Source organism: Planococcus maitriensis (assembly GCF_003289925.1).
Taxonomy (GTDB): domain Bacteria; phylum Bacillota; class Bacilli; order Bacillales_A; family Planococcaceae; genus Planococcus; species Planococcus maitriensis.
On the sequence record NZ_QLZQ01000009.1, the window covers coordinates 1 to 56,405 of the forward strand.

At 49.6% G+C, this 56,405-nt stretch carries 59 protein-coding genes, 1 pseudogene and 1 riboswitch (1 of these 61 running past the window's edge); of the genes and pseudogenes, 20 read left to right on the forward strand and 40 right to left on the reverse strand.

The window, feature by feature from the left end:
* Positions 1-416: 416 nt before the first annotated feature.
* Positions 417-1,283, reverse strand: coding sequence for a nucleotidyltransferase-like protein (locus DP119_RS14525; RefSeq protein ID WP_112233833.1), 867 nt, complete (start codon positions 1,281-1,283; stop codon positions 417-419).
* A gap of 186 nt (positions 1,284-1,469) precedes the next feature.
* Here DP119_RS14525 and DP119_RS14530 point away from each other — a divergent pair, with 186 nt between their 5' ends.
* The gene (locus DP119_RS14530; protein WP_112233834.1) at positions 1,470-1,823 is read left to right on the forward strand and encodes a YgzB family protein; all 354 of its coding nucleotides are present in this window, start codon (positions 1,470-1,472) and stop codon (positions 1,821-1,823) included.
* 36 nt (positions 1,824-1,859) lie between these two features.
* Here the strand turns inward: DP119_RS14530 and perR are convergent, their stop codons facing one another.
* The 4 genes from perR to bcp all read right to left on the reverse strand — a co-directional run bounded on the left by perR (position 1,860) and on the right by bcp (position 4,471).
* A complete protein-coding gene (gene perR / locus DP119_RS14535; RefSeq protein ID WP_058381335.1) occupies positions 1,860-2,303 on the reverse strand; it encodes a peroxide-responsive transcriptional repressor PerR in 444 nt (147 codons plus the stop codon).
* Positions 2,304-2,483: 180 nt separating this feature from the next.
* The gene (locus tag DP119_RS14540) at positions 2,484-3,035 is read right to left on the reverse strand and encodes a cob(I)yrinic acid a,c-diamide adenosyltransferase (RefSeq protein ID WP_112233835.1); all 552 of its coding nucleotides are present in this window, start codon (positions 3,033-3,035) and stop codon (positions 2,484-2,486) included.
* Positions 3,036-3,037: 2 nt separating this feature from the next.
* Entirely contained in the window at positions 3,038-3,979 is a 942-nt protein-coding gene (locus tag DP119_RS14545; RefSeq protein ID WP_112233836.1) for a D-2-hydroxyacid dehydrogenase, read from the reverse strand.
* A gap of 15 nt (positions 3,980-3,994) precedes the next feature.
* Positions 3,995-4,471, reverse strand: a complete 477-nt coding sequence (gene bcp, locus DP119_RS14550) for a thioredoxin-dependent thiol peroxidase (protein WP_112233906.1) — start codon at positions 4,469-4,471, stop codon at positions 3,995-3,997.
* 118 nt (positions 4,472-4,589) lie between these two features.
* On the opposite strand from bcp, the gene DP119_RS14555 reads away from it, so the two are divergent.
* Together DP119_RS14555 and DP119_RS14560 are read left to right on the forward strand one after the other, a co-directional pair.
* Positions 4,590-5,876, forward strand: a complete 1,287-nt coding sequence (locus DP119_RS14555) for a glutamate-1-semialdehyde 2,1-aminomutase (RefSeq protein WP_112233837.1) — start codon at positions 4,590-4,592, stop codon at positions 5,874-5,876.
* A gap of 33 nt (positions 5,877-5,909) precedes the next feature.
* Positions 5,910-6,995: an FUSC family protein gene (locus DP119_RS14560; protein ID WP_112233838.1), complete on the forward strand. Its 1,086-nt coding sequence runs from the start codon at positions 5,910-5,912 to the stop codon at positions 6,993-6,995.
* A 31-nt stretch (positions 6,996-7,026) separates the two neighbouring features.
* Here DP119_RS14560 and nikC read toward each other — a convergent pair whose 3' ends face one another.
* From nikC to mutY, 9 genes are all read right to left on the reverse strand, one after another.
* Positions 7,027-7,878 (reverse strand): nickel transporter permease, encoded by an 852-nt coding sequence (nikC, locus tag DP119_RS14565; RefSeq protein WP_205853888.1) that lies wholly within the window; start codon positions 7,876-7,878, stop codon positions 7,027-7,029.
* 50 nt (positions 7,879-7,928) lie between these two features.
* On the reverse strand, positions 7,929-8,933 hold the full coding sequence (locus DP119_RS14570; RefSeq protein ID WP_112233840.1) for an ABC transporter permease: 1,005 nt from the start codon (positions 8,931-8,933) through the stop codon (positions 7,929-7,931).
* 82 nt (positions 8,934-9,015) lie between these two features.
* Entirely contained in the window at positions 9,016-10,629 is a 1,614-nt protein-coding gene (locus DP119_RS14575; RefSeq protein WP_112233841.1) for an ABC transporter substrate-binding protein, read from the reverse strand.
* 29 nt (positions 10,630-10,658) lie between these two features.
* Positions 10,659-11,642: an ABC transporter ATP-binding protein gene (locus DP119_RS14580; RefSeq protein WP_112233842.1), complete on the reverse strand. Its 984-nt coding sequence runs from the start codon at positions 11,640-11,642 to the stop codon at positions 10,659-10,661.
* Positions 11,617-12,636, reverse strand: coding sequence for an ABC transporter ATP-binding protein (locus DP119_RS14585; protein WP_112233843.1), 1,020 nt, complete (start codon positions 12,634-12,636; stop codon positions 11,617-11,619). The genes DP119_RS14580 and DP119_RS14585 overlap by 26 nt, the downstream gene beginning before the upstream one ends.
* Before the next feature lie 153 nt (positions 12,637-12,789).
* Positions 12,790-14,535, reverse strand: coding sequence for an ABC transporter ATP-binding protein (locus DP119_RS14590; protein ID WP_112233844.1), 1,746 nt, complete (start codon positions 14,533-14,535; stop codon positions 12,790-12,792).
* A 60-nt stretch (positions 14,536-14,595) separates the two neighbouring features.
* Positions 14,596-15,141 carry a nucleoside tri-diphosphate phosphatase gene (gene ntdP / locus DP119_RS14595; RefSeq protein ID WP_058381347.1) on the reverse strand — a complete coding sequence of 182 codons (546 nt, stop codon included), beginning with the start codon at positions 15,139-15,141 and terminating at the stop codon, positions 14,596-14,598.
* A gap of 103 nt (positions 15,142-15,244) precedes the next feature.
* The gene (fabL, locus tag DP119_RS14600) at positions 15,245-15,991 is read right to left on the reverse strand and encodes an enoyl-[acyl-carrier-protein] reductase FabL (protein ID WP_112233845.1); all 747 of its coding nucleotides are present in this window, start codon (positions 15,989-15,991) and stop codon (positions 15,245-15,247) included.
* Positions 15,988-17,052: an A/G-specific adenine glycosylase gene (mutY, locus tag DP119_RS14605; protein WP_112233846.1), complete on the reverse strand. Its 1,065-nt coding sequence runs from the start codon at positions 17,050-17,052 to the stop codon at positions 15,988-15,990. The genes fabL and mutY overlap by 4 nt, the downstream gene beginning before the upstream one ends.
* Positions 17,053-17,189: 137 nt before the next feature.
* Here mutY and DP119_RS14610 point away from each other — a divergent pair, with 137 nt between their 5' ends.
* Positions 17,190-18,170: a metal-dependent hydrolase gene (locus tag DP119_RS14610; protein ID WP_112233847.1), complete on the forward strand. Its 981-nt coding sequence runs from the start codon at positions 17,190-17,192 to the stop codon at positions 18,168-18,170.
* Between the two features lie 45 nt (positions 18,171-18,215).
* Here DP119_RS14610 and DP119_RS14615 read toward each other — a convergent pair whose 3' ends face one another.
* From DP119_RS14615 to recX, 3 genes are read right to left on the reverse strand one after another with little or no spacing between them, the layout of a single operon-like run.
* Positions 18,216-18,470 (reverse strand): YfhJ family protein, encoded by a 255-nt coding sequence (locus DP119_RS14615; RefSeq protein WP_101189901.1) that lies wholly within the window; start codon positions 18,468-18,470, stop codon positions 18,216-18,218.
* 4 nt (positions 18,471-18,474) lie between these two features.
* On the reverse strand, positions 18,475-18,807 hold the full coding sequence (locus tag DP119_RS14620; protein WP_112233848.1) for a YfhH family protein: 333 nt from the start codon (positions 18,805-18,807) through the stop codon (positions 18,475-18,477).
* The gene (gene recX, locus DP119_RS14625; protein ID WP_112233849.1) at positions 18,800-19,606 is read right to left on the reverse strand and encodes a recombination regulator RecX; all 807 of its coding nucleotides are present in this window, start codon (positions 19,604-19,606) and stop codon (positions 18,800-18,802) included. Before recX ends, DP119_RS14620 begins: the two co-directional genes overlap by 8 nt.
* 99 nt (positions 19,607-19,705) lie before the next feature.
* On the opposite strand from recX, the gene DP119_RS14630 reads away from it, so the two are divergent.
* From DP119_RS14630 to DP119_RS14640, 3 genes are all read left to right on the forward strand, one after another.
* Positions 19,706-20,605 carry a TIGR01777 family oxidoreductase gene (locus DP119_RS14630; RefSeq protein ID WP_112233850.1) on the forward strand — a complete coding sequence of 300 codons (900 nt, stop codon included), beginning with the start codon at positions 19,706-19,708 and terminating at the stop codon, positions 20,603-20,605.
* A gap of 41 nt (positions 20,606-20,646) precedes the next feature.
* Positions 20,647-22,011, forward strand: a complete 1,365-nt coding sequence (gene rlmD / locus DP119_RS14635; RefSeq protein ID WP_112233851.1) for a 23S rRNA (uracil(1939)-C(5))-methyltransferase RlmD — start codon at positions 20,647-20,649, stop codon at positions 22,009-22,011.
* Positions 22,012-22,146: 135 nt separating this feature from the next.
* Entirely contained in the window at positions 22,147-22,698 is a 552-nt protein-coding gene (locus DP119_RS14640; RefSeq protein ID WP_112233852.1) for a flavodoxin family protein, read from the forward strand.
* Positions 22,699-22,807: 109 nt separating this feature from the next.
* On the opposite strand, the gene DP119_RS14645 is transcribed toward DP119_RS14640, so the two are convergent.
* Positions 22,808-23,986 carry an MFS transporter gene (locus DP119_RS14645; protein WP_112233853.1) on the reverse strand — a complete coding sequence of 393 codons (1,179 nt, stop codon included), beginning with the start codon at positions 23,984-23,986 and terminating at the stop codon, positions 22,808-22,810.
* 79 nt (positions 23,987-24,065) lie between these two features.
* On the opposite strand from DP119_RS14645, the gene DP119_RS14650 reads away from it, so the two are divergent.
* From DP119_RS14650 to DP119_RS14660, 3 genes are all read left to right on the forward strand, one after another.
* A complete protein-coding gene (locus DP119_RS14650; RefSeq protein WP_112233854.1) occupies positions 24,066-24,446 on the forward strand; it encodes an OsmC family protein in 381 nt (126 codons plus the stop codon).
* Between the two features lie 320 nt (positions 24,447-24,766).
* Positions 24,767-24,964, forward strand: coding sequence for an SE1561 family protein (locus DP119_RS14655; protein ID WP_112233855.1), 198 nt, complete (start codon positions 24,767-24,769; stop codon positions 24,962-24,964).
* 167 nt (positions 24,965-25,131) lie between these two features.
* The gene (locus tag DP119_RS14660) at positions 25,132-27,006 is read left to right on the forward strand and encodes a heavy metal translocating P-type ATPase (RefSeq protein ID WP_112233856.1); all 1,875 of its coding nucleotides are present in this window, start codon (positions 25,132-25,134) and stop codon (positions 27,004-27,006) included.
* A 33-nt stretch (positions 27,007-27,039) separates the two neighbouring features.
* Here the strand turns inward: DP119_RS14660 and DP119_RS14665 are convergent, their stop codons facing one another.
* Entirely contained in the window at positions 27,040-27,954 is a 915-nt protein-coding gene (locus DP119_RS14665) for a YihY/virulence factor BrkB family protein (protein WP_112233857.1), read from the reverse strand.
* 13 nt (positions 27,955-27,967) lie between these two features.
* Positions 27,968-28,432 carry a YtxH domain-containing protein gene (locus DP119_RS14670; protein ID WP_112233858.1) on the reverse strand — a complete coding sequence of 155 codons (465 nt, stop codon included), beginning with the start codon at positions 28,430-28,432 and terminating at the stop codon, positions 27,968-27,970.
* A gap of 188 nt (positions 28,433-28,620) precedes the next feature.
* On the opposite strand from DP119_RS14670, the gene DP119_RS14675 reads away from it, so the two are divergent.
* Both DP119_RS14675 and DP119_RS14680 read left to right on the forward strand, forming a co-directional pair.
* Positions 28,621-29,982 (forward strand): alanine/glycine:cation symporter family protein, encoded by a 1,362-nt coding sequence (locus DP119_RS14675; protein ID WP_112233859.1) that lies wholly within the window; start codon positions 28,621-28,623, stop codon positions 29,980-29,982.
* 58 nt (positions 29,983-30,040) lie between these two features.
* Positions 30,041-30,262: a DUF1128 domain-containing protein gene (locus tag DP119_RS14680; RefSeq protein WP_068868610.1), complete on the forward strand. Its 222-nt coding sequence runs from the start codon at positions 30,041-30,043 to the stop codon at positions 30,260-30,262.
* Positions 30,263-30,449: 187 nt separating this feature from the next.
* Here the strand turns inward: DP119_RS14680 and DP119_RS14685 are convergent, their stop codons facing one another.
* The 4 genes from DP119_RS14685 to DP119_RS14700 all read right to left on the reverse strand — a co-directional run bounded on the left by DP119_RS14685 (position 30,450) and on the right by DP119_RS14700 (position 34,853).
* Positions 30,450-31,436 carry a class I SAM-dependent methyltransferase gene (locus DP119_RS14685; RefSeq protein ID WP_112233860.1) on the reverse strand — a complete coding sequence of 329 codons (987 nt, stop codon included), beginning with the start codon at positions 31,434-31,436 and terminating at the stop codon, positions 30,450-30,452.
* The gene (locus DP119_RS14690) at positions 31,433-32,740 is read right to left on the reverse strand and encodes an FAD-dependent oxidoreductase (RefSeq protein ID WP_112233861.1); all 1,308 of its coding nucleotides are present in this window, start codon (positions 32,738-32,740) and stop codon (positions 31,433-31,435) included. The genes DP119_RS14685 and DP119_RS14690 overlap by 4 nt, the downstream gene beginning before the upstream one ends.
* 110 nt (positions 32,741-32,850) lie before the next feature.
* On the reverse strand, positions 32,851-33,762 hold the full coding sequence (locus tag DP119_RS14695) for a pseudouridine-5'-phosphate glycosidase (protein WP_101805299.1): 912 nt from the start codon (positions 33,760-33,762) through the stop codon (positions 32,851-32,853).
* Entirely contained in the window at positions 33,759-34,853 is a 1,095-nt protein-coding gene (locus DP119_RS14700; protein WP_112233862.1) for a carbohydrate kinase, read from the reverse strand. Before DP119_RS14700 ends, DP119_RS14695 begins: the two co-directional genes overlap by 4 nt.
* 146 nt (positions 34,854-34,999) lie before the next feature.
* On the opposite strand from DP119_RS14700, the gene DP119_RS14705 reads away from it, so the two are divergent.
* The 4 genes from DP119_RS14705 (at position 35,000) to DP119_RS14715 (ending at position 38,196) form a co-directional block, all read left to right on the forward strand.
* The gene (locus tag DP119_RS14705) at positions 35,000-36,232 is read left to right on the forward strand and encodes an aminopeptidase (RefSeq protein ID WP_101192155.1); all 1,233 of its coding nucleotides are present in this window, start codon (positions 35,000-35,002) and stop codon (positions 36,230-36,232) included.
* 84 nt (positions 36,233-36,316) lie between these two features.
* The gene (locus DP119_RS15910) at positions 36,317-36,457 is read left to right on the forward strand and encodes a hypothetical protein (RefSeq protein ID WP_167399246.1); all 141 of its coding nucleotides are present in this window, start codon (positions 36,317-36,319) and stop codon (positions 36,455-36,457) included.
* 128 nt (positions 36,458-36,585) lie between these two features.
* Complete coding sequence (gene mreBH / locus DP119_RS14710; protein ID WP_112233863.1) at positions 36,586-37,593, forward strand: rod-share determining protein MreBH; 1,008 nt, start codon at positions 36,586-36,588, stop codon at positions 37,591-37,593.
* A 30-nt stretch (positions 37,594-37,623) separates the two neighbouring features.
* Positions 37,624-38,196, forward strand: coding sequence for a beta-class carbonic anhydrase (locus DP119_RS14715; RefSeq protein WP_112233864.1), 573 nt, complete (start codon positions 37,624-37,626; stop codon positions 38,194-38,196).
* A 276-nt stretch (positions 38,197-38,472) separates the two neighbouring features.
* On the opposite strand, the gene DP119_RS14720 is transcribed toward DP119_RS14715, so the two are convergent.
* From DP119_RS14720 to DP119_RS14730, 3 genes are all read right to left on the reverse strand, one after another.
* Positions 38,473-38,955: a DinB family protein gene (locus tag DP119_RS14720; RefSeq protein ID WP_112233865.1), complete on the reverse strand. Its 483-nt coding sequence runs from the start codon at positions 38,953-38,955 to the stop codon at positions 38,473-38,475.
* Between the two features lie 79 nt (positions 38,956-39,034).
* Entirely contained in the window at positions 39,035-39,583 is a 549-nt protein-coding gene (locus DP119_RS14725; protein ID WP_112233866.1) for a GNAT family N-acetyltransferase, read from the reverse strand.
* Position 39,584: 1 nt separating this feature from the next.
* Complete coding sequence (locus tag DP119_RS14730; RefSeq protein WP_112233867.1) at positions 39,585-41,384, reverse strand: M3 family oligoendopeptidase; 1,800 nt, start codon at positions 41,382-41,384, stop codon at positions 39,585-39,587.
* A 185-nt stretch (positions 41,385-41,569) separates the two neighbouring features.
* Between DP119_RS14730 and DP119_RS14735 the strand changes: the two genes are divergently transcribed.
* Positions 41,570-42,310, forward strand: a complete 741-nt coding sequence (locus DP119_RS14735; RefSeq protein ID WP_112233868.1) for a tryptophan-rich sensory protein — start codon at positions 41,570-41,572, stop codon at positions 42,308-42,310.
* Positions 42,311-42,353: 43 nt separating this feature from the next.
* On the opposite strand, the gene map is transcribed toward DP119_RS14735, so the two are convergent.
* Positions 42,354-43,106 (reverse strand): type I methionyl aminopeptidase, encoded by a 753-nt coding sequence (map, locus tag DP119_RS14740; RefSeq protein WP_112233869.1) that lies wholly within the window; start codon positions 43,104-43,106, stop codon positions 42,354-42,356.
* A 157-nt stretch (positions 43,107-43,263) separates the two neighbouring features.
* The gene (gene thiT / locus DP119_RS14745) at positions 43,264-43,839 is read right to left on the reverse strand and encodes an energy-coupled thiamine transporter ThiT (RefSeq protein WP_112233870.1); all 576 of its coding nucleotides are present in this window, start codon (positions 43,837-43,839) and stop codon (positions 43,264-43,266) included.
* Between the two features lie 97 nt (positions 43,840-43,936).
* Positions 43,937-44,036, reverse strand: a riboswitch (TPP riboswitch).
* Between the two features lie 139 nt (positions 44,037-44,175).
* Between thiT and DP119_RS14750 the strand changes: the two genes are divergently transcribed.
* Both DP119_RS14750 and DP119_RS15915 read left to right on the forward strand, forming a co-directional pair.
* Positions 44,176-45,258, forward strand: a complete 1,083-nt coding sequence (locus DP119_RS14750; RefSeq protein ID WP_112233871.1) for a M20 family metallopeptidase — start codon at positions 44,176-44,178, stop codon at positions 45,256-45,258.
* Positions 45,259-45,322: 64 nt separating this feature from the next.
* Positions 45,323-45,472 (forward strand): hypothetical protein, encoded by a 150-nt coding sequence (locus DP119_RS15915; protein ID WP_167399247.1) that lies wholly within the window; start codon positions 45,323-45,325, stop codon positions 45,470-45,472.
* A gap of 60 nt (positions 45,473-45,532) precedes the next feature.
* On the opposite strand, the gene DP119_RS14755 is transcribed toward DP119_RS15915, so the two are convergent.
* From DP119_RS14755 to DP119_RS14770, 4 genes are all read right to left on the reverse strand, one after another.
* Entirely contained in the window at positions 45,533-46,471 is a 939-nt protein-coding gene (locus DP119_RS14755) for an SGNH/GDSL hydrolase family protein (RefSeq protein WP_112233872.1), read from the reverse strand.
* 12 nt (positions 46,472-46,483) lie between these two features.
* Positions 46,484-47,707 (reverse strand): aminopeptidase, encoded by a 1,224-nt coding sequence (locus DP119_RS14760; protein ID WP_112233873.1) that lies wholly within the window; start codon positions 47,705-47,707, stop codon positions 46,484-46,486.
* Positions 47,707-48,864: a DEAD/DEAH box helicase gene (locus DP119_RS14765; RefSeq protein ID WP_112233874.1), complete on the reverse strand. Its 1,158-nt coding sequence runs from the start codon at positions 48,862-48,864 to the stop codon at positions 47,707-47,709. The genes DP119_RS14760 and DP119_RS14765 overlap by 1 nt, the downstream gene beginning before the upstream one ends.
* A gap of 108 nt (positions 48,865-48,972) precedes the next feature.
* Positions 48,973-50,448 (reverse strand): MDR family MFS transporter, encoded by a 1,476-nt coding sequence (locus DP119_RS14770; protein ID WP_112233875.1) that lies wholly within the window; start codon positions 50,446-50,448, stop codon positions 48,973-48,975.
* 184 nt (positions 50,449-50,632) lie between these two features.
* On the opposite strand from DP119_RS14770, the gene DP119_RS14775 reads away from it, so the two are divergent.
* Positions 50,633-51,472, forward strand: a complete 840-nt coding sequence (locus tag DP119_RS14775; protein ID WP_112233876.1) for a TetR/AcrR family transcriptional regulator — start codon at positions 50,633-50,635, stop codon at positions 51,470-51,472.
* A 43-nt stretch (positions 51,473-51,515) separates the two neighbouring features.
* Here DP119_RS14775 and DP119_RS14780 read toward each other — a convergent pair whose 3' ends face one another.
* From DP119_RS14780 to DP119_RS14805, 7 genes and pseudogenes are all read right to left on the reverse strand, one after another.
* Positions 51,516-52,964, reverse strand: a complete 1,449-nt coding sequence (locus DP119_RS14780) for an amidase family protein (protein WP_068868591.1) — start codon at positions 52,962-52,964, stop codon at positions 51,516-51,518.
* Between the two features lie 68 nt (positions 52,965-53,032).
* Positions 53,033-53,191 carry a Fur-regulated basic protein FbpA gene (fbpA, locus tag DP119_RS14785; RefSeq protein ID WP_084632764.1) on the reverse strand — a complete coding sequence of 53 codons (159 nt, stop codon included), beginning with the start codon at positions 53,189-53,191 and terminating at the stop codon, positions 53,033-53,035.
* A gap of 126 nt (positions 53,192-53,317) precedes the next feature.
* A pseudogene (locus DP119_RS14790) lies at positions 53,318-53,744 on the reverse strand (DUF1801 domain-containing protein).
* A 193-nt stretch (positions 53,745-53,937) separates the two neighbouring features.
* Positions 53,938-54,414 (reverse strand): flavodoxin family protein, encoded by a 477-nt coding sequence (locus tag DP119_RS14795; RefSeq protein ID WP_146747878.1) that lies wholly within the window; start codon positions 54,412-54,414, stop codon positions 53,938-53,940.
* A 228-nt stretch (positions 54,415-54,642) separates the two neighbouring features.
* The gene (gene rlmD / locus DP119_RS14800; RefSeq protein WP_112233878.1) at positions 54,643-56,004 is read right to left on the reverse strand and encodes a 23S rRNA (uracil(1939)-C(5))-methyltransferase RlmD; all 1,362 of its coding nucleotides are present in this window, start codon (positions 56,002-56,004) and stop codon (positions 54,643-54,645) included.
* Positions 56,005-56,092: 88 nt separating this feature from the next.
* The gene (cydS, locus tag DP119_RS16060) at positions 56,093-56,203 is read right to left on the reverse strand and encodes a cytochrome bd oxidase small subunit CydS family protein (protein WP_374703198.1); all 111 of its coding nucleotides are present in this window, start codon (positions 56,201-56,203) and stop codon (positions 56,093-56,095) included.
* 15 nt (positions 56,204-56,218) lie between these two features.
* Positions 56,219-56,405: the 3' end of a cytochrome d ubiquinol oxidase subunit II gene (locus DP119_RS14805; protein WP_112233879.1), read on the reverse strand. It continues 842 nt past the right edge of the window; only the last 187 of its 1,029 coding nucleotides appear in the window; its start codon lies beyond the right edge, outside the window; it ends in the stop codon at positions 56,219-56,221.

Here is a 56,405-nt window from a genome sequence, read left to right on the forward strand (position 1 = left end):
GTTGATTGCTCAATACTGCTGGCGTATCGCCGTCATAAGACGCGCGATTCGCTTTGATCTGCCGAAGCTGATCAGTAAGTTTGCCGCGATCGCTCGCGGCTGTATTATTGACGTTTTGCTGTTCAGTTTTCAAGGTTCGAGTTTCACAGTTGCTTCAAGAGCAACTTCTATAATTTAGCATCGCTGGACAAAAGAGTCAAGTCTTTTTTATTATTGTAAAAAACTTAATCTGTTCGAGCGACGTGTATTATCATAATACATTTCTTGAATAATTGTCAACGGTAAAACTAAAAAATCTTTTGTTTTATTTATCTGTTTTTCTTTCTTGCGTAAGCTTAATGCAATTCGATGACTTGCCTATAATGAAGAAAGCTGACGAGGTTAATTCTCCGCCAGCTTTTGGTCTGTTAGATTTTTTAATGTTTAATTGAATAATAACGATGGAAAATACCTTCGCTTTTTGTTTTTATGCCGTTAATTGCAATTAAATCTTTTTCAACTAAGAACTCTATTAGCACTTCAAGGTTGGAAGAATAATTTTTTAATTCTTCTTGTTCATGCAATTCCTGGATTGTCCAGCTGCTTTGCTTCTCCATTACTTCACGAATATGCTGTGATCCGTCTTGCGTGCGTGAATGAATGAAAAACTCGCTGGCTAAGAACAATAGTTCCAAGCGCTTATCAATCGGTTCGTCACTTGAGATGAGCTCTTCATATAGCTTGTATATTGCCGGCTCCATCTTCTTTACCTGTGACCATACTGTTACTTCAGGAGGAAGGCCATTTTCAAGAACTGATAGTCGAGCCAGATGATGGAGCGACTCTACCATGTGATGGTAGGCATCCAAATAATTTTTCTCTTCGAAGAACATTTTTCCTTCAAGGTAGCGGCGGATCAGTTTAGCGAACTCCAGCCCCATTTTGATTTTTCTGCCGTAGAATGGATACTCTTTCAACTCGGTCTTAAGTTTTTCCATAAATTCATTGCGATCATATATGACTCGGCCATTAAATAACCAGTCAACAATCTTGCGGTTTGTTCCCAAAAGAAGCCATTTATGCAATTGCTTTTCTGTGATGATGTGCATGGCCGCTTTTTTTCCCATATACGTATAATGTTTGGTAAAGACCGGTGTTTCATTTTCCTTTGTAATGATTAGAAGGATTGAATCGAATGTATCTGTAATCGGGCTGATGTCTTCTCTCTTCTCTATTAGGATGACACCAAGCGTTGTTTCCTGGCTCGCGCGTTCTTGATATAGCGGTCTCAATATTTGTTCCATCCGTCGTCACTCCCTGCAGACTATCTTATGTATTTTATGATGCCCGCAATGCTCTAGGCATGCAAATATTCTAAGGCGTTTTTCTCTAATTCGACATATTTCTCTGATATTCCTTTAACGGAATTAGCTTAACCCTTTTTCCGGACGTTTATGATATAGTATGATGGACGCAAGGAGGAACCGCTCATGAAATCTTACAAAAATAAAATTAACCGCATTCGGACCTTCGCCCTGGCATTGATCTTCATCGGCATCGTCATCATGTATGCCGGCATCTTTTTCCGCAGCCAGCCGCTTGTCATGGTCATCTTCATGCTGCTTGGTTTAGTTGCCATTATCGGAAGTACTGGAGTCTATGCTTGGATCGGCCTGCTATCGATGAAGACTGTGCCCGTCCAATGTCCGAATTGCGAGCGCCATACAAAAATGCTTGGACGTGTAGATATCTGTATGCACTGCAACGAACCGTTGACGATGGACCCTTCTCTTGAAGGCAAAGAATTCAACGAAGAATATAATAAGAAAAAACCGCAATTATAAAAAAAGAATGCCCGCCGATTCGGCAGGCATTCTTTTTTATTGTGCTTTAGCTGACTCGCTATAGCAATCGCGGCATGTACCGTAGATCTCCAGGCGGTGGTAATCCACTTGAAAACCTGTTACATGGGACGCCAAATGTTCCACTTCGTCCAAACCAGGATAATGGAAATCGACAATTTTCCCGCACTCGTTACAGATCATATGATAATGGTCGTGTGTGACAAAATCAAAGCGGCTTGAAGAATCCCCGTAAGTCAATTCTTTTACTAGCCCTGCTTTCTTAAAAACACGCAAATTATTATAAACGGTGGCTACACTCATATTGGGAAAAGCTTTTTCAAGCGCGCGATAAATGTCGTCTGCTGTCGGATGCGATGTAGAATGGATCATAAACTCCAAAATCGCATGACGCTGGGGTGTAATTCTGACACCTGTAGACTTCAACGTATCGAGTGCGTCTTTCAATTGGGCTTCAGACATCGCTGGGCACCTCACTTCGTATATATTCTTACATTGTAATCGTTATAATTAGTGTACCTAAAAAAACCTAAACGTGTCAAGAAATCGCTATAGGACGCTAATTTTCTGTTTATTCCACTGATTGTTTCTTTGAATTAAAAAGGCAGCAGGGCATGGGACCCTGCTGCTCGAGACTATTCTCTATTCTGCGTGAAGCCCCTTCTCTTTAGAACCCAGTTGCTGGTTGACGAACCGTGCTGCGACAAAGAGAAAATCAGAAAGCCTGTTTAAATACGCTAGTACGTTAGGCGAAACGCCTTTCCCTATTGCAATTACATTGCGCTCAGCGCGACGCACGATTGTCCGGGCCACATGGAGTGCCGCTCCTGCAGGGTGTCCGCCGGGCAAGATGAAATTAGTGAGCGGTTGGAGTTCTGCATCATATTCATCGATCCAAGTTTCCAGTTGCGCGATATGTTCCTGCTCAAGTTTCCATTTCACTTCTTTTCCTGTCGGGGTCGCCAATTCCGCTCCAACGTGGAAGAGGACCGTTTGAATCTGGTGGAAAATTTCACAAAGAGCTTCTTTTTGCTCGAAAAATTCTCCATTCAAATGCCCTACACCGAGACCAATCATCGTATTTGCTTCGTCGCATGTCCCGTAAGCTTCGACGAGCGGGTCATTCTTTTTGACACGGCTGCCGTAAACGAGCGAAGTTGTTCCTTTATCCCCTGTTTTTGTATAAATTTTCATCCTCAATAACCCCTTTTCATATCCACTGGATTTGATGGTGATTTATCGCCTTTGATCCAAGCGTGCAAATTCGGGATAAAAACATCCAATGCACGCTCAACATATTTTCCCGAATGGCTTGATACATGCGGGGAAATGATTACATTGTCCATCTTCCAATATGGGTGCCCGGCCGGGAGCGGTTCTTCTTCGAAAACATCTAATACGGCATAGCCAATTTCGCGGTTTTCCATCGCTTCAAGCATCACTTGGTCTTCTATCAGATCACCGCGGCCTAAATTCATGAAAATCGCATCTTCTTTCATCGCTTGGAAATGCTCTTTCTTCAACAGATGATAAGTTTCCTTCGTGCTCGGCAATACAGACAGTACGATATCAGCAGCAGGAAGAACGCCTAATACATTTTCAAAAGAAACCATTTCATCCATGTACCCAGCCTCATTTCCCGAACGGTTGCAGCCGATTGTCCGAACTCCGAATGCCTGGAGCAAGCGCCCGATTTCTGAACCGATTGCGCCAGGCCCGAACAGGACGGCCGTTGAACCTGCCAGTTCGGATGATTTGGTTTTGCGGTTCCATTCCCCATTGCGCTGGCTCTCGTAAATGAATGGCAAAGAACGTTTAATAGCCAGCAAATGTGCTAAAGCGGATTCCGCCATCGGGGTTTTATGGATCCCTTTGACGTTTGAAACGAGTATTCCTTTTTTTGCTATAGCAGCATGCGGCATTTTTTCGATGCCTGCGCTTGCTACCATGATCCATTTCAGGTTTACAGCACTTTCAATATCTTCAGCCGTTAAATCTTCCCCATATGTGACGACAATATCAGCTGTCGGCAAAAATGACTTATTCTTATACAAGAAGCGGAAATTCACTTCAGGAAATTCGGCTTGAAGCCGTTTCTGCTGAATCTCTCTAGGCACAAATGTAAATAGGACGTCCATTAGCTTCTTCCTTTCTCAGTCACCGCTGACTGCTTTTACAGTTTCCAACACTTCTTCAATATGTTCTTTTACTTTCACTTTTCGCCATTCCTTGATGACGGTTCCTGTCGGGTCGATCAAGAATGTCGAGCGCTCGATGCCCCAGAATTCTTTTCCATACATTCTCTTCTGCTTCCAAACACCGTAAGCTTCCGATACTTGATGATCCTCGTCAACAAGAAGCGAAAACGGCAGGCCATGTTTGTCGATGAATTTTTGATGGCGTTCTTTGGAATCTGCACTGACGCCCAAAATCTCCGCGTTAAGCTCCGAGAAATCTTTTTCGGCATCGCGGAAATCGCATGCTTGGGTCGTGCAACCCGGCGTCATGTCTTTTGGATAAAAATAAAGCACGACGTATTTTTTTCCTGCGTAATCCGAAAGGGAAATTGTTTCGCCCTGTTCGTTTGGCAATGTGAAGTCAGGTGCTGCCAATCCTTCTAATGTAGTCAAACCCATCACTCCTTTTCTTTCCTCTATCGTACCGGACGGTTTCTCTACTTTCAATTTCTTTGGCGTTTGGGGCTAATTTTGTCTACAATAAGGAATAGATTATTTTAGGAGGCATTTTATGGACCACTCGATTTCCGAACAATTGCACCAAGAAGCGTTAGAACATATTGTTGGTGGGGTCAATAGCCCTTCCCGCTCTTATAAAGCTGTAGGGGGCGGATCCCCTATCGCAATGGATCATGGAAAAGGCGCCCATTTTTATGATGTAGATGGGAATAAATACATCGATTATTTGGCCGCGTATGGTCCCATCATTACAGGCCACGGCCATCCGCATATCGCCAAAGCGATTGCGCATGCGGCTGAAACCGGCGTGTTGTTCGGCACCCCGACGAAGCACGAAGTGACATTCGCTAAGATGCTGAAACAAGCGATGCCTGCGATGGATAAAGTGCGTTTTGTCAATAGCGGCACAGAGGCTGTCATGACCACTATCCGCGTGGCACGAGCCTACACCGGACGGACCAAAATCATGAAATTCGCTGGATGCTATCACGGCCATTCCGACTTAGTGCTCGTTGCGGCCGGTTCTGGCCCTGCTACACTTGGCACACCTGATTCGGCAGGCGTCCCAAAATCGATCGCTGAAGAAGTCATCACGATTCCCTTTAACGATCCAACAGCATTCACAGAAGCGATAGATCGCTGGGGAGACGAAATTGCCTGCATCCTCGTCGAGCCGATTGTCGGTAACTTCGGCATCGTCGAACCGGAAGAAGGGTTCCTTGAGGACGTCCATGCAAGGGCGAAAGCGAAAGGTGCTTTGGTCGTCTATGATGAAGTCATCACCGCATTCCGTTTCCATTATGGCGGCGCGCAGAATTTACTCGGCCTCGAGCCAGACTTGACGGCGCTCGGAAAAATCATCGGCGGCGGCTTGCCGATCGGTGCATACGGCGGGAAGCGCGAAATCATGGATACGGTCGCCCCGCTCGGGCCTGCTTACCAGGCTGGGACGATGGCGGGCAATCCCGCTTCGATTCAAGCAGGCATCGCCTGTCTTGAAGTGCTGCAGGAAAAAGGCGTTTACGAACGAATGGACCAACTCGGCGAGCGCCTAGAAGCAGGAATTTTGGCTGCTGCTGAAAAGCACGGCGTCACGATTACTATCAACCGTTTAAAAGGTGCTTTGACGATATATTTCACCGATCAAAAAGTGAAAAATTATGAACAGGCAGAAGCGACAGACGGAGAGACTTTCGGGCGTTTCTTCAAACTGATGCTAGAACAGGGCATCAATTTGGCGCCATCCAAATATGAAGCCTGGTTCTTGACTACAGAACATACAGAGGAAGATATCGATACGTCGATCCGGGCGGTAGAGCATGCATTTGCCCAATTGTAGAAACGGATTTCTTCCTGAAGGAGGTGTTTGCCGATGAAACTCGGCGCGCGCATATTTAAAACCGGTATCGCTATTTCACTTGCCTTGTTTCTGGCGACGCTTCTTGACCTTCCGACACCGGTATTCGCAGGGGTGGCGGCAATTTTCGCTATACAACCTTCAATTTATCGGTCATACCTGACTTTACTCGATCAAGTGTACGGGAATTTAATCGGGGCATCGATTGCGGTTATCTTCGTGTTGACGCTTGGGCCAAATTATTTAACGATAGGCGTTGCTGCCATTTTGGCCATCATTATCATGTTGAAATTAAAGTTGGAAAACACAGTGCCCCTGACATTGGTAACTTTGATCATCATTATGGACTCGCAATCAGACGACTTCCTGATCTTTGCCTCTTTGCGATTCTCAACGGTTTTATTAGGGATCTTATCGGCTTTTATCGTCAACATGATCTTTTTGCCGCCAAAGTATGAAACCCGCTTATTCCAGTCGATCCATTCCGTCAGCGAAGATGTCATCAGGTGGATCCGGATTTCAATACGCCACGCTTCAGATCATTCATCTGTCAAAGAAGACATCGACAAATTGACCGAGAAACTGACGAAAGTCGACCAATGGTATTCATTTTATAAGGAAGAACGCAGCTATACGAAAAAGCAGCAATATACAAAGGCACGAAAGCTGGTACTCTACAGGCAGATGATTGCCACTTCGAAAAAAAGCTTGGAAGTTCTCCGGCGCCTGAACCGTTATGAGAATGAGCTGAAGGATTTGCCCGAGCAATTCCATATGATGGTGCAGGAACGGCTCGAGAGCTTGGCGAGTTATCACGAACAGCTTTATATGAAATACATCGGGAAACTACGTCCGGAACATAGCGAAAGTTCAGGGCCGGATGCTGTATTGAAACGCAACGAAGTCATGTCGATTTTCGTCAAGGAAATCAATTTATCGACTGAAGTCGAAGAAGATGAATTTTCGGTTTACCATTTGATGCATGTCCTGTCTGCCCTGCTCGACTACGAAGAGCATTTGGAGCATTTGGATTTGCTGATCATCGCTTACTACAATTACCATGGCGAAGAAGTCGACAGCGATATCGAAAACGCCATATAAAAAACGCCCGGAAAATTTCCGGGCGTTTTTCTTATGATTTCATTCGTGGGTCGAGTGCGTCGCGCAGCCCGTCTCCCATTAAATTAAAGCCAAGTACGGTCAACATGATCGCCAACCCCGGGAAAATCATTGTCCACGGGGCATTGGTCAAGTACGACCGGGAATCGGCCAACATCTTGCCCCATTCCGGGGAAGGTGCCTGCGCCCCTAGGCCGAGAAAGCCGAGTGCCGCCGCTTCGATGATCGCTGTCGCAATCGCGAGCGTGCCTTGGACGATTACCGGTGCCATGGAGTTCGGCAAAATATGCGAAACCAAGATGCGGTTGTCTTTCATGCCGATCGCTTTGGCCGACATGATGTACTCGTCTTCCTTGATGCTCAATACCTTCGAACGGATTAAGCGCCCGAAGTTTGGAACGTTGATGATGGCAATCGCAATCAATGCATTGCGCAGTGACGGCCCAAGAACTGATACGACTGCAATCGCAAGAAGGATACTCGGGAATGCCAACATGATATCGAACAGCCGGGAAATGATGGTGTCCACCCAGCGCCCGTAATAACCGGCCAAAATGCCGAGAATACTACCGACAATCACCGAGCCGATAACCGCCAGGAATCCAACCCATAGCGAGATGCGCGCTCCGTATACGACACGCGATAAGATATCGCGGCCGAAATCGTCTGTACCCATCCAATGATCACCGGAAGGAGGCAGAAGCCGCTGGGAAAGATTTTGTTCGTTGATGCCTTGCGGTGTAAACAATGGGCCGAAAATCGCCAAAAGAATGAAGAAAATGACGATGCCCATGCCGACAACGGCGACTTTACTTTTGCGGAATCCGCGCCAAGCCTCTTTCCAAGGGCCGGCGACTTTCTGCATTTCCTGCTTGTCTGCTGCTGCTGTTTCAGCCAATATGCTCCTCCCCCTTCCTAATCATATTTGATCCTCGGGTCGACCAAGCCGTAAAGCAAGTCGACGAAGAGATTGATCATGACGAATATGAATGCGACGACCAGAATGCCGGATTGGATAACCGGGTAATCACGGAAGCCGATCGCTTCATAAATATAACGCCCGATGCCTGGCCAGCCGAAAATGGTCTCTGTCAAAATGGCGCCACCGAGCAACAAGCCCATCTGTAAACCAATGATCGTAAGTACAGGAATGATCGCATTTTTCAACGCGTGCTTATAGACGACCCAGAACATCTTGACCCCTTTAGCACGGGCAGTCCGCACGTAATCCGAACGCATGACCTCAAGCATTGAAGAGCGTGTCATCCGCGCGATGATTGCCATCGGAATGGTGGCCAGCGCCGTGCCTGGGAGTACTAAATGCTTCAATACGGTCGCCAATTGATTGAAATCACCTTGAATGAGAGTGTCCAACACATAAAAATTAGTGATGTTATCGATTGGATCCCGGACGTTTTCACGACCTGTCGTCGGCAATATGCCGAGTTCGATCGAGAAGATCCATTGGTTCATGAGGCCGAGCCAGAAAATCGGCATGGAAACGCCGATCAAGGCCAGTACCATCGCTGTGTAATCGAACCATGAGTTCTGGAACCAAGCAGAGATGATCCCTGCATTGATGCCGATGACGACGGCAATGATAATTGCGAATAAGGATAATTCGAATGTCGCTGCTAGATAGGGCCAAATTTCTTCCGAAACAGGTGAACGGGTACGCAGTGAATTCCCCATGTCGCCAGTAACCAGGCCTTTTAAGTAATCGAAATATTGGATGTACCAGGGATTATCAAGCCCCAGACTGGTCCGTAATGCTTTAATTGCTTCTTCGGATGCTTGTTGCCCAAGGATGACTTGTGCGGGATCGCCTGGAATTGCCCGGATGATCATAAAGACGATAAACGTCATTCCGAGTAAGACAGGAATCAATTGCAAAAGCCGCTGCCCGATATAGTGAAGCATCTTCTTCACCTCTCCATCTCAATTGCATTATGTATTGAAAAGGGGGAGAAATCAGTATGACCTCTCCCCCCCAAAGAAACGCCTACTCCATATCTACTGAAGACAGTTTGTCAGAGCCAGTTGGATGCGCTTTAAAGTCGATTACGTTCGTCCCACCGGCAAGAAGCGGTGTAGAGTGCGCAAGCGGTACCCATGGCGCGTCTTCGTGGATGATTTCCTGAGCCTGCATATAAAGCTCATTGCGGGCATCTTCATCAACTTCTGTTTGTGCTTCGATCAAGATATCATGAAGTTCCTGGTTTTCGTAGTATGTGTAGTTGTTTGAACCGATATTGTCTTGGTCAAGCAATACATACAAGAAGTTATCCGCATCGCCGTTATCGCCTGTCCAGCCAAGAAGGAATGCATCCGCTTCTCCTGCTGCCGCTTTTTCGAGGTATGTTGCCCACTCGAATGAAACGATTTCAGCTGTGATGCCGACATCAGCCAAGTTGCTTTGGATTGCTTCCGCTACTTTTTGGCCATCCGGCATATACGGACGCGGAACTGGCATTGCCCAAAGTTCCATTTCGAATCCATCTTCTAGTCCTGCTTCAGCCAATAGTTCTTTCGCTTTTTCAGGATCGAACTCATAGCCTTCGATGCTGTCGTTATAACCGCTGATTACCGGAGGCATCGGGTTTTTCGCAACTTCTGCACGGCCTTCGAAGAATGAATCAACAATCGCCTGGCGGTCGATCGCGTGGTTCATCGCCTGGCGGACTTTCGGGTCATCGAATGGCTCGCGAGTAGTCGTCAATCCAAGGTAGCCGACGTTCATAGACGGACGTTCGAACAATTGAAGGTTTTCATCATTTTCGATCGTTCCGGCGTCGGATGGTGTAATGCCGTCAGCCAAATCGATTTCACCTGACAATAATGCATTCAAACGGGCTGAGTTATCCGGAATGGCACGGAACACGACCTGGTCGAGTTTCGGCTCTCCATCCACCCAGTAATCATCGAATTTCTCGATTGTCACCGTGTCGTTGCGCTGCCATTCAACGAATTTGAATGGGCCAGTGCCGACTGGATTGTCGCCGAATGATTCGCCGGCTTCTTCAAACGCAGTCGGTGATGCGATGCCGAACGGGCTCATCGCCAAGTTTTTCAAGAATGGCGCTTGTGGGCGCTTCAGTTTAATGACGACTTCGTAATCGCCAGTCGCTTCGACTGATTCGATGACATGTTCTTCTTCGTCGCCAAATCCGCCAAACATTGATTTATAGTACGGGAATTGGTCTGCATCCCCAGCAGCCCAGCGTTCAAAGTTTGCGACAACTGCTTCTGCGTTGAAATCCGTTCCATCATGGAACGTGACGCCTTCTTGCAATTGGAACGTGTAAGTCAAACCATCTTCCGCCGCTTCCCATTCGCTGGCAAGCCCTGCTTCAATTTCAGTGTCCTGCTCGCCGAAATTGATCAATGTATCGAAGATGTTTTTCGTTACTTTGAAAGACTCTCCATCTGTGACCGTGATCGGATCCAGTGAAACCGAGTCGCCGCCGCGTCCGAAGATCAGGACTTTTTCGCCGCCTGATTCTGAATCCCCGCCTTCTCCGCCTGACTCCGAATCACCGCCTGAACAGCCGTAAAGCGCTGTCGACAGCAAAAGCAGCATCAGGAAAGCGATTGATACAATTTTCTTTTTCCCCAAAATAACCCCTCCGTTTTGTGTTTTTATTATCATTGCGGCCTGCTTTCCTCATAGAGGTGGCAAGCCACAGAATGACCTGGTTCAACTTCCGCTAAACGCGGGATTTCCTGCGAGCAGATATCCATCTTGAATGGGCAGCGTGTATGGAAGCGGCAGCCCGAAGGCGGGTTGGCCGGGCTCGGCACATCCCCCTTGATCACCACTTCTTCGCGGACAAATTCAGGGTCCGGTACAGGCACTGCCGACAGGAGCGCTTGTGTATATGGATGGAGCGGTTTTTCATACAGGCTTTCCGTATCCGCAAGTTCTGCCATATTCCCCAAATACATGACGCCCACACGGTCACTGATATGGCGCACGACGCCCAGATCATGGGCGATGAATATGTACGTCAGTTTCAAGTCGCGCTGCAGATCCTGCATCAAATTGAGCACTTGCGCTTGAATCGACACATCAAGCGCAGAAACCGGCTCATCGGCGATGATCAGTTTCGGGTTGGTCATGAGCGCACGCGCGATGCCGATGCGCTGGCGCTGGCCGCCGCTGAATTGGTGCGGGTAGCGTTTCGCATGGTAGCTGCTGAGCCCAACGATTTCGAGAAACTCATGCACTTTCCGCTTGCGTTCTTTCGGATCGCCGATATTATGAACGTTCAACGGTTCCATCAGGATCTTCTCGATGCTATGGCGAGGATTCAATGAGGCATATGGATCCTGGAATACCATCTGGATGTCGCGTCTGGCCTTGCGCATTTCAGACGCTGACAAACTGGTCAATTCCTTGCCGTCGAACGTCACTTTGCCTTCTGTCGGATCGAGCAAACGCATAAGCATGCGCCCTGTCGTCGACTTGCCGCATCCCGATTCACCGACGATGCCGAGTGTCTCGCCTTCGTTGACATAGAAGGAAATATCATCGACCGCTTTGACCTGGCCTTTTGTGCGGCCAAGCAGCCCGCCTGTTATCGGGAAGTATTTCTTCAAGCCTTCAACTTTCAACAATGGTTCTGTCATGCGACTTGGCCTCCTTTGGATCGAATAGGAAACAGCGCGTCTTGTGGTCTTCTGCCGTCTGGTATAATGCCGGGTCTTCCACACGGCAGCGATCGAAGGCAAATTCACAGCGTGCCGCGTATTTACAGCCTACTTTGATCGATCCCGGTTTTGGCACGTTTCCTGGAATAGAGTAAAGCCGCTCTTTCTTGAAGCGCATGTCGGGAACGCTTTCCAGAAGCCCGCGGGTGTATGGATGCTGCGGATCATTGAAAATGGTATGTACTGGCCCTTCTTCGACTACTTTTCCTGCGTACATGACGACGACGCGTTCGCATGTTTCAGCGACGACCCCAAGGTCATGGGTGATCAGCAAGACGGCTGTATCGAGCCGCTCGTTTAAGTTCTTGATCAATTTAAGAATCTGCGCCTGGATTGTGACATCGAGTGCAGTGGTCGGTTCATCGGCGATCAGCACTTTCGGGTCGCACAGCAAAGCCATCGCGATCATGACGCGCTGGCGCATGCCGCCCGATAATTGGTGCGGATATTCGTTAAGCAAAGCTTCTGCGCGGGGCAGGCCGACCAATTTCATCATTTCGACGGCGCGGTCCTGGATTTGGTTTTTCGACCAATCCTTCTTGTGGATCTTCAATGCTTCGCGCAATTGATTGCCGATTGTAAACAAAGGATTCAGCGAAGTCATCGGCTCCTGAAAGATCATCGCAATATCATCGCCTCGGATCTGGCGCATTTCTTTATCGGATAGTTTCGTCAAATCCTTATCTTGGAATAAAATTTCCCCGCTTACGATTTTCCCTGGAGGACTTGGCACAAGCCCCATTATGGACAATGAGGTAACACTTTTGCCGCAGCCTGATTCCCCTACAATGCCGAGCACTTCCCCTTGGCGGATATGGAAATCCACGTTGTCGACTGCTGGTACTTCTCCATCATCAGTGAAAAAGGAAGTGCGCAGCCCTTTCACATCCAAGATGGTTTTACGTTCGTCCATAGAGATCCTCCTTCTTCACTTTAAATTATTCAGAACATTCTCCGTGTTTCCATTATACGTAATATTAGTAGTAATGCAATAGTTTTCGGGAGATTGCCGAAAGCCTTTCTTCCTATTGAAAAAGCTCCCCAAAAATTGGGGAGCTTGAAATAGTTAACCTATGTTCTGCACTTGGAATAGTTTGTAATAGACGCCGCGCTTTTGCAATAGTTCTTCGTGCGTGCCTTGTTCAGCCAGCTGGCCGTTGTCGATGACCAGGATTTGGTCGGCATGGGTGATGGTCGACAATCGGTGCGCAACCATCAACGTTGTGCGGTCGTGCGCAAGGCGCTCCAAGGAATCCTGGATGAGCGCTTCGCTTTCGAGGTCGAGTGCGGATGTCGCTTCATCCAAGATGAGGATCGCCGGGTCTTTCAGGAAAACACGGGAAATGGCGATGCGCTGTTTTTGTCCGCCGGATAACTTGACGCCGCGCTCGCCGACTTTCGTGTCATAGCCTTCCGGCAAGTTTGTGATGAATTCATGGGCATTCGCCGCTTTTGCCGCTGCGATGACTTCCTCGTCGGTCGCATCGGGTTTGCCCATCAGGATGTTTTCTTTGACCGATTCGCTGAACAGGATCGAATCCTGCAGGACGAGCCCGATTTGGTCGCGCAAGGAATGGATCGTTACGTCTTTCAGGTCATGGCCATCCATGCGGATCGAGCCTCCCGTGACGTCGTAGAACCTTGGGATAAGCGAGACGATCGTCGATTTGCCGCCGCCGCTCATGCCGACAAATGCCACTGTCTCTCCGGGGCGGACCGTGAAGTTGAGATTCGACAGCACTTCACTTCCCCCGTCATTATAATGGAACGAAACATTATGGAATTCAAGTTTGCCGTCAACACGCCCAAGTTCCCGCGCACCTTGTTTATCTGTCACATCGTATTCCTCGTCGATCATCTCGAAGACGCGGTCCATCGAAGCGAGTGACTGGACGAGCGTCGTCGACGAGTTGACGAGGCGGCGCAGCGGATTATATAACCGTTCGATGTAAGCGATGAACGCAACCATCGTCCCGAGTGTCAAATTGCCCTGAATGACTTGGTAGCCGGCATAGCCGATGACCAATAATGGTGCCACGTCGGTAATGGTGTTGACGACCGCGAATGCTTTGGCATTCCATTTCGTATGGTCGATCGCTTTTTCCAGGAATTGATCGTTCGTGTTGTTGAAGATCTTTTCTTCATGCTTCTCGAGCGCAAAGCTTTTGATGATGCTCATGCCCTGCACACGTTCGTGCAAATAGCTTTGGACATTGGCAAGAGCCTGTGAACGTTCGCGCGTCAAGTCACGCAAGCGCCCGAAGAAATATTTGACGCTGAACGCATAAAACGGAAATGCCAACAGCGCAACGATCGTCAAGGAGACGTCCATGGTGAGCATGATGATGATGGCGATGAGGATGGTAGCGACATCGAGCCAGACATTCATCAAGCCGATCATGACGAAGTTTTTCGTTTGCTCGACATCATTGATGACACGTGAAATGATTTCCCCCGCCCGCGTGTTTGCGTAATAGCGCAAGCTCAGCCGCTGCAGGTGGCTATAAAGATAGCCGCGGATATCATAGAGGATTTTATTGCTGACATACTGCGCATAGTACTGCCGGAAATATTCGATCGGCGGGCGCAGCAGGAAGAACACGATTGCCGTGCCCCCGAGCCATAAGTAAAGCTGGCTAAGCTTTTCCGCATCTGATAATGCGTCTGCACCGATGATATCATCAATGACGATCTTGATTAAAAGAGGGATAAAAAGAGGGATCGCAAACTTGAAGATCCCGATGAAAATCGTTAAGGCAATCTGCCAATAATAAGGCCTGACGAATTTCATATAGCGTTTCATACTGCCCAAACTGTTCACTCCATTCCATTCAAAATGAAAAACCTGTTGGCAGGCAACAGGTTTTCCATGTTAATCATGAATCCGGTTATGCTTATGAAATTCATACCGGCTCGTCCATACTTCGATAAAGTCCTGGGCAAAAGGGCCTCTTCTTTGCTTGATCCAGCTGATCAGCTTATCCACATTCCGGTAGAGTATTTGATCGATGACTTCTGGGTAGCCCATTTGCCGCTTATGGTCTTCAAATTCGTCTTCATCCAACAGCGTGTAAGACATATCCGGAAACACTTTTACATCCAAGTCATAATCGATGTATTTCAACGATCCATTATTATAGACGAACGGGGAGCTGATATTGCAATAATAATAGACACCGTCGTCACGCAGCATGCAGATGATATTGAACCAATGTTCAGCGTGGAAGTAACAGATCGACGGCTCTCGCGTCAACCAGGTCCTGCCATCCGATTCCCTCACCAGCGTGCGTTCGTTCGCGCCGATTACAATATTGTTCGTCCCTTTCAGTACAGTTGTTTCCTGCCAGACACGGTGGATGCGTCCGTTGTGCTTGTAACTGTGGATCTGGATTGTTTCACCCTCCGCAGGAACCGCCATGCACCATCCCACCTTTTCGTCTAACTATCACTATATGTTATCTCCCGTTCATTATATCAATCAATTCTGAAAACATACAGCAATAAGCCGAAAGTTGCGAGAATCACATGACGATAGACCGACCTCCGTCGACGATGATCGTCTGCCCGCGAATCATATCCGCATGGTCGGAAATGAGGAACATCGCCGTTTTGACCATATCATCGATTTCGACCATCCGCCCTGCTGGCGTGTTGTCGCGCGCATCACCGAGCAATTCCTCGCGGTTCGGGAAATGCTTCAACGCTTCCGTATCGAGCGCGCCGCCCGAAACGGTGTTGACTGCGATATTTTTCGGGGCGAGTTCCACCGCCAGATAACGGGTAATCGATTCGACGGCTGCTTTCGACACGCCGATCGTCGTATAGTTTTCCAAATAGCGGATCGAGCCGAGCGAGCTGATTCCGATGATCTTTCCGCCTTTATCCATTAGTTTCGCCGCTTCCTGGGCACCGAACAACATCGCTTTGGCATTGATGTTCATCGTCCAGTCCCAATGCGATTCTTCCAGTTCCATGACCGGGCGCAAGACGCCGGATGCCGCGTTTGACACGAACACATCCAGACGGCCGAATTCTTCCTTGATCGTTTCGAACATGCCGCGCAGTTTCTCGACATCGCCTACATTGGCGCGGACGAGCAATGCTTTACGCCCTCTCGCTTCGACTTCCTTTACCGTATCGAGTGCGGCTGATTTGCTGCGCGCATAGTTGACAACGATATCATAGCCTTCTTCCGCAAGCGCAATTGCCATCGCTTTTCCTAGCCCACGGCTGCTGCCTGTCACCAACGCCACTTTTTGTTCTGTCATTTTGCTACATCTCCTCTTTGCTCTAAAGCTGTCTTCATTTTTTGGACGGGTCCGGCAATCGGTAAATTCTCCAATTGTTCCGGCGTCACCCATTTCATGTTTTCGGGCGGCGTGAATTCTTCTGCTCTGGCCAAATAGCCATCCACGTTCCATGTTAAATGAGAAAAGACATGTTTGAAAGCAGTAATTTTCTCGATATCAGAAAGCGCACCATTCAATGTCTCCGCATATAATTCACCGACTTCATTCGCTTCGAGCGCTTCAGTCAGCTCGAGCATCGGATATTGCCACATGCCAGCAAGCAGGCCTTTCCCGGGACGCTGTTCCATCAAGAGCTTGTCCCCGCTCCAAATCGCCATCATGGCGAAATTGGCATTGCGATTTTTCTTCGCTTTTGTCTTAACCGGCAGTTCCGTTTCCTTGCCGGCATGGAATGCTTCGCAATGGTCGCGTACCGGGCATAACAGGCATTTCGGAGAAGTCGGCGTGCAGATGAGCGCGCCGAGTTCCATCAATCCCTGGTTGAATGAAGAGGGATCTTCATGGCTGATCAATTCCGTCACCGCCTGTTCGAACACTTTGCGCGTCTTCGGTTTAGCGATGTCTTCTTCGATCAACAAGATGCGGCTGAGTACGCGCATGACATTGCCGTCGACTGCATGTTCCGGCACGCCATATGCGATGCTCAATACTGCCCCTGCCGTATAAGGCCCAACGCCTTTCAAAGCGGAAATCTCCTTGCGCGTATCCGGTACGATGCCTCCGTAATTTTCTGCGACTTCCCGCACCCCTGCCTGGAGGTTGCGGGCGCGCGAGTAATACCCGAGCCCTTCCCATAGTTTCAATAAGCTTTCTTCTTCCGCTTGCGCCAAAGATTCGACAGTGGGAAATTTCTCGACAAAGCGTTTATAATAAGGGATAACCGTATCGACTCTCGTTTGCTGCAGCATGACCTCGGAAATCCAGATTTGATAAGGGTCAGCTGTACGCCTCCAAGGCAGGTCCCGCTGTTCTTTCCGGAACCAGCCGATCAGGTCCTGCTGAAATTGCTGCTTGTCCATATTTATGTTTTCTGCCTCCGTTCATGCTGATTATTCCGGCCCTGAAGCGGGTATGTATACTTAAGGAATATGCTTATTTTATCAAATGGCGGGCACACAAGATATTATAAACGCTCGCAAAGAAGGGGGATGCGTCGATGGATACAGGAACACATATCGTCATGGGCATTGCACTCGGTGGGCTGGCCATGGCCGATCCGGTTGTCGCGAGCCATCCTGCTACTTGGACTGCCGTTATGACCGGCACCATTATCGGCTCACAAATCCCCGATATCGATACCGTGTTGAAGCTGCGCGACAACGCCGTTTATATCCGCCATCACCGTGGCATTACACATTCCGTGCCGGCCGTACTGTCATGGCCGATTTTGCTCGCCGGTGCCATTTACCTTATTTTCCCGGAAGCCAATCTTCTTCATTTATGGCTATGGACTTTCCTTGCAGTGTTTCTCCATGTATTCGTGGATATATTCAATTCATACGGCACCCAGGCACTCCGCCCATTTTCCAACCATTGGGTAGCACTTGGCGTCATCAACACCTTTGATCCAATTATTTTCGGCGCCCATGTCGTGGCCCTCATGATCTGGGCGTTCGGGGCCGATCCCGTTTGGACGATGGGCATTTTGTATATCATCTTGTTCTTCTATTATGTCTCCCGCTTCGCATTGCAGGCAGCGATCAAGCAGGCGATCCGCAATACGATCCCGGGCACGAAAGATGTTTTCGTCGCGCCGACGATGCGCTATTTCCAGTGGCGCATCGCCGCTGACACCGACCGGCATCATTTCGTCGGGCAGGCGTATGGGCGCTCGATCAATATTTACGACAAATTCCTGAAAAAGCCGATGCCTGAGAATGACTTGATCCAGACCGCGATGAAAGACAAGAACCTGGATGCCTTCGTGTCGTTTTCCCCGCTTTATCGCTGGGAGATCAATCAATATGGGGAAATCTACGAAGTTCGCTTGATCGATTTGCGCTACCGCAGCAACGATTATTATCCGTTTGTCGCGGTTGCCCATCTGGACGAGGACCATAACATCCTTAACTCCTATACAGGGTGGATCTTCAGCGAAGATAAATTGAGGAAAAAGCTCGATTTCAGCCATAACTAAACAGAAAAACGGCCGGGGTGCTCGCCCCGGCCGTTTTTTTATCGTTTAAGAATCGTGCAAAAGATGCGCGTATTTCGGATTATTGCCAGCGAATTCGTGGATTTTATCTCCGTAGCTTTCAATCCACTGGCGCACGACTTTCTCGACGACTGCCGTGCCTTGGTAATCATATCCTGCTTTCGCGTATGAAGATTCAAAATCGGACACCAAAAGTTCAATCCACGTCCGGGCTTTGTCTTCCGAGAGCTCCGGATTTTTTTCTCTTAACTCGATGATTAACTGCTCAATGACTTCTTTCATCGGTTCACTTCCCTTCCTTCAATGGGCGCAGCATGGAAATCGGCAGCGCTTCCGTGTGCTTGTCCCCGCCCATGCGGTAGCCCCAGGCGAAATTGCCTTTTAGGTAATCAATCTGGAAATAGACATTCGGGTCGCCTTCCACACGGTAGATTTCCCCTGGCTTAAAATCTTTCGGATCCAATAAGAACGATGCGGCCATGATGGCTTTGCGTTCGAGCACTGCGAATTCATTGACGATGCCAAGCTGTTCCGCTTTGCGCGCTTTTTCTTTCAGACGGGCGATTTCATTGCGCAGTTCCGTCTCATCCATCTGTGAATATGGTTTTTGTTCACTCATTTTCAAGCTCCTTTTCTTCGATGTACTGGCTGATCACATCGCCTGGGAAGCCTTTTTGGTAAAGGCCTTGCTTCACTTTCCGGCTCAAGTCGTTCCCCGACAATTTGCTTTCATGCTTGCGCCATAATTTATCCCCTTGCTGGCGGACACTGTCGAGCCATTGGTCGTCGTCCCGCTCTAAATCAAGCCCTTCGATCGCTTGCTTGATAATCGAATAAGGATAGCCTTTTCTCATCAATGAATCACTGATTTTCTGTTTGACCTGGCTCGGGGTTTTCGACTGTTCTTTCGCTGCGATTTTTTCCGCAAGGCCCGTGGCAACTTCGAGTTGCTCTTCTTCGGTATAATTTGTTAAGACATCTTTTTGCATAGCCTTATCAATTCCTCTCTTCTGCATATCCTGCTGGATTGCCCGTGGCCCTTTTTTGCCTGATTTCACTTGTGTCCGGAGTAAGGCTTCCGAAAACTGCTGGTCATCGAGGAAGCTGAGTTCGTAAAGCTTCTTGACCGCTTCATCGATGACGGCTTCACCGAACTCCTTTTCCTTCAGCTTCTTCCGCACTTCGCCTTCGCTGCGCATGCGGAAGCCGAGGTAATGCAACGCTTTATTGAATGCTTTTCGGACTTCATCCTCAAAGTTCATTTCTTCGATCGTCCACTGGTCGAGTTCTTTGCCTTTGGTCAATTGATAGCGGATGATCAAGGATTCGTCGACACTGAACGCAAATTTTTCTTCCAAATAAATATTATAGCGTTCCGGATTATTTTTTCCGCGGGTTATTTTCGTAATGATCGGCATCAATTTCCCCTCGCTTCTCCTACCATTATACACTTTGCGCGGCCTCTTGGCATATGCTTCGCTCGAATTGGGTATGGGATAGAAATGGAGGCGATGGAAATGAAAATAGCGATAACAGGCGGCACCGGCTTTCTCGGTTCCGCCTTGACGGAATTGCTGCTTGCAAATGGCCACGAAGTGTTTATTTTAACACGTTCAGATAAACCGAAGGAACGGGGCATCACGTATGTCCGCTGGCTGTCTGACGGGGCGCGCCCGGAAGCGCAGCTTGAAGGCATCGATGCGCTCGTCAACTTGGCCGGCACCTCGATCAACGACGGCTTGTGGACAGATAAACAAAAAAAGAAAATTTACGAAAGTCGCGTATCGGCGACAAAAGAAGTGCTACGGATCATCTCGGCGCTTGAAAAAAAACCGGAAGTGCTCGTCAATGCAAGCGCAATCGGGATTTATCCGGCTTCTGAACATAAAACCTATACCGAAGCCGACCGCGAATACGGCAATGATTTTCTTGCCGAAACGGTGCTCGCTTGGGAAGCCCTCGCGGAACAAGCACAACTTGATGGCGTCCGCACCGCCTACGGACGCTTGGGCATCTTGCTCGGTAAAGGAGAAGGCGCCCTTCCTTTAATGGCGCTGCCGTATAAACTATTTGCCGGCGGCACAGTCGGCACCGGCAAGCAATGGCTGTCGTGGATCCACGTCCACGATGCGGCACGCGCGATCCTTTTCGCCATCGAACACGAAGAACTCACTGGCCCCTTCAATGTGACGGCACCGAACCCGCAGCGCATGAAAGCGTTCGGCAAGGAAATCGGGCGTGCGCTCGGCCGGCCGCATTGGATCCCTGCCCCTTCGTTTGCGTTGAAAGCTGCGCTCGGCGATAAAAGCAGGCTAGTGCTCGAAGGCCAGCGGGCACTGCCAGCCGTCCTTCTAGACCATGGATTTAAGTTCGAGTTCCCGAATTTACCGGAAGCACTGGCTGACATATACAAATGAGCGTATAATGAAGGGATGACCAATTGAAGGACGTGACCTGCATGACTGACAAACCAATCATTGAAATGGGGCAGAAATTCCCTTTAACCATTAAAAAACTCGGCATCAACGGAGAAGGCGTCGGCTTTTTCAAGCGTAATGTCGTCTTCGTCCCTGGGGCATTGCCAGGCGAGGAAGTCACTGCGCAAGTGACCATCGTGAAACATAATTTCGCACAAGCCCGGATACTGAAGATCCGTAAAGCGTCCCCCCACCGCCAGACGCCGCCGTGCCCGATTTTCGAAACATGTGGCGGCTGCCAATTGCAGCATTTATCCTATAGCCAGCAGCTCGTCGAAAAACGCGACCTGGTGCTGCAATCGCTCGACCGTTATTTGCGCGGGACGGACATCCAAGTACGCGAGACGATCGGCATGGACGACCCTTGGCATTACCGCAATAAGAGCCAGTTCCAAACACGCAAGAAAGATGGCAAAGTAATGGCCGGCTTGTTTGCGGAAGGCTCCCAGCAGCTGCTCGATATCGAACAATGCCTCGTGCAGCATCCGGACACGGTGAAAATCACCAATGCCGCGAAGCGCATCATCGAAGAATTGAACTTATCCATTTACGACGGCAAATCGATGAAAGGGCTCATCCGGACCATCGCCGTGCGCACAGCAGTTAAAACCGGTGAAATCCAGCTTGTGCTCATCACGACGCGCAAGGACATCCCGAAAAAGAAAGTGCTCGTCGAACGATTGAGCGCAATCGACCCGAACCTGGTGTCCATCGTCCAAAACGTCAATGCTGAGAAAACTTCCCTGGTCTTCGGCGAAACAACGCATACTTTGTTCGGCAAGCCGACCATCCATGAAGAACTCGGCGAATTATCATTCGACTTATCGGCCCGTGCGTTTTTCCAATTGAATCCGGAACAGACCGTGAAACTCTACGATGAGATCAAACGGGCGGCGAAACTGACCGGCAAGGAATCCGTTGTCGATGCCTATTGCGGCGTCGGTACAATCGGCCTATGGCTGGCGGATTCCGCCCGTGAGATCCGCGGCATGGATACCATCCCGGAAAGCATTGCCGATGCCAAGGCCAACGCGAAAAAACAAGGCCACCAAGCGACTTATGTGACGGGCACTGCAGAAAAATGGCTGGATACCTGGCGCAAGGAAGGCTATGTGCCGGATGTATTGACAGTCGACCCGCCGCGCACCGGACTTGCGGATTCCTTGTTGAAAACCATCTTGAAAGTAAAACCGAAACGCTTTGTCTACACATCGTGTAATCCGTCGACACTCGCGAAAGACTTGCAGCAATTAACGAAAGTTTACCGTGTCGAATACATCCAGCCGATCGATATGTTCCCGCAGACTTCGCAAGTGGAAGCGGTGTGCTTATTGACCTTGAAATGAAGAGGATTCCAGATCTTTGATACGCACTTTGCCTACGCCCGATCCAGCCATAGCATTTTGATTTTAGCCAGCCATTAGGTTTTGAAGGCATCCACTGCCAGCCTCTGTGAAATCAGCTAACCAGGAGGAATCGCCATGAAGCCGTTAATCATCTATTATTCCCATTCTGAAAACAACCAGAAGCTAGCGGAAGAGCTTCAAAGCCGGACCGGATGCGAATTGCGTGAAATCAAGGAGAAAAAGAAACGGAAAGATATATCGATCTTGATGGATTTCCTTATCAAACGCGACTCCCGTTTGGCACCCCTGGATTTTGACTTGAGAGAATACAGCCCGGTGATTTTGCTGGCACCGATTTGGGCAGGGAAAATTGCGGCGCCGATGCGGACATTCATCAAGCAATCGAAAGATGATTTAACCGATTACTCGTTCATCACCATTTGCAGCGGTGCACCTGGCCAACGGGAAAAGATCGGCGCAGAATTGCTTGTGCTCACTTCCCGCGAACCATCGGCATTAGCCGAATTGTGGATCAATGACCTGCTTCCTGAAGAACAGCGCAATAAAATCAAGTACACGAATAAGTTCCGGCTCAAACGCGAACATTTCAGCCAATTCGATCAGGAAATCAGGTTCTTCATTGAAATGGCGCTGCACGCAGACAAAGAACCCACAACGCTGACATGATACAAGCCACAGGCCAACCCGTCGGATACGGTGCCTGTGGCTTTTTTTCATGGAACTAAAAAGCTTAGGAGGCTGTCGCTTCCTAAGCTTTTACGGGAGATTCTCCATTTTAAGCGTTGGCCGTATCCTTGCGCGGGCCTTTAAAAGCGATGATGGTGAACAAGGCCAATAAGATCCCTGTGATCAGCAGCAAGAAACTCAACTGCTCTGTGACTTCAAGGAATAAGCCCCCTGCTGCCGGGCCGATCAAACTGCCGACGCTGAATGCCACGCCGCATAATAAGTTCCCCGTGGGTAGCAATTCTTTCGGCATCAAATCGGTCATATAGGAAATGCCAAGGGAAAAAGTCGAACCGACAAACATTCCGGCCACCACGAACAAGGCGAGCGTGAGCCAAGCATTCGATTCAAAGAACGTTGCCACCAAAAATGACAGCCCCCCGCCGCTTAGCGCAAGCAGCAGCACCTTTTTCCGGCCGATGCGGTCACTGAGTTCACCGAGAGGCAATTGCGTGGCGATCGCCCCAATGGAAAAAGCAGCGAGTATGTAGGAGACCATACTGATGTCGAACGATTGGCGCAAGGCATAGACTGGATAGATGGCGCTGAGTGATGCTTCTAAAAAACCATAGCCCAGCGGAGGCAAAAAAGCGACCCAGCCAATGATAATGGCCGACTGAAAACGCTGCAAAGTTCCTCTAGCGCCCATCGAACTGGCAGAATGCTCCGGAAAATCATTTCGCAAGAAAAACACCAATGACCAGGCGATCAAGCAGAGAACCCCGGAAATGATGAACGGCAATGCTTCAAATACTTGGACGAGCGGCACAAACAGCGGCCCTGCACCGAAGCCTACACTAAATGACATGCCATAGATCGCAATATTTCGCCCTAGCTTATGTTGTGGCGAAGTGCTTGTAATCCAAGTCTGTGTCGAGAAATGCAGTGCCTGATCCCCCACCCCGATCAAAATACGCAAGACAAACCAGAACAAAACACTTTTCCATAACGGAAAAGCCAGCAGCGCAAGAATCACCATTGCCCCGCCCGCCAGGATCAGCGGTTTGAACCCGAACTTTCTCAGCTGTGGCTCCATAAAGGGAGCCACAGCGATAATGCCTATGTATAAGCCTGTTGCACTCAGCCCGTTCAGCGTAGACGACACGCCATCCTGTTCGAAAATAACAGCGATGAGCGGCAATAACATCCCTTGTGAAAACCCTGAAATCGACACGATGGCGACCAAAATCCAAAAGCGGGCGCGTTCGCTTGATAAGAAATATTTCATAATGCCTCCCCGAACGAGCACGTTCTTTTCTATTTTTGGAAGTTTCCGCTACAATTTTAACATAAGGAGGAGATACACATTGAAATTTTCCATGAATGAACACGGATTTACAGGGCATTTGCCTTTCGGCGAGCTCCACGTATCCACTGATGAAGAGTATGGGTTCCGCCCCTATCAATTGCTGGTATCGTCATTGGCGATCTGCAGTGCGGGCATCATCCGGAAAGTATTGGAGAAAAAACGCATGCCGGCAGAAGACATTGAAGTCGAAGTGAAAGAAGTGGTCCGCATCGATGAAGAGGCAGGGCGCGTCGCAAAAGTTCATCTGCACTTCCGGATCAAAGGTGATATCGAAGAGGAGAAAATGCCCCGTGTCATGGAATTGACACGAAAAAATTGCTCGATGGTCCGTTCTGTCGAAAATTCGATCGAAGTGGTTGAAAGCTACGAATTGGTATAAACATAAAAGGCTCAGTCCGATTCTGCTTGGCAGATTGCGGGCTGAGCCTTTATGTTTTATGTTTACAGTTCGTTTCCATAATCGCATTGTCGGTGATGCCACCTAAATGCCCGAATCGCCTCCTCTTCCACATCGTGTTCTTTCTCGGTTTGGTGATCCGTTTTGGCCTCCCCTCGTCAAGGATTGATGTCACTATACCATATTAATTGAATAATGTAAATATTCAATTAATATTTTTTCGTTTTATACCCCTTTCTGCTGTTCTATTGATATTCCCGTATTTATCGGCTACTATATACAATGGAAATGAGGTGGAATCAATGGGAAAATCCATTACAGATAAGGAACAACAAGTAACTTATATGAAACAGCGGCTCAGCATGTTCCTCGATGTGTTAGATGCCATCGAACCGGAAAGCACCGAACTCGAAGATATTGACCGGCTGATTGCCATGGTCGACGATTTGGAGAATAAAATGCAGCAATTCAAGAACCGTCCGTCTACAGAAAACGAATAATACCCACGCCCTGAAGCCTCAATATGAAGCTTCAGGTTTTTTTTGCTTTCTTTGCCCTGGAATATGTGAAGCAGCCTACAATAAGCAAAATCTCCCATCTATCCACAGCTCCCTATGGTAAACTGACAGTAGTTATCGATATCCGATTATTTTATGGAGGAGTGCCTATGTGGAGTAAAGTTCAGCCCCATGTCGAATTGATCGCTGCGGTGTTATCAGGAATCTTGATCATCATCGCCTATATCCTCGAATTACAGGATATCGCTCTTCCTTCTGTGGTTATCTATTTGCTGGCGTTTGTGATCGGCGGCTACGCCAAGGCCAAATACGGCATCAAGAAAACCATCGAAGACAAAGAATTGAATGTTGAATTCTTGATGATCTTGGCAGCTGTCGGCGCATCCATTATCGGCTATTGGACAGAAGGCGCCATCCTGATCTTCATCTTTGCATTAAGCGGCGCACTTGAAACCTATACGATGAATAAAAGCCGGAAAGAATTATCTGCCCTTATGGAGATGCAACCCGACGAAGCCTGGCTACTAAAAGAATCCGGCGAGACGGTTCGCGTCCCGGTCGGTGAACTGAACACAGGCGACCTGGTCGCCGTCCGCCCCGGCGAGCGTATCCCTGTCGACGGTGAAGTCCATTCCGGACAAACTGCTGTCGATGAATCCGCCATTAGCGGCGAAGCGATTCCGGTGTCCAAATACCAACACGATAATTTGTTTGCCGGCACAGTCAATTTGTCCGGTTCGATCACGATGGTCATGACCAAGCCGAGTTCTGAAACGATGTTCCAAAAAATCATCGAGCTCGTGCAATCCGCTGAAAGCGAGAAATCTCCGTCCCAGCAATTTATTGAACGCTTTGAAGGCCGTTACGTCAAAGTGGTCTTGGTCGTTTTCGCACTCATGCTGTTCCTCCCGCATTTTTTGGTGGGCTGGAGCTGGAATGAAACATTTTACCGGGCCATGGTGCTGCTTGTGGTGGCTTCCCCATGCGCACTGGTCGCTTCCATCATGCCCGCCACGCTTGCTGCCATTTCAAATGGGGCCAAGAGCGGTGTCATCTTTAAGGGGGGCGCGCACCTAGAGAATTTGAGTGTCGTCAAAGCCATCGCATTCGATAAAACCGGCACATTGACACGCGGCAAACCCGAAGTGACCGATTTTATCATCCGAGGAGATGCTGACCGCGAGCAAGTGATGGCATTGGTCGCAGGAGTCGAATCCCAATCCAACCATCCGCTCGCCAAAGCGATTACTGATTTCGTCATCCAGCAAGGATTCGATCCGCTGCGCAATCTGCAAGTCGTGGATGTGCCGGGAAACGGGCTGAAGACGCATTTCAATGGCGGTGAAATCCTGGTCGGCAAACCCGGCTTTGTCGGTGAGCAAGAAGCCTATGCTTTTGAAGGCGGAATCCTTGAACACTTGGCAAACCAAGGAAAAACCGTGACTTTCGTAAGGGATGGCCACGGGATACTTGCCGCCATGGCGCTAAAAGACACTGTCCGCGACATCACCAAATCCACCATCGCTGAACTACAGGACCGGGGGATATATTGCCTCATGCTGACCGGGGATAACCGCAAAACCGCAAAAGCCATTGCGGAGGAAACCGGTGTCGACGAATACATCGCCGAATGCCTGCCTGGCGATAAAGTGCAGCATTTGAAAAAATTATTGGCTAAATACAAATATGTGGCGATGACAGGAGACGGCATTAACGACGCACCGGCTCTTGCAACAGCAACGACCGGCATCGCCATGGGTGAAGGAACCGATATCGCCCTAGAAACCGCGGACGTTATTTTAATGAAAAATGACCTGTCCCGCATCTCTTACTCAATCCGGCTGGCGAAGAAAATGCAACGCATCGTCAAACAGAATATCTTTTTCTCTGTCGCCGTCATCCTGGTGCTTATCTTGTCGAATTTTTTCCAGGCGATATCTTTGCCTCTTGGAGTGGTCGGCCATGAAGGCAGCACCATATTGGTTATCTTAAATGGCTTGCGCATGCTTAACCGAAATGTCTGAAATTCCGAAAAAAAAGAAGACGGCTCCCTTCCCTCATTTACCGGGAAGAGCCGTCTTCTTTTTATGAAGCCGCTTTTTGGAATGCCTTCTCCCTTGCATGACGGCGTTTATTTGCCCGCCGATAATCAATAACATGGCCGATAGGTAAAGCCATAGCAATAACAGGATGATTCCTCCGATGCTGCCGTAAGTAGCCGAGAAATTACCGAAATTATTGATATAGATGGAGAATAAAAATGACAGCAAAAGCCAGCCGAGAGAAGCGAAAGCCGCTCCCGGCAGGACGGTCTTGAAGCTGATCCGGACATTCGGCGCAAGCCAATAGATCACGGCGCAGACGATGAACGTAATCAAGGCTGGGATGGTGAAACGGATCATCCCCCATAGTTCCAGGAACCCTTCCTCAAGTCCAAGAAATGCAAAGAAGAACAAGCCGATCTGGCGGCCGAATATCGGCAGCGCCAATGCTACGACCAGCATGATGATCAACAGGATGGTCATCAAGATCGACATGCCTCTCGCTATCAACAAAGGCCTGCTTTCCCTGACGCCGTATGTGGCATTCAAGGATTTGATCAAAGCATCCATCCCGAGGCTTGCCGACCAGATCGTCGCCAGCACACCGAAAGACAACAAGCCGCCGTTTTGGTTCGTCAAGATTTCATTCAAGGTCTGCTCAATCAGCACATACACTTCTGTTGGAATGACCTCTTCCATGAACAGGTAGACTTCTTCCCTCGGCAGACTTAAGTACGGAAGCAAAGTGACGAGAAAGATCAGCAGCGGAAAAATCGATAATAGGAAAAAAAACGCCAACTGCGCTCCGAGTCCCTGCACATCGACGTCTTTAATCCTTGTCCCTAATTCTTTTATAAATCCACGGCCAGTCAATACGTCATATTTCGGTTTCCGCACCTGGGACTGGCCGTCTTTTCCTGGCGTTGCCATAAATCTTGCCCGCTCAGTTGCGGTTCTGGTTCTGCGAGTCAGTGCTGCTTGAAGAAGAGCCGTTTTTAGAAGAAGAATCGTCCGTCAGTGACGAACTCGGTGATGGATTGTCTTCTTTAACCGCTGAAACGACGTCCTCTTTTGATTCGACAACTGCTTCTTTCGTTTCCATGACTGCGCTTTGCGCTTCCTGTGCCACTTCTTTCACTTCCGGCACCAGCTTTTTCACTTGCTCGACTTTGCTGCCGACATAAGAAGCATCTTCTGAAATGCGGGCATAAAGATTTTGTGCGCGTTCTGCCTGCTCTTTGAACGCTGATTTCAATTCGTCTTTATTGCTTGCATAATATTTTGCGTTTTCACTCGCTTTTTTCGATTTGTTCATCACGTCTTCGCGCGTATTGCGGTCCAAAAGCGAAACTAGTGCGCCTACCGCTGCGCCTACTACTATTCCTGTCATTAATTTGTTTTGGCTCATTCCAAATTCCTCCTAGTATAAAATATAGTTTCCATCATACTTCGAATTTTTCCCTCTTCCTCCCTAATCTAAACACTTCGCAAATTATTTTTTAAAAATAACTTGACTATAATATGAAACTTTCGGAATATTAACTCTACAGGAGGAATTTTTCCTAAAGAAAAGAGTATCTAAAAGGGGGAGAAAAGATGGAGGCATTAACGGAATTTCTAGGCACGATCAGCGGTTATATTTGGGGACCGCCGCTTTTGATTCTCCTGGTGGGGACAGGGATTTTCCTGACAGTGCGTTTGGGGCTTTTGCAATTACGCCTCTTGCCGTATGCACTGAAGCTGACGTTCAGTAAAAATCCGGACAAAGATTCACAAGGCGATATTTCCCATTTCCAGGCATTGTCGACGGCAATGGCCGCGACAGTCGGTACAGGGAATATCGTCGGGGTCGCGACCGCGGTCATCCTCGGTGGCCCGGGAGCGGTTTTCTGGATGTGGTTTTCTGCGTTCTTCGGGATGGCGACGAAATACGGGGAAGCCGTACTCGCTGTCAAATACCGCATCGTCGACCCAAAAGGCCAAATGGCCGGCGGGCCGATGTATTATCTTGAACATGGATTGAAGCAAAAATGGCTGGCTGTCCTATTCGCCATCTTCGGCGCCATCGCAGCGTTCGGCATCGGGAACGGGACACAGTCCAACTCCGTTGCATCCGTCGTGCGCGATACCTTCTCTGTGCCGACTTGGATCACGGGCATCGTCCTGACTGTCTTCGCTGCTGTCGTCATCATCGGCGGAATCAAGACAATCGGTAAAGTTACAGCATTCTTCGTACCATTCATGGCCTTATTCTATATCATTGCCGGAATCATCATCATGATTCTCAATATGGACCTTATTCCCGCAGCGCTCGGCACGATTTTCAGCGCCGCCTTTACGGGTGAAGCTGCAGTCGGCGGTGCCATCGGTGCGGCAATCCGCTACGGCGTTGCACGAGGCGTCTTCTCCAACGAAGCAGGTCTCGGATCTGCACCGATCGCAGCGGCAGCGGCAAAAACCGATATGCCTGGGCGCCAGGCTTTGGTTTCGATGACACAAGTATTGTTCGATACATTGATCATCTGTTCGATCACCGGTATCACGATCGTTATGTCGGGATTGTATCTGGACGAGAGCCTTGAAGGCGCTGCGCTGACTACAGCGGCATTCGAGCAGTTCCTTGGCGGGGTCGGCCCGTATATCGTTGCGATCGGCTTGGTTTTCTTCGCTTCTTCCACCATCATCGGCTGGTCGTATTACGGGGAGAAATGCTTCCAGTACCTGTTTAAAAACCCAAGCTTGTTAATCGTTTACCGTGTTGCTTTCGTTGCCATGGTCTTCGTTGGGGCAACAGTTTCTCTAGATGTCGTTTGGACATTCTCGGATGTCATGAACGGATTAATGGCTTTCCCGAACTTGATAGGCCTTCTCGGACTTTCCGGCGTCATTGTATACGAGACGAAGAAAATTACCGCAAAGATCAAGGAAGAGAAAGAACAGGCGCGTTCTGGCAATTGACATTCCATTTGAATAATGAAATGATAAAGCATACCCACCCGAAAGGCAGGAATGGATCATGGATTTATCCAAACAATCACCCGAGAACGTCGATTTCATGATTGAGGAAATAAAAACGAAATTGCGCATGGTTAATGTTGATGCAATGAAAGCCGAGCATTTCAACACTTCGGAGTATGAAGACTTGCGTGAAATTTACGAAATGGTCAAAGGCCGCGATAATTTCAGCCCGAACGAAATGCAGGCCATCGCCTCTGAACTCGGTTCATTGCGCAAATGAAGAAAGCCCTGAAGCAAATGCTTCAGGGCTTTTTTTCTTATGCCTGTCGAGCCAGAACGGCCACTTCAGCTTTTCTTTTGTCTAGCTTCAGTGGCCTGTCTCTCGGGTCGTAAGCCAATTCTCCTGTACGGCTGAAATACGCCGCTTCGGGGACTCGGCTTACGCCTGTCGAGCCAGAACGGCCACTTCAGCTTTTCTTTTCATATTGCACGATGTACCAGCCGCCTTCTTTGATGACGGTGCGGAGGCTGAGGAATTCTAGGCCTGATTCTTCTCCCCATTCGATAAGTTCCTCCCTTTTCGGCAGCCTGTAGAGGTTGTCGAATGATGAGAAGAAACTGTTGAAGACATTGGCGAACGGCGGGCTGTCCGGTCCTCCCGCGATGGGGGTGACGACCGATAAAATACCGCCTCGTGCGACCCAGCTGCTGATTTCCTTGAACAAGGCCTGGCGCTTTTCGAGCGGGATGTAATGCAGTACATTATTGAGCATGATCATGTCCTGCGGGGATTCAGGCTTGTAATTCCACAGATCCGCCTGTTCGATGGAGACGTTGTTTTGCGCTGCCGTCAGCTCTTTTGCCTTTTCGACGACTTCTTCGCTGATTTCGATTCCCGTAAATTGTGTCGATGGGAAACGCTGCCCCAATTTCTTTATGTAGCCACCTTCCCCGCATCCTATATCGAGTACGCGCCGGCAGTCTTTTTCCTTCAATCTCTTGGCCATCTTCGGATACGCCAACACTTCCAGCAAACGGCTCGTTTCTGCAACAGTCGGCGCATGTTCTTCTTCATCGAAATGAAGCCTGCTCCGATTGCGCATCATTTCCGGATAATGCAGCAAGGTCGGGATGTGGAGCTCCATCATTTCCTTCAACAGCACGCCAGACGAATTATTGCCTTTGGATTTCGGCAATTTCCACCGGTTCTTCACTTGATAGCGGTTGCGGCCGGCTTCTTTCAAATACCCGATCGAGACGCCGACAGCTATCCACTGAGCAAGCAGCTGCTCATCGAGTTCCAGTGCGTCCGCCACATCAAATTGGGTCATCGGGCGTTCGAATGCCTTGAACAGGTCCAATTCATAACCTACATAGGCATGCCAGCTGTACAGGAAGGGCTCATTGCGTTTCATATACGTTCTTGCTTTCACCATCTTCATTATGTCGATCATATAAGTCCCTCCACTTTCCACGGGTAGTCATCTTCCGGTTTGTAGTATTTCAGTTCTTTCTTGTCTTCTGTCAATTCCTTTGCGCGCACCGGCATGAATCCGCCTTGGATAAAGCGGTCCCGGACATTTTCCTTCCATAAGCCGAGCCCTGATACGTTCAGCATCTGCTTGAAATGGAGTATCGGATCTTCTTCCATGCGCTCAAAAGTCCGTTGGCGCAAATAACTGACCGGGCGATACGGGAAGGAATAGGCGAGCGCCGCTAAGTGGCTCAGCTGGATAACATGGTCTGCCCGGCGATAGCGGACTTTTTCATACCATTCCAGATTGGTCGTACCCGTTTTTCCCGCAGCCAGCATATCCGCAGCCAGTTCGCCGAGTACATCGGCGTCCTGTATCGCCATGTTCATGCCCTCCCCCGCCATCGGATGGACTGCATGGGCCGCATCGCCGATAATCGCTTTATTGCCTTTTACATAGGATTCGGCATGGTACATGATCGGGATCATCAGCTGGATCTTTTTCCAGTCCGTCAATTGTTGGACATAGCCGTCAACAGCCGGTGCCAAATCGGTGTAAAGCTTATGGAAATGGCTGATTGGCTTCTCCTTCAAGGTTTTATAATCCCCTGGCGGTATCAAATAGACGCTGCGCACTTGATTGTCAGGCAGCGGGAATAGCCCGAGAAAGCGGTTATAGGTCGAAATGATTTTGCCGTCCGTGAAATTTTCCGCGCGCGGAAAGGTTACTGTCAAAAAATGATGGTTATATGTCGTCTGCTTTACTTCGATTTCCATCACTTTTCTCGTTACTGAAGACCTTCCTTCCGCGCCGAAGAAAAACTTGGCTTCCACCTCGGACTTTTCGGTTCCTTTTTGAAGAATGGCCGTATTTTCTGTATAGCCTTTGCAGGCAGTGCCTTTTAGGTAATGGAAGTTATCGTATTCATAAGCCGCTTTCCGAATGATGGTCTTTAGCTCTTCATGGTGGATCATATAAGCGGCGTTGTATTTTCCGGGCAACACGCTGTAATCCATGAACGATTGATCTTTCACTTTCAAAGTACTGGAGAGTTCCAGCATATCGAGCACCTTGATTTCGTTGGACCGGTCACAAATCGCGTCATATACGCCGAGGCCGTCGAAAATCTGCATGCTCTTCGGCTGCAGCAGCTCCCCTTTATAGGTCGGCGAGCGGACAGCCATGCGTTCGGCAAGAACGACATCAAAGCCTCTCCTCACCAGTTTCAATGCGAGCGTCAGCCCCCCTATTCCCCCTCCGCCGATGAACACATCCGTTTTCATGGGCTTCAACTCCTTGACTTTCCTTACCCTGAAAAAGAGCTCCTGAAAACAGAACAGCCGGCAAACAATAAAAAAAGACCCTCGAGGGGTCTTTTTTTCACAATTTGTCCTTATAGTGCTCCATATGAAGCGGCCAATTCGGCGCCGACTTTGGCATTGTGCTTGACGAGTTCGATATTGGCAACCAAGCTCTGTCCTTCCGTCAACTCTTTCACTCTGCCGAGCAGGAATGGCGTGACTTCTTTGCCGTTGATGCCGTTTGCTTTCGCTTCCGCCATGGCTTGTTCGATGATGCCATCGATAAAGTCTTTATCAAGCGCATGTTCTTGAGGGATCGGGTTGGCAATGACTGCGCCGCCTTTCAAGCCGAGCGACCATTGCGCTTTCAGGATAGCTGCAAGCTCTTCAGTCGATTGCGAGCCGTAGCTTAGCGGGAAGCCGCTGTGGCGTGTATAGAACGCCGGCATCTCGTCCGTCTGGTAGCCGATGACCGGAACGCCTTTCGTTTCCAGGTATTCGAGTGTCAGGCCGATATCGAGAATCGACTTCGCGCCAGCACAGACGACAGCAACCCCTGTATTCGACAACTCTTCCAAGTCTGCCGAAATATCCATTGTCGTTTCCGCCCCGCGGTGGACGCCTCCGATGCCGCCGGTCGCGAAGACGCGGATGCCGGCAAGCTCAGCGCAAATCATCGTCGCGGCAACAGTCGTCGCGCCGATTTTTTTCGTTGCGAGCAATTGGCCGATGTCGCGGCGGGATACTTTCGCAACGTCCGGTGAATTGCCCAGAAGTTCGAGTTCTTCGTCTGACAAGCCGATTTTGATATGGCCGTCCATCAAAGCGATCGTTGCCGGAACGGCTCCATTGTCGCGGACGATTTGTTCGACTTCACGGGCTGTTTCCACGTTTTGTGGGTAGGGCATGCCGTGTGAGATGATCGTCGACTCTAAAGCGACGATCGGTTTTTTCTGTTCGATGGCTTCCTGCACTTCTGTTGAATAGCTGATCATGTTTGTCATTTCAATTCCTCCAGTTCTTTTATTAACACCGTTTCATTTAATTCCGGCCGCACTGTCTGGCTGCTTGCGAGCGTTCTGGCCGCATTCAGCATGCCCATCTGCACGGCTTGATGAAAATCATAGCCCGATAGATGGGCGTGAAGTAGGCCGCCTGAGAAGGCATCTCCAGCCCCTGTGACATCTTCTACTTGCTGCGTTTCGATTGCCGGGAAATGCAACACGCCATTTTCGTCGCCCGCCATGGCGCCGTCTTTTCCGCCGGTCACGACGGCTGTTTTTGCGCCTTGATCGAGAAGCATTTCAACCGAGCGCTTCCAATCCGCTTGATCCCGGATGGAAATGCCGAGCCTGAGGGCTGCTTCATCGCGGTTCAGGATCAAAAAAGAGACACCGCTCAAGTCTTCTCCTAAGCGTTCCATTTTAGGGGCTGATACAGGAATTACAGCAAGCGGCACATCGGCAGCCGCTGCGAGATCCTGCAAATACGCTACGGTTTCCTTCGGGCAGTTCAAATCGACTGCCAGCAATTTCGCGCGCATCAATTTGCTGCGGTGAGGCTCCAGATAGCCAGGCGTCAATTCCGCGTAGATGTCCATGTCCGCTAATGCTAAAGTCATCTCGCCGTCGGGTTCCAGCACAGCAGTATAGCTGCCTGTCGCCCCTTGCGGCAGCGCCTTGGTCATGGCGGTATCCATGTAAGGCGAAGACACTTCTTCGATGAAGCGCCATTCCGGATCATCTCCAGCTACCGACATCAACTGGACTTCATGCCCAAGCCTGCCTAGGTTTTCAGCGATATTTCGCGCCACGCCCCCGACGCTTCTCGTCACCGTTGCCGGATTCGAAGTGCCGTGGACAGACGGTGCTTTCAGATGGAACTTACGGTCGACATTCGCGCCGCCGATGCATAGGATCGCATTTTCTTCAGGCAGTACGTATGCGCGGCCGAGAATCTTCCCTTGCTTGATAAGCCCCGAAATCAAATTGGCTAAGGATGGCCTTGAAATCCCGAGCGCATCCGCCATTTCCTGCTGGGACATATATGGATCCCGTTCAATCAACGCAAGGATTTTCTGTTCGTTGCGGTTCATTGGATTCCCTCCCTTTTGAACTTTTGTTTATATTATAAACTTTTATAATATAAATTGCAACTCTTATTCCCTTTCAAGCGCCCGGCTATTGCGCAACGTGTTTGAATATTGCTACTATAGAAAGGATGAGAGGAGTGTTTTTGGAAATGACTACATTTGATGAAAAGTTATCCCGCTACGCTGAATTGGCGGTAAAGGTAGGCGTCAATATACAGCCTGACCAGAAATTGTATATTGCAGCTTCCATAGATGCTGCACCGTTCGTCCGCTTGATCGTTAAGAAAGCTTATGAAGAAGGTGCAAGACAAGTATTCGTGGATTGGAGCGATGATGTGATTTCCCGCACGCGCTTCGAGAAGGCACCGGAAGATTCGTTTGGGGAATTCCCGGAATGGAAAGTCCAGGAAAGGGAGCAATTGGCCGAACAAGGCGCGGCTTTCATCAGCGTCGTTTCACAAAGCCCGGACTTGCTGAAAGGCATCGATTCCAAACGCATTTCAGCGTCCCAGAAAGCGACCGGGCAAGCGCTGAATAAATACCGACAGTACGTGCAATCCGACAAAATCAGCTGGTGCGTCCTTGCTGCACCGTCTGCGCAATGGGCAAAGAAAGTGTTCCCGGACCTTCCGGAAAACGAGCAAGTGGATGCGTTATGGGAAGCGATTTTCAAGGCTGTCCGCGCAGATACGGACAACCCGATCGAAGCTTGGCTTGAACACGACCGCACGCTCCACACCAAAGCTGATTATTTGAACGACAAGAAATACGCCAAGCTTCATTATCAGGCACCAGGCACAAACCTCGAAGTCGCCCTGCCAAAAGGCCATCTATGGGCAGGCGCAGGTTCGGTCAACGAAAAAGGCCATACCTTCATGGCCAATATGCCGACAGAGGAAGTCTTCACCGTACCGCATAAAGACGATGTCAACGGCTTCGTCTCAAGCACCAAGCCGCTCAGCTACGGCGGCAATATCATCGATGGCTTCAAAATCACATTCGAAGGCGGCCGCATCACTGAAGTCACGGCCGAACAAGGCGAAGAAGTGCTCAAGGAATTGGTGGCTACGGATGAAGGCTCCCACCGCCTCGGCGAAGTGGCATTAGTGCCCCATCAATCGCCGATTTCCGATTCAGGCATCTTGTTCTTCAATACCTTATTCGATGAAAATGCGTCCAACCACTTCGCGATCGGCAGCGCCTATGCGTTCTGCCTAGAAGGCGGCAAGACGATGTCAGCGGATGAATTGAAAGAGCACGGCTTGAACCAAAGCATCACCCATGTCGATTTCATGGTCGGCTCTGCCGATATGGACATCGATGGCATTTTGGAAGACGGCACGCGTGAACCGATCTTCCGCAGCGGCAACTGGGCATTTTAAAGGTCGATAATTCGACACTTAATTTTCCATGCGTTTTCATGTATACTGAGTATGATAATTACAGTTTAGAGAGGGGTTATCACGATGCTATACGGTATTACTGTTGTCCTCGGATTCATGGCTGTGATCTTCATGTTCTTCTTCACCCTGCTTCATTTCCTTGGCAAAGAGCTTCATAGCCATGATGCAGAGCATATCGATCCGCTTCCGAAAGAGCGTCATTAAGCAAAAAAGCTCTGCCCCGCATACACGGGGCAGAGCTTTTTTCTGTTTATCGTGCCCCTATCACATCTCACTGAAAAGTGATAAAATTTGAATAAGCAGTGTTTATACCGATTAGGAGGAATTCATCCATGTTTTCTGCAACGGATATCGGGATCGATCTCGGTACCGCCAATATTCTCGTCTATACTAAGTCAAAAGGCGTCATCTTGAACGAACCATCCATCGTCGCCCTCGATGCCCGCAGCGGCGCTGTCATCGCCATTGGCAACGAGGCGAAAGCGATGCTCGGCAAGGCGCCCGATTCCATCCGTATCGTGCGCCCGATGAAAGAAGGCGTCATTGCCGATTTTGATGTGACCCGCGAACTACTGAAGCTGGTCATGCAAAAAGCGGCGAAACAATTAGGAAATTCACTGCGCAAGCCGAAAGTCATGGTCTGCACCCCGTCCGGCGCTACGGCTGTCGAGCGCCGGGCGATCCATGATGCCGTCAAACAGAGTGGGGCAAAGTCCGTGCACCTCATCGAAGAGACGGTTGCTGCAGCAATCGGCGCGGACTTGCCGATTACGGAACCTGTCGCTTCGGTTATCGTCGATATTGGAGGGGGCACGACAGAAGTCGCCATCATTTCATTCGGGGGCGTGGTGTCTTCCAATACGATCAAGATCGCAGGCGACCGCATGGATGAAGACATCATCCAATACGTCCGCAAGCATTATAATTTATTGATCGGCGAGAAAACGGCTGAAACGATCAAAAAAGAAATCGGCTACGCCCCGATTCCCCACGAACCGAAAAAAATGAATATCCGCGGCCGTGACGTATTGAGTGGGTTGCCGAAAACAATCGAGTTGAGTTCCGACGAAATGCAAAAAGCGCTCAACGAGTCCTTGTCGGCCATCCTGGAATGCATCCGTGCCACACTGGAAAATTGCCCCGCCGAATTATCGGGAGATATGGTCGACCAGGGCGTCGTCATTTCTGGCGGGGGTGCCTTATTGAAAGGCTTGCAGGAATGGCTGGCGCAAGAAATTTCCGTACCGGTCCATATCGCGCCGGACCCGTTGGAATCCGTTGCGATCGGCACCGGCCGCTCTCTCGGCATGATCGACCAGCTTGAGAAAATGTCGCGTTAAATCCCAAACGACCATCAAGGAGGAAAAACGATGTCTTTATTGAATGAGATTTTGGATTACAACGAAAAATTTGTAGAAGAAAAGCAATATGAGGAATTCATCACCACCAATCTCCCGGATAAGCGGATTGTCATCTTGACTTGCATGGACACCCGCCTGCTTGAGCTATTGCCAAAAGCGATGAATTTCAAGAACGGCGACGTGAAAATCGTCAAAAGCGCCGGCGCTGTCATCAACCACCCATTCGGTGGCATCATGCGCAGCTTGTTCGTAGCGGTATACGAGCTGAAGGCCGATGAGATCTATATTATCGGGCACCACGACTGCGGTATGGCCAAAGTGAAACCGGAAGGCATCATCGAAAAGATGAAAGAGCGGGGCATTGAAGAAAGCACGATCGAACAGATGAAATTCTCTGGCGTCAACCTCGACGAATGGCTGAAAGGTTTCGATAACGTAACGGAAAGCGTGCGCCACAGCGTCGACATGGTCCGCCATCACCCATTGATGGATAAAACCGTGCCCGTCCATGGCCTTGTCATCGACCCGAAAACCGGGAAACTAGACGTCGTCATCGACGGCAATAAAGACGAAAACCGCTGAGAAATCTCAGTTTTTTTAAGAGTGCTGATGAAGTCTATGATTCACAATGAATTAAAAAGGAACCACTTTTTCTACAATCAATAATCAAAGACCTATCTAAGTGTTCGGAGAAGCGTTCGCTCGACTCCTGCGGGAGCAGCGAAGCGACGGGTTTGAGAGACCCCGCAGGAACGAAGTGACGAGGAGGCTCGATTCCCGCCCGCGGAAAGCGAGCGATTAGCTTCGGAAAATACGACTTCTTAACTTTCTAGACAAGCTAAAAACCGCTGAGAAATCTCAGCGGTTTTCTTTTTGGAAATAAATATAATCAAGCGGGATTCCTGTCTTGCCGAACTGGCGCAATAAGGAAGTGATCTGCCCGCGGTGGTAGCTCGCGTGATTGACAATGGTGAAGAGCATTTCTTCGCGGCTGTGGCGGAACTCGTCTCCTTTCATATTGCGGTAATCCAGCTCTTCTTGCCAGCTTTCTTCTGATAGTGAGGCGAAATACAATTCCATCTCCGCATGAAGCAAGAGCAAGGCATTTTTCGCTTTCTCGACCGTGTTGACGTCGAAATGTTCAAATTCCGGGCTCTTGACCCCATTCATCCGCTTGAACCACAGCTTTTCAACGCCGATGACATGGGCGACCGTTTCACGGATCGATGGAAATGAACTCTTGCCCGCTTTCGTGTAATACGCTTCGCCGGAGTCTTCCACCAATTGCAGCACCTGTTGGCTTGCCCATTGGTGATAGGCAAATAGTTTTTCGGAATCCATATGCCATCCCTTCCTCTCCTCAATTCTCAAACCATCTCCGCATATCCTTCCACCATCTCAGATAGGCGGCCTTGCCCTTTCAAAAATCCTGTTCGAGCAATGCGTAATAATAATGGTCTTTCCATTCTCCATTGATGAACAGGAATTGCTTCAGCAACCCTTCCTTTTCAAACCCCGCTTTTTCGAGCACGCGCAACGAACCGATATTATCCGGGGCCACATACGCTTCCACACGGTGGAGGCGCAATTGCTCGAACCCGAAAGCCGTGACCAAGCGTACCGCTTCGCTTGCAATACCGCGGCCGATAAACTCCTCGTCCATCGAATAGCCGACCAATGCACTGAGGAACGGCAAGCGCTTGATGCTGTAAATGGAAATATGCCCAATCAGCTGATTGGTATCATGTGAAAAAATGCCGAAGCTGTATTCCCTGTTTTCCCGCGCCTGATAAATCGATTCACGGATTTTCTCGCGCTGTACCGCAATCGTGAAATAACTATCGCGATGCCTCGGCTCATAAATTGCCCAATAATCACGGTTCTTCACCAGGATCCGTACCATGTCTTCAGCGTCTTCTACGGTAAGTGTACGGAGATAACACGTTTTCCCTTCAAAAAGCAGATTCATCTTATCCCTCTTCTGCAGTCAATTTGATGAATTCCTCGACATCTTTTGTGCACAATGCAATGCCTTTTTCCCAGAATTCTTTTTTCGTGATGTCTTCGCCAAGATGCTTCATTGCCAATTGTTCTGTATTCATGACCGCCGTATCACGGAGCAAGGCCATGTATTTCTCTTCAAACCCTTGTCCTTCCTCGAGCGCTTTCGCGTACACGCTGAGCGAGAAAAGATAGCCGAATGTGTACGGGAAATTGTAGAACGGCACATCGGTGATATAGAAATGCAGTTTCGATGCCCAGAAATGCGGATGCCCTTCCGATAAACTTCCGGCAAATGCTTCCTCTTGGGCCTCTTCCATCAATTCATTCAAGCGGCTTGCCGGGACCACGCCGTTCTTTCGCTCTTCATAGAATCTCGTCTCGAACAGGAAACGGGCATGGATATTCATGAAAAATGCCACACTGCGCTGGATCTTATCTTCCAGTAAGGAGATTTTCTCTTCTTTACCGGAGGCATTCTTGACCGCTGCATCCGCTACGATCATTTCCGCGAAAGTCGATGCCGTTTCAGCGACGTTCATCGCATAGCTGCGGTTCAAATCATGCATCGGGCGCAGTGCATGCGTATGGAAGGCATGCCCCAATTCATGGGCCAATGTCGCGACATTGGACATCGATCCGCTGTAGGTCATGAAGATGCGCGATTCCCCGCTTTTTGGGAGCGATGTGCAAAAGCCCCCAGGCATCTTATGTGCGCGGTCTTCCGCTTCCACCCAGCCATTTTCCAGCGCATGGCGGGAAAACTTCTCCAATTCCGGGCCGAATTTCCCGAAATGGCGGATGATGAACTCCGACCCTTGCCCATAGTCGAACGACTGGGAGTTTTCCACGACCGGCGCATCGACATCGTACCAGGCAAGCTTGTCTTTGCCGAGCAATTGTGCCTTGCGCGTCAAATAATCCGCGAACGGCTGTTTATGTTCGCTGATTGCCTGCCACATGACGTCCAAAGTTTCCTGCTTCATGCGATTCATCTGCAACGGCTCTTCCAGCACATTATCGACGCCGCGCTTACTGTACATCTGCAGCCGGAACCCTGCGAGCGAGTTCAAGGTCTTGGCAAACAGCTCTTCCTTTTCGCCCCATGCCGCTTCCAGCTTGTCATAAGCTTCCTTGCGCACCGTGGCATCTTGGTGGGAGCCCAAATTATTCGCCTGTCCCACTGACAGCGTTTTTTCTTCACCATCCACCTCCACTTGGACCGATACGGAGGCGATCAGCAAATCGTATAATTCGCTCCACGCGTGATAGCCATCGATGCCAAGCGATGTAATGAGCCCTTCCTCTTGCTCTGACAGCAGCCGTTTTGCTTCCTTGCGCCATTCATCCAAGACGAAGGCGAATTCCTGCAAGTCTTCGGTGGACAGCAGCTCTGACCAAATATCCGGGTCCGTCTCCATAAGAGCCTGCTTGAATTTCAGGAAAGCACTTTGGAAACGGGATCTCATGAGTGAGTGTTCACTTTGCAGCAATGCCGCTTTTTTGTCCTTGGTGTCCTGCGCCATCAAGCAACCGATAAAGGCCCCGGCTTGGCGGATGTCCACCGATACCTCACTTGTCTGTACCAGGAATTTTGCCACATGCAGTGCATCGGCCGTTTGTTTCGGGACTTCAAACGTTGCAGCGGCTTGTTCGAAGCCGGCAAGCTTCTCTGCAGTTAATTCCAGGTGCGATCTCAATTCAGCCGAATCGCTGCCCCCTGAAAATAAACTATCGAGCTCCCATACTTCCGGATATGTATTTGTCATCTTTTTCCCCCTGCAGTCACGAATTTTCAAAATACATTAATAAGTATAACATCTCCTTTACCGGAACGGGACTGGCGGCCGCCCTGTACTTTTCACGATATCGCCATTTTTCAAAAACTTCCTGCACTTTCTTGTTGGTCGCGCGGGCTGGCAAGTTTATACTGATATTTGAGGAGGGATTTCATATGATTCGCGTACTGCTGATGACGCTGGCATTTATCGCCGTCGTCACCATGAATGCCTTGGCGAATATACTGCCATTCAACGGTCAGACTACCGGTGAAATCTCCGACCGTGTGCCGGTCCTCTTTACGCCGGCCGGTTATGCATTTTCCATCTGGTCCGTTATATATATTTTATTGGCTATCTGGATCATCGGCTTTTGGCTGCGCTTGAAAAAAGGAGTGCACCCTTCAGCGAAAGTTTCGTTGTATTTCATCTTGAGCACTATTTTCAACATCACTTGGCTGCTTTGTTGGCATTATGAATTCTTTATATGGTCGATCGCAGCAATGATTGCCTATCTATTGTCGCTGATCGCTTTGTACTTGGAATATGGAAACGGTGAACGGGGCTTTACGCAACGTTTGCCGGTTTCTGTCAATCTTGGCTGGATCAGTGTCGCGACCATTGCCAATATCAGTTATGTCCTGACCTTCTATAATTGGAGTGGCTGGGGATTGAGCGATCAATTGTGGACGGTCATCATGCTGACCGTAGCGACCGCACTGGCTCTTCACATACGCTTCCACCATTCGGACATCCCATTGACCTTGGTGTTCATCTGGGCGTTCGTCGCCATCGCCGTCCGCCATGGCATGGATGAGATGCTGGTCAGCACGGCAGCTTTATTCCTGAGCGGCGTGTTGCTGACCGGCATCCTGCTGATCAAGAAGAAGCCAGCAAAAACAGGTATGAGGCCATAAAAAAAACAACCATCGGCCGATGGTTGTTTTTTTTTCGTTGATTTTATTTTTCGAGTTTCGTCAGCAAAATCGGTTCGCCTTTTGTGACGAGTACGGTATGTTCAATCTGTGCGACGAGCGATTGGTCCGGCGTGATAAAGGTCCAGCCGTCCCCTGATTCGATGATATGTTCAGCTTTTTGTGAAATAAACGGCTCGACTGCGAGCACCATGCCTTCTTTCAAGATCGTCGTTTCCCACGCATCATAATAATTGAGAATATGCTGCGGTGCTTCATGAAGCGATTTTCCGACGCCATGCCCGGTCAGGTTCTTGATGACGAACAAGCCTTGGTCTTTTGCTTCACGCTCGACTGCCTTGCCGATCTGGTTCAGTTTGGCACCGGCTTTCACTTTCATCATCGCGCGTTCGAATGCGGACTCTGCCGCTTGGCATAGCTTTTCTTTGTCTTCATGGCCTTCGCCCACGACGAATGAAATACCGGTATCCGCAAAGTAATCACCGTATGATCCAGACACATCGATATTGACGATATCCCCATCGTTGATAATGCGTTTTCCTGGAATTCCGTGCGCCACTTCTTCGTTGACGCTGATGCACGTATAGCCCGGGAAATCATATTCCGATTTCGGAGCGGAGACGCCGCCCCATTCTTTGAACAGCCGGCCGCCCAGTTCGTCGAGTTCTTTCGTGGTAATGCCAGGCTTCACGGCAGCTTTCATCGTTTCCCGGATTTCCGCCACCATCTGTCCCGCTTTTTTCAATCCTTCAATATCTTTTTCATTAGTCGCTATCATACTGACCCTTCTTTCAAACTATTCTATTTGAGAATTATAACATAGAATAAGCCGCTCCCGCTTCTCATACCGTTCAGCAAATTCCCATTAATATCCAAATTAAATATGGTAATTGGCCTGTCCCCCAAAAAAGCCGCCTATCATCAGGCGGCTTTCATCATGAATCCGGCTGCGTCAACCGTGGCGCTGTGATGAATAATAAAGAGCAAACAATCGCTGCGACAATCGCGACGGGAATCATATAGGTAGCATTATAGACGGCTGAATAGATGAAGACATTGCCTTCCGCAAACATGCCGAAGAACAGGATACCCGTAATGACATGGACCACATAGCGGAGAAAGGAACCGATCAATACGCCAAGCGCAACCATGGCAATGATTTTTCCGGTCTTTTTCGCCTGCACGGCTTCCAAATAACGGCTGCGCATCATCCCTGCCAAACCGACGACGCCATATGCCAGCAAATAATCCAAAATGACTTGCATGACGACAAAGCCGAACGACAGCGGCGCCACTGAGATGAAGCCCGTTACAATCTGCAGCAAGCCGACCAAAAGCCCCGTGATGACACCCGCTGCGATGCCTCTGCGGAATGCCATCAGCACGATCGGGATCATGACCAAGCTGACCGATCCCCCTTGCGGCATGCGAAAGGCGATAAAATCCAATACAAAGCCGAGAGCTGCAAAAATCGCAATTTCGACCATTAACAATACACGTTTATTTCTCATTCAAACTGCCTCCTTTTGGATTTGCACATCACCAGAAGGGCCGTTTTCTTACGGAACACGAAAAACGGCGCCAGGACAGATCCTGGCGCCGTTCAGGCCGGTTTTCCATCCACATCCCTGCGCAAGCATTAACTTGCAGGTTCGAAGGGTAAGAACTTAATCGTTCACTCTCAGCCAAAGCTCCCCTTGTGGTGTATACAATTATTTCTCTATTATGTGTATTGTACACAACGCATACTGGGCTTGCAAGGCTGTTTCAGCCAACCGGATTAGGGTAGATAGAAACTAGCAAACTTTCTGGAAGGTGGTGGAGGCAGTTGGGAAACTGCCGATTCTATGATTGATTTATTGAAGGATTTGATCAAGATCGAAAGTGATACGAAAGAAGGGGCAAACGAAGCGCTGCTGTTCTGCTCTGCCTGGCTCAAGGCGAAAGGCGAAGAAGTCGAGGTGCATGATAACGATGGCTACCTAATGTTGACGGCCTCCAAAGGCCAAGGCGCCGAAAAGATTATCTGGAACGGCCACGTCGACGTCGTGCCGGGACATAAGGAGCAATTTTCTCCCATTGAAGAAGGCGATAAACTGTATGGGCGCGGGTCGGCCGACATGAAAGCGGGCGTCGCGGCGATGATGCAGGCGTTTGTCGAACTCGATGCTTCTACATTGCCGCGTGAAGTGCATCTGCATATTGTCACGGATGAAGAGATCGGCGGGCGCAATACCTCGAAATGGCTGGTCGACCAAGGCCATTACGGCGATTTCGTCATTTGTGGCGAGCCGACCCATTTGAAGATCGGCCTGCAATCGAAAGGCATTTTAAGAATGGATTTAACGTTCAAAGGCAAACCAGCTCACGGATCGCGCCCATGGGAAGGCATCAATGCCATCGAATCGGCGATGAAATTCCATGCCGGCATGAAAGATTTGCCGTTTCGCAAAGAATCGACGGAATACTATGAGCAACCTTCCGTCAACTTGCCGATCATCAATGCAGGCGACCGGTACAATGTAGTGCCGGAAATCTGCCAGATGTCCTACGATATCCGCTTTATGCCCGGGCAGGATAAGGATGAGATTGTCCGCCAGATGGAACAGCTGGCCGACACGCTCGATGTCGACATGGAATACAAAGCAAGTGGTTCGACCCCTGCTTTGACGACGACGGACGACCATCCGTATATCCAGACCTTGATGAAGGCTGTCGAATCGACGCTGTCGGAACAACCGGTGCTGTTCGGCCAGCACGGGGCTGCAGATACCCGTTATTACGCCGAAAAAATCGGCGGGCAAGGCGCCATCGAGTTCGGGCCGAGCGGGGACGACTGGCATGGCAATGCAGAATACGTCTCCATCTCAAGCGTCCATTCCTATAAGGACATCCTCATTGCGCATGCAAACACCCCTACCGATGTTTAAAAAAGGCTGAAGTGGGGAAAACTCTACTAAACCTCAATACGAAAAAATGAATGGAGCGATAAATATGGCGATTGGAAGACTTGTCAGATCTGCGATTAAATACGGGCCGATTGCATACCCAATCATCCGCAAAGTGATGAACAACCGCAAAAAGAACAACGCAAACAAGGAAAACGACGCGCGCAACCGCAGCGACTCACGAAAAAGCCGCTGAACGATAAAAGACCGGAGAAAATGATCATTTTCTCCGGTCTTTTTCTATTGCCCCGATTTTTTAAACGAGCGGCACTGCCTGGCGAATCGCTAAGTATTCCAACCCCTTGCCTTCAGAAGGCTTGGCGGCCGAGCCGTCGGATGAAGCTTCTGCTGAATCGGCCTGTTCTTCTTCATCCACTCCATCTGCCGGTTCTTCCTGTTCCTGCATTTGCTGGATTTCTTCGAAAGTTACAGGCGCCGGTTCCGGAAGTTCGGCATCCTCCACTCCAAAGCCTTCCGCATAATGCTCGAAGAATGCATTCGCCATCTCCTGATAACCGTCTATATTCGGATGCACGTCTCCGGAATTCGGTACCAGTTCCACCGCATCCTCACCGAAACGGCCCGCTACATCGACAAATGTCGCGCCTGCCTGTTCCGCTTCCTGCTTGAGGATGTCGTTTAATTGCTCCAACTGCCCAGCAGTGCCTTGTTTTTGGCTATCACGGGCATGCGGGTACGCAAAATAATAGCCCATAACGTAGACATCGGCTGATGGCGCAAGCTCTACCAGCTCAGAAAGGATCTCCCCCATATTTTCACGGGCCGCATTCAAGGCGTAGTCTGCCTGGATCTCCTCGAAACTCAAGGCACCTTCAGCGGCATTCGCTTGCACGAGGCGCAGCAAATCATTCGCTCCGGCAGAAACCGTAATGATATTAGCTGAACCCAGCAGCTCTTTTGCTTCATCCGATTCGATGCTTTCCAGGACATCGCTTGCCGTAAAGCCAGGAAACGCCAAGTCTTTCGAATAGAACGCAAACGGCTGGTTGCGCCCCAATTCCTGCGCAATCAAATCCGCATACCCGCTGTCGATTGACCGGTCGGGCGTCTGGCCCGCCGCCAGGGAATCCCCGATCGCCACATAAGCGGCAGGTATTTGCGGTTCTGCATGTACCGTGTGCGCGGCTGCTGTCGTCAACAGCACTGCCGCCAAAATGCTAGTTGTCTTCTTCATCTGCTCACCTCGTTAGAATGCCCAATTCCCATGGCGGAAAATCGCTTCGGTCTTGCCGTCTTCCGTAATGCCGTCGATGTCCATATCATTCGAGCCGATCATGAAATCCTCGTGGACAATCGATGTATTCAACCCGTATTCCTTTAACTGATCGCGTTCCAAGTCTTTTCCACCTTCGAGGCAAGTCGGGTACGAATCACCGATGGCCAAATGGTTCGATGCATTTTCATCGAACAAGGTATTATAGAACAAAATGCCGGAAGCTGAAATCGGCGATTCAACCGGCACGAGCGCCAATTCACCGAGATACGCCGCGCCTTCGTCAGCTGACAGCAATTCATCGAGCAATTCCTGCCCCACTTCCGCTTTCGCTTCCGTAATGCGGCCGTTCTCGAAGCGCAACGAGAAGCCATCGATGATATTGCCTTGATAAACGAGCGGCTTCGTGTTGCGCACGGTGCCTTCTACTTCCATTTTAGCCGGTACGGTATACACTTCTTCAGTCGGCATATTGGCGATGAACGGCACATCATCCGGTGTCCGGGAAGCTCCGCTCATCCAAATATGGCCTGTTGGCAAGCCGATCGTCAAATCGGTTCCTGGCGCACGGTAATGCAATTTCCGGTAGCGCCGCTCGTTCAATGCGGCTGCCCGCCGTTCCAGATTGGCGATATGTTCTTGCCACAATGAGACTGCGTCACCGTCTCCGATGCGCACGGTCCGGAAAATCGCTTGCCACAAGGCAGCCATTTGGTCTTGTTCATCCGGGAATACTTTTTGCGCCCATTTCTCGGAAGGGATCGCGACGATCGACCAAGCAATCTTATCGGAACCGACAGCCTGGCGGTAGCGTTCAAGCGCTCTTCCTGCTGACTTCTGCGCGTCACTTAGGCGTTTTGCCGGAATGCCGGTTAGTAAATCCGGGTCTTCCGCGTCGATCCACAGGAATGCGCCTTTATGGTCGATGATGGAATCGCGCTGTTTGACGACCCAATCCGGAAATTCATGGAACGCTCCGTCCGGTGCCAATTCGTAATGCATCCGCGTAACTGACGGGTCCGAGAACGCGACATGGACTTGTTTTGCTCCCGCTTCGTACGCTTTTTCAACGACCAAGCGAGTGAATTCAACGGTGTCCGTCGTCGTCGCAATCAGCAGTTCCTGCCCAGGCTGGACATTGACACCGACTCGGACGGTCAATTCCGCATATTGCGCTAATTTTTCCTGAAAGCTCATCATTTCTTCCCCTTTGCTGAAATGGTTTTGCTGTTCCCTTCGATCAGTTCGCCGGCGTGCATGATTTTCTGCACTGGCTTGTCCGGCAATTCTTTTGTCAGTTTCTTATAATGCTTTTCATCCGCATAGGCAAGGAGCGTCAGCACTTCCCCGTCTGCCCCCGCACGCCCCGTTCTGCCGGAACGGTGCAAATATTGCTCCAAACTCATCGGTGCGTCGACATGGATGACGTGCGTCAATTGCTCGATGTCAAGACCGCGCGCCGCCACTTCCGTCGCGATCAATACAGCCGTGTCGCCTTTGCGGAAATCATCCAACGCTTTCTTGCGTTCTTCTTTTTTCATTTCGGAATGCAATGTCGCGATTTTGGCATCACGGAACTTCAATTTGCTTTCCTTCATCAGTACTTGGTCCAGATTGTTGACGAAAGCCAATCCTTTAATGCCTTCCATATGTGACAAACTGCGAAGCAAATCGGTCTTGTCGCGCTCATCGACTTTAATGAACGAATGCGTCACTTTTCCTTGTTTCGGCAATTCTTCGGCCGATACTTGCAGGCGTGTCGGATGCTTCATCAATCGCTCCGCCACCAATTCGATTTCTTCGGTGATGGTCGCTGATACCAGCACCAACTGACGGTCCTGCTGTGTTTTTTCGATCAGGTCTTTCATGACGCCACGGTGTTCACGCGCCATCAATTGGTCGCCCTCGTCCAGTACTAGGATGCGTACTTCGTGCATTTTGAGCTTTTTGGTCTTCACCAATTCACTTAAACGCCCTGGTGTGCCGACGACGATTGTCGGTTTTTTCTTCAATTTATCCAATTGCCGCTGAATATTGGCGCCGCCGATCAAAGGCGTGACGGTTACATCCGTCCCTGCCGTCCATTCACGCAAAACGTTGACGATCTGCATCGCCAATTCCTGTGACGGGGCGATGATCATCGCTTGGGTATTCGGTTTTTTCGGATTGACGCGCTCCAGAATCGGCAAAATATATGCCAAAGTTTTTCCGGATCCTGTCGGAGATTCCGCAACGATGTCGTTGCCTGCGAGCATCTCGGGAATCATTTGCTCCTGGATCGGCATCGCCTCGGCAAAACCGGTTTGTTTCCATTTTTCCTGCCATACAGGACTTAGCTCTTCTATAAATTTCATGTGCCATTCCACCTTCTTTTCGATGCCTTAAGTGTACCATATTCCGCGATGGGACGCCCTTTTAGCCAAATGAAAAGACGGTTCCTTTTCTAAGGAACCGCCCTGTTTTTAATCAGCGTAACGCTGTTTATAAACTTGGTCTTTTTGTTCTTTCTGTATTTTCCCTACAGCCTGCCCAGGCTTTTTGATGAAGAACGCAAGCAGGAATGCAGCTAATGCGATAACCGTCGAAACCGTGAAGGAATAATTAATGCCTTCAAGCATGGCGGAAATCGTAGCTGCCTGCTCCGGGACGCCTGAAGCGATGAGCTCGCGTGCAGCCGATTCCGTCCGCGTGTTCATAAGCGTGACCAGGAATGCGGAACCGATCGCGCCCGAGACTTGCTGCAAGGTATTATTGATCGCCGTACCGTGTGGATAGGATTTCATCGGCAATTGGTTGAGCCCATTCGTCATGACCGGCATCATGACCATCGAGATCCCGAACATGCGCAAGGTATAGATGGCCATGATTTCATAATATCCAGTCTCCATCGACAAATTGCTGAACAAAAAGGTGGTGAAGACGACAATCGCGAGACCCGGCAATGCCAACACTTTCGCGCCGAACCGGTCGAACAAGCGGCCGGTCACCGGCGACATGACACCCATGACGAGCGCGCCCGGCAACATCATCAAGCCGGACTGGATCGGAGAGATGCCCTTGATCGTCTGGATATAGATTGGCATAAGGATCATCGCAGAGAACATTGCCATCGACAAAGTGACCGAAATGATGGAAGACAAAGCGAACATCGGGTGCTTGTAAACACGGAGCTCCAATAACGGTTCCTCCAATTTTAATTGGCGGAAGGTGAAGATTAGCAATGAAATGATTCCGACCGCGATCGTCAAATAGACAGCCGGGTTTTCCCATCCAAGCGATCCCGCTGAACTGAAGCCGTACAGAATCCCGCCAAAACCGAGGCTCGACAGTACAAGCGATAATGGGTCAAGCGACAACTCGCGGTTTTGGAATGTCAGGTTTTTCAATTTGAAAATCCCGAGGAGCAACGGGATCAAGGCTATTGGCAGTACGATGAGGAACAGGATTCTCCATGAGTAGGTCTGGACGATAAACCCCGAGAGCGTTGGGCCTATTGCCGGCGCTACGACCATGACCATCCCGAAGAGCCCCATTGCTTGCCCCCTTTTCTCGATCGGGAACGCGGCAAGCATGACATTCATCAATAACGGCATCATCAGGGCAGCGCCTGAAGCCTGCACCATACGGCCGATCAACAGTATTGAAAAAACCGGCGCCACAGCGGCGAACAATGTCCCTAGCGAAAACAAGGACATGGCCACAATGAAAATGGCACGATTTGAATAGCGTTGTATTAAATAAGCACTGGCAGGAATCAGGATGCCGTTGACAAGCATATAACCTGTAACAAGCCATTGGGCGGTCGCAGCATCGACAGATAAGTCAATCATGATCTCCGGCAGGGCGATATTCAGCAAAGTTTGGTTGAAGATCGCCACAAATGCCCCGGTAAACAGGATGGCGATTATTCCATAAGGTGGTTTTGTCGTTTCTTTCATCTTTCGTTTCCTCCGTCTCGCCGAAATGTTTCGACTGATCATACTCTATCGACATATTTTATACTCATGGTATAATTTTTACAAGGAAAACGTTCCAGTAAAACGAAATAAGCGCGAAACATTGATTTCACCGGCTTTTGACGTTATGCTTTTTTCTATACTACCAGTCCAAAAAGGGGATATTATGAATCCTAAAAAACAGCAAATCATCAATGCCGCCCATCGCCTGTTTATCCAAAAAGGCTATAATGCCTCATCCATCCAAGACATTCTGGACGAAGCCGGAATTTCCAAAGGCACGTTCTATAATTACTTCACCTCGAAATCGGAATGCCTGATTGCCTTAATGGAATCGATCAGTGAAGATATCCGGACAGCACGCATTGCCGCTGCTTTGGGGGAGTCGCCTTCCGATGCGGATCTATTCGCCAGGCAATTGGCGGTCCGCATCCGCATGAACCATGAGAAAAATCTATTTTCCTTGTATGAAAGCATTTTCTATTCACAAGACGAGGAGTTAAAAGCATTCGGAAAAAGCCAGTATATTGCCGAACTCAGGTGGCTCAGCAACCGAATTGTCGATATGTTCGGCGAAGAGGCCAGGCCATATGCGCTTGAGAATGCAGCGATGGCGAACGGGGCGCTTCAGCAATTGATGCATGTATGGCGCCTTGGCACCGACCGGCAATTGCCGCTCGATGAACTGACGGACTATATCGTGCTCCGCATGAAACAAGCCGTTGAAATCCAGTTAAAGGACGGCAAGCGATTTTTATCCGAGCGTCTATTGGAGGAAAGCGCGGAACTGCAGACTTTAACCGACAGTGCCAAACAACTGAAAGCACTTGCCGCTGCCGCGGAAGATCCTGACTTGCAGCAATTAATTGCATTTCTCGCCGATGAACTCGCGGCCGAAAAGCCGCGCAAAGCCATCGTCAATAGCGTGCTGACCACTTTAGGCCAGAGCACGGATGATGCCGAACTGCAGATTTACCTGGAACAAGTGTGGCGCCAGATCAAATGAAAAAATCCCCTTCCCCGGAATTTTCTCCAAGGAAGGGGATTTTTTATGATGGTTGGCTCCGCCCCGCTGTTGCTTGTTCAAACGCATAAGCATATTCGATCAGCTTCGGTTCGTCGAATGCCTGGCCCGCAAACGTGATGCCGAACGGTTCGCCTGATTCCGTCAATCCATAGGGCACGGTAATCGAAGGAAAACCAGCGGCCGCGCCGATATTGCATCCGAAATCTTTCGGCAAAAGAAGCGCATCGACGCCTGTTTCCCTGAAAGTTTCGTTCATGCCTTGCTCGGCAGCCAAAAAACGGTTGCGCTCAAGTGCCTCGACGTATTCACGTTCCGTCAGTTTACCGCTCATCCTATCTGCCTGTTCAAGCAAATTCTGGCCGAATTTCAGCATCGTTTCAGGATGTTCATTATTGAATGCGATGACATCGCCCATCGAACGGACCGGATGCTCAGGATTCGAACGTGCCAAGTAGGCGTTCAAGTCCGCTTTGAACTCATGGAGCAGGACCGCAAACCCGAGGTCTTCCTGGTCCGCGCCCAGGTCGATCTCCTTCACGTCCGCCCCGAATTCCTTCAGCTTGCTGACCGCTTTTTCGAATAGTTCTGCTTGTTCACCCGGGATGTCTTCAAACAATTGGCGGTCAATCCCGAATCGTGCGCCGGATAGCCCATCTTTTTTCAAATGCCGGCCCCAATCGTAATCTGTGAACTGATCGGCAAATGCCGTAATGCTGTCTTCTTCATCTTTACCGATCAGGACTTCGAAAACCGCCACCGCATCTTCCACAGTGCGCGCAAGCGGCCCGGCAGTATCTTGTGTGTGCGACAAGGGAATGATTCCTGTACGGCTGACCAGGCCGATCGTCGGCTTGATGCCGACCAGGCTGTTCTGTGCTGCAGGATTGATGATCGACCCCGAAGTTTCCGTCCCGACCGCAGCCGCAGCCAAGTTCGATGCCACTCCGGCCGCCGATCCTGAACTCGATCCGCCGACATCGAATGCACCATACGGGTTTTTCACTTGGCCCCCACGCGAGCTATAGCCATTGGTCATTTTATCGCTCATGAAATTCGCCCACTCGGTCATGTTCGTTTTCCCAAGGATGACCGCCCCTGCTGCACGCAGCTTTTCCACCACTTTCGCATCGCGCAGCGCATAATGGTCCGCCATGGCGAGTGAACCGGCGCTGGTATGCATTTTGTCTGCGGTGTCCATATTGTCTTTCACGAGAAGCGGGATGCCGTGCAGTTTTGAGCGCGGCCCTTTATGCTTCCGCTCAAAATCCAGTGCTTGGGCAGCAAGTAAGGCATCCGGGTTGATCTCGAGCACGGCTCGGGTATTTTTATCGCGCAGCGAGATATTCTCTTTATACATAAGCACGAGTTCTTCCGAAGTGAGGTTTCCTGCTTCCATCTCTTTCTGCAATTCGCCAATCGTCATTTCATCAAGCTTGTTTTTCCGGTAGTCTTCCAATTTTTGATGGTGCATGGCTGTTCCTCCCAGATGGTACAAAATAAACCCTTTTTAGGGCCGCTGGTATCTAAAAAAGCCTGAGCTTATGAGCTTAGGCTTTTATCGGTATATTCCTTTAACAGTTCATATAAGGACAGTTCATAGAGCTGTCTGCCGTTGATCTTGAAGACATTGTTCGAAACAAGCTCATCAATGACCATCGACCGTTTGTCTTCGAATTTCGACTCGGGTATGTGTTCCATCGTGCTTCTTCTCTCCTTGCAGATAGTATCACTATTTCTATACCCGAAATGATCTGCCCCTAAAACCTGCCAACAGAAAAACTGCCGATAATTTTTCGTACCGCCCCCGTTTCGGCAAATTTCAACTCACGCTTTGCCAGGATAGCGCTCCTGCAAATACGCAGCTGCATTTCGGATCAATTCTTTCAGCACTTCCGGATCGATATCGCTAAGCTTATTGATGTAGATGCAGGATTTACCCGACGTGCATTTCCCCAGGCGATCGAGCGCATCCGGATCTTTTTCTGCACACCCTGTCAAATACAGGCTGATTTTCGCTTTGCGCGGGGAAAATCCGGCAAGCGGCGCATCGCCTTCATGGCCAGTCGCGTAGCGGTAATGGTAGGAGCCGAAACCGATAATGCTGTCCCCCCCACATTTTCGCCGGATGGCCGGTCGCTTGTTCAAAAATCTCCAGCAGCCGGTAAGCATCTTCTTTTTTTGACGGCTTTTCGACCGATTCGATGAATTCGATGACACTGCCTTCATGTTGTTTCGTTTTTTGTTCGTACATCGCTAGCCCTCCTCCCGAAAACTCCTGGTTCCTACTTCCACATATCGCGCCCATTGTCCTGCATGGACACGCAATGCCGGATACGGAACGTGACGGTCATTTCCATTCCGATAATGTTAAGTCAAAATGTCACATATCTTCCCGTGTCCCGTGCCTCCCTTTCTTGATGCTTGGCCCGCTCTCTTGCCATTGACTATGCTTTGTATTGGCTAGTGAAGTGTTCCGCCAACTCCTCGATTTGCTGTTCCCTTTTTTTATGGGACCAATTGATGATGGCGGTGGAATTGACCACTGCCCCTTTCGCTTCAAGCAATGTCTTCATTTTCGCCATGGCCCTATTGCCGCCCATCCATTTATAACGGAATTGCTGTGTCAAGAAACAGGAGACATTCTCTGAACCGAGATCCGGAATCTGCTCAACATACTTAGTAAATCCCGGACATAGTGTAAAAGCCTGCACCCACGCCCCAAAAATCAAGGCATCGAACCTTGCTGTTTCCGGCAGTGAATCCAATTGTACAGCTGCAGGTTTTTTTGTCTCGCCTTCCTCAAGGTTTTGCATCCTCCTTAACTGCACTTCGTGGCCATCAGCCTGCAATTTTTCACGAATCCGTTCGCCAACTAATAAAGTATGCCCGGTCTGGGAATGCACGATAATGCCGATCTTCATGCCCTTGCCCTCCTTCAGGTGAAGCGCTGGCAATTCCATGTGCGGCGCTTCATCAATCGTTGCTTGACTACTTCCCTGCGCTGCAAGATTTTCCTTTCTCCTAAAGTCCATGATTTCACTTTCAACCTCCACTTGCATAAAAAAAACCAATGCTGTTCAAAGAACGAGCATTGGGGTAAGAACATCAACTTATAGTTCATTTCATAAATGGTTCATGCTGGAAATGGATCAGCTTCTCGTTAGCCAAGCGACACATTCAACGTGCGTCGTCTGCGGGAACATATCGACCGGCTGCACTTCCTGCGTCCGGTAGCCGCCGTCTTCCAAAATGCGCAGGTCACGCGCCAATGTCGCGGGGTTGCAGGAAACATAGACGATGCGCTCGGGTCTTTGTTCGAGCATCGTCTGGAGAAGCGCTTCGTCACAGCCCTTGCGCGGCGGGTCGACGACAAGCACATCGGCTTCTTTGCCCTCTTTATACCAGCGCGGAATGACTTCTTCAGCAGGGCCAGCTTCGAATAAGGTATTGGTGAAGCCGTTCAAATCGGCATTGCGCTTGGCGTCTTCGATCGCCTGCGGGACGATCTCGACGCCCATGACGAATTTTGCGCGCTGTGCAAGGAATAGCGAAATCGTGCCGATGCCGCAATACGCATCGATCACCGTTTCGCTTCCAGTCAGCCCCGCGTAATCAAGCGCCTGCCCGTACAGGACTTCCGTCTGTTCTGGGTTGACCTGATAGAACGAACGCGCAGAGATCTCGAAGCGCACATCGCCGATCCGGTCTTCAATGATGTCTTTGCCCCATAGGTTGATGGTTTCGTTCCCGAAAATGACATTGGTTTTTTCAGGATTGACATTCTGCATGATCGACGTCACGTCCGGCAATGCTGCGCGGATCGCTTCGACGGCACGCTCGGCTTGGGGGAATTTCTGTTTCTTCGTCACCAAGACGACCATCAATTCGCCCGTCACGCGCCCTTTGCGGAGAACGACATGGCGCAGCATGCCGCGATGTGTCTTCTCTTCGTACGGCTCGATGCCCATGTCCTGCAAATTGCGCTTGAGCGACGCCATCAACATATCCGCTTCCGGCGTTTGGATCAGGCAGATATCGGTATCGGCAATGCGGTGCGAGCGCGGCTGGTAAAAGCCTGCTACGACGCGGCCGTCATCAAGGCCGAAAGGAATCTGCGATTTATTGCGGTAACGCCACGGATTGTCCATGCCCTTGACCGGACGGACCGGCACGTCCGGCAATTTCCCGAGACGCGCCATCGCATCGCGCACCACTTTCTCTTTGTATTTCAATTGGCCCTCATAGGACAAGTGCTGCAATTGGCAGCCGCCGCAAATTTCAAACACCGGGCACGGCGCGTCGATGCGGTCTGCGGATTTCTCCTCGATCGAGATGAGTTTGGCGAAGCCGTAGGACTTCAAGGTTTTCAATACATGCACAGTCACTGTCTCACCCGGCAATGCATCCTTGATGAACAGCGGATAGCCGTCCACTTTGGCGACGCCGGCCCCATCATGCGTCAAGTCTTCGACGTAGACGGATAAGCGGTCATTTTTCGTTACTGGTTTCATTACGTTCACTCCATTTCACATTGACTTATTGTAACATATCCGCTTTTTAAGCAGTAAAAAACTGCGGCGGGAAATTCCCGCCACAGTTTTATTTCTTGTCTTTCGTTACCGGGCCATCTTTCAGTGATATCCAGAAACCGACGGCAATCGCCAGGATGATCACCAGAAACGGCGCATAGAAAATGAAGAAATCATTCATCTTTCACAGCCTCCTTCAGGCATGGTAATCCGATTTTCCTTTGACGTAATCTTTGTCGAACAGGAACAAGCGGAATAATAGATAAAGCGATGGCAGCAATAGCCCGAGCCCTGCGATAAAGGCGATGATCAAGGCGATCGCCATCGATTCATTCGTGAAGCTGTCATAAATCGTCAGGTGTGGATACAGCAAATACGGGTAA

Excerpts from the sequence above, each read along its gene's own strand:
- DP119_RS14525 (WP_112233833.1), bottom strand. The coding sequence starts at position 1,283 with ATGGAACAAATATTGAGACCGCTATATCAAGAACGCGCGAGCCAGGAA.
- DP119_RS14775 (WP_112233876.1), top strand. The coding sequence starts at position 50,633 with ATGAATCCTAAAAAACAGCAAATCATCAATGCCGCCCATCGCCTGTTT.
- mreBH (WP_112233863.1), top strand. The coding sequence starts at position 36,586 with ATGTTTTCTGCAACGGATATCGGGATCGATCTCGGTACCGCCAATATT.
- thiT (WP_112233870.1), bottom strand. The coding sequence starts at position 43,839 with ATGAGAAATAAACGTGTATTGTTAATGGTCGAAATTGCGATTTTTGCA.
- DP119_RS14720 (WP_112233865.1), bottom strand. The coding sequence starts at position 38,955 with ATGGATTCCGAAAAACTATTTGCCTATCACCAATGGGCAAGCCAACAG.
- DP119_RS14545 (WP_112233836.1), bottom strand. The coding sequence starts at position 3,979 with ATGGACGTCCTATTTACATTTGTGCCTAGAGAGATTCAGCAGAAACGG.
- DP119_RS14770 (WP_112233875.1), bottom strand. The coding sequence starts at position 50,448 with ATGAAAGAAACGACAAAACCACCTTATGGAATAATCGCCATCCTGTTT.
- fabL (WP_112233845.1), bottom strand. The coding sequence starts at position 15,991 with ATGACAGAACAAAAAGTGGCGTTGGTGACAGGCAGCAGCCGTGGGCTA.
- DP119_RS14765 (WP_112233874.1), bottom strand. The coding sequence starts at position 48,864 with ATGAAATTTATAGAAGAGCTAAGTCCTGTATGGCAGGAAAAATGGAAA.
- rlmD (WP_112233878.1), bottom strand. The coding sequence starts at position 56,004 with ATGAAACCAGTAACGAAAAATGACCGCTTATCCGTCTACGTCGAAGAC.
- rlmD (WP_112233851.1), top strand. The coding sequence starts at position 20,647 with ATGACTGACAAACCAATCATTGAAATGGGGCAGAAATTCCCTTTAACC.
- DP119_RS15910 (WP_167399246.1), top strand. The coding sequence starts at position 36,317 with ATGCTATACGGTATTACTGTTGTCCTCGGATTCATGGCTGTGATCTTC.
- DP119_RS14735 (WP_112233868.1), top strand. The coding sequence starts at position 41,570 with ATGATTCGCGTACTGCTGATGACGCTGGCATTTATCGCCGTCGTCACC.
- map (WP_112233869.1), bottom strand. The coding sequence starts at position 43,106 with ATGATAGCGACTAATGAAAAAGATATTGAAGGATTGAAAAAAGCGGGA.
- DP119_RS14725 (WP_112233866.1), bottom strand. The coding sequence starts at position 39,583 with ATGAATCTGCTTTTTGAAGGGAAAACGTGTTATCTCCGTACACTTACC.
- DP119_RS14670 (WP_112233858.1), bottom strand. The coding sequence starts at position 28,432 with ATGAGCCAAAACAAATTAATGACAGGAATAGTAGTAGGCGCAGCGGTA.
- recX (WP_112233849.1), bottom strand. The coding sequence starts at position 19,606 with ATGCCGATCATTACGAAAATAACCCGCGGAAAAAATAATCCGGAACGC.
- DP119_RS14530 (WP_112233834.1), top strand. The coding sequence starts at position 1,470 with ATGAAATCTTACAAAAATAAAATTAACCGCATTCGGACCTTCGCCCTG.
- DP119_RS14585 (WP_112233843.1), bottom strand. The coding sequence starts at position 12,636 with ATGGACGAACGTAAAACCATCTTGGATGTGAAAGGGCTGCGCACTTCC.
- cydS (WP_374703198.1), bottom strand. The coding sequence starts at position 56,203 with ATGAATGATTTCTTCATTTTCTATGCGCCGTTTCTGGTGATCATCCTG.
- DP119_RS14780 (WP_068868591.1), bottom strand. The coding sequence starts at position 52,964 with ATGCACCATCAAAAATTGGAAGACTACCGGAAAAACAAGCTTGATGAA.
- DP119_RS14760 (WP_112233873.1), bottom strand. The coding sequence starts at position 47,707 with ATGAGCTTTCAGGAAAAATTAGCGCAATATGCGGAATTGACCGTCCGA.
- DP119_RS14660 (WP_112233856.1), top strand. The coding sequence starts at position 25,132 with ATGTGGAGTAAAGTTCAGCCCCATGTCGAATTGATCGCTGCGGTGTTA.
- DP119_RS14630 (WP_112233850.1), top strand. The coding sequence starts at position 19,706 with ATGAAAATAGCGATAACAGGCGGCACCGGCTTTCTCGGTTCCGCCTTG.
- DP119_RS14655 (WP_112233855.1), top strand. The coding sequence starts at position 24,767 with ATGGGAAAATCCATTACAGATAAGGAACAACAAGTAACTTATATGAAA.
- DP119_RS14675 (WP_112233859.1), top strand. The coding sequence starts at position 28,621 with ATGGAGGCATTAACGGAATTTCTAGGCACGATCAGCGGTTATATTTGG.
- DP119_RS14640 (WP_112233852.1), top strand. The coding sequence starts at position 22,147 with ATGAAGCCGTTAATCATCTATTATTCCCATTCTGAAAACAACCAGAAG.
- DP119_RS14580 (WP_112233842.1), bottom strand. The coding sequence starts at position 11,642 with ATGACAGAACCATTGTTGAAAGTTGAAGGCTTGAAGAAATACTTCCCG.
- DP119_RS14540 (WP_112233835.1), bottom strand. The coding sequence starts at position 3,035 with ATGAAAATTTATACAAAAACAGGGGATAAAGGAACAACTTCGCTCGTT.
- DP119_RS14620 (WP_112233848.1), bottom strand. The coding sequence starts at position 18,807 with ATGAGTGAACAAAAACCATATTCACAGATGGATGAGACGGAACTGCGC.
- ntdP (WP_058381347.1), bottom strand. The coding sequence starts at position 15,141 with ATGGCGGTTCCTGCGGAGGGTGAAACAATCCAGATCCACAGTTACAAG.
- DP119_RS14705 (WP_101192155.1), top strand. The coding sequence starts at position 35,000 with ATGACTACATTTGATGAAAAGTTATCCCGCTACGCTGAATTGGCGGTA.
- DP119_RS14700 (WP_112233862.1), bottom strand. The coding sequence starts at position 34,853 with ATGAACCGCAACGAACAGAAAATCCTTGCGTTGATTGAACGGGATCCA.
- nikC (WP_205853888.1), bottom strand. The coding sequence starts at position 7,878 with ATGCAGAAAGTCGCCGGCCCTTGGAAAGAGGCTTGGCGCGGATTCCGC.
- DP119_RS15915 (WP_167399247.1), top strand. The coding sequence starts at position 45,323 with ATGGCGATTGGAAGACTTGTCAGATCTGCGATTAAATACGGGCCGATT.
- DP119_RS14795 (WP_146747878.1), bottom strand. The coding sequence starts at position 54,414 with ATGAAGATCGGCATTATCGTGCATTCCCAGACCGGGCATACTTTATTA.
- DP119_RS14730 (WP_112233867.1), bottom strand. The coding sequence starts at position 41,384 with ATGACAAATACATATCCGGAAGTATGGGAGCTCGATAGTTTATTTTCA.
- DP119_RS14695 (WP_101805299.1), bottom strand. The coding sequence starts at position 33,762 with ATGACAAACATGATCAGCTATTCAACAGAAGTGCAGGAAGCCATCGAA.
- DP119_RS14645 (WP_112233853.1), bottom strand. The coding sequence starts at position 23,986 with ATGAAATATTTCTTATCAAGCGAACGCGCCCGCTTTTGGATTTTGGTC.
- DP119_RS14610 (WP_112233847.1), top strand. The coding sequence starts at position 17,190 with ATGGATACAGGAACACATATCGTCATGGGCATTGCACTCGGTGGGCTG.
- mutY (WP_112233846.1), bottom strand. The coding sequence starts at position 17,052 with ATGGACAAGCAGCAATTTCAGCAGGACCTGATCGGCTGGTTCCGGAAA.
- perR (WP_058381335.1), bottom strand. The coding sequence starts at position 2,303 with ATGTCTGAAGCCCAATTGAAAGACGCACTCGATACGTTGAAGTCTACA.
- DP119_RS14570 (WP_112233840.1), bottom strand. The coding sequence starts at position 8,933 with ATGCTTCACTATATCGGGCAGCGGCTTTTGCAATTGATTCCTGTCTTA.
- DP119_RS14665 (WP_112233857.1), bottom strand. The coding sequence starts at position 27,954 with ATGGCAACGCCAGGAAAAGACGGCCAGTCCCAGGTGCGGAAACCGAAA.
- DP119_RS14755 (WP_112233872.1), bottom strand. The coding sequence starts at position 46,471 with ATGAAGAAGACAACTAGCATTTTGGCGGCAGTGCTGTTGACGACAGCA.
- DP119_RS14690 (WP_112233861.1), bottom strand. The coding sequence starts at position 32,740 with ATGAAAACGGATGTGTTCATCGGCGGAGGGGGAATAGGGGGGCTGACG.
- DP119_RS14560 (WP_112233838.1), top strand. The coding sequence starts at position 5,910 with ATGAAACTCGGCGCGCGCATATTTAAAACCGGTATCGCTATTTCACTT.
- fbpA (WP_084632764.1), bottom strand. The coding sequence starts at position 53,191 with ATGGAACACATACCCGAGTCGAAATTCGAAGACAAACGGTCGATGGTC.
- DP119_RS14555 (WP_112233837.1), top strand. The coding sequence starts at position 4,590 with ATGGACCACTCGATTTCCGAACAATTGCACCAAGAAGCGTTAGAACAT.
- DP119_RS14615 (WP_101189901.1), bottom strand. The coding sequence starts at position 18,470 with ATGAAAGAAGTCATTGAGCAGTTAATCATCGAGTTAAGAGAAAAAAAT.
- DP119_RS14685 (WP_112233860.1), bottom strand. The coding sequence starts at position 31,436 with ATGATCGACATAATGAAGATGGTGAAAGCAAGAACGTATATGAAACGC.
- DP119_RS14680 (WP_068868610.1), top strand. The coding sequence starts at position 30,041 with ATGGATTTATCCAAACAATCACCCGAGAACGTCGATTTCATGATTGAG.
- DP119_RS14750 (WP_112233871.1), top strand. The coding sequence starts at position 44,176 with ATGATTGATTTATTGAAGGATTTGATCAAGATCGAAAGTGATACGAAA.
- DP119_RS14715 (WP_112233864.1), top strand. The coding sequence starts at position 37,624 with ATGTCTTTATTGAATGAGATTTTGGATTACAACGAAAAATTTGTAGAA.